We start from the raw sequence: 57,671 nt of genomic DNA, 5'->3' as shown, positions 1-57,671 counted from the left end.
GCTGCCATTGTGAATCGCATTATACAGCTTCGGCAAAGCTACTCTTCTTTGGGGTTATTAAGACGAGATTCATTGGTGTGGTTGAAGCTCGTTAAAGATGTCGCTCGCACTGTAAAAGACATGCCAGTCCGCTACTTGCAAAACATCAACGGTCAAAATTTTGAGTTTTTATATCAGCTTGATCGGTGTGGGAAGCAGCTCATCCTTTTGCCTCAAGTCATGTTTTGCTTACGACAATTCAGTGAAATCATCGAAGAGCTTTGCCAGAAACGTTGGATTGACTATATCCGTAAGAACAGCAGCAATGCACCTATTTTGAATCAGTTGCCGAATCTTGAACAATTCATGTTTGAGCCAAGTCGGAACCAATTAAATGCTGTGGCTAATGTGTTGGTCGAGCTACAGAACTGTAAATGCTTCTACTGCAATAAACCGATGCGCAATGGCAATTACGCCGTTGATCATTTCATTCCATGGTCTATGTATCCATCAGATACAGGTCATAACTTCGTGTTGGCAGATTCAAGCTGTAATTCTAAGAAAAGTAATCTACTCGCATCTGATGAGTTTTTGCATAAGTGGAAAGAAAGAAATGAAGAACAGGATTTGATCATTGTAGATCGAGTTTCTGTTCTTGGTTTTTTAACGGATAAAGAGCGGTCGCATAAGGTGGCGGAGTGGGCGTACGTTCAAGCAAAAAATAATGGATATATTTACTTCAGCTCATAATTGAAGTTGTTAAGTTAGGGTTACTGCTTACTCGACATTTCAATATTTAAGCTATCGATTAAGAAGTTTTCTTGCTTTAATAAAAAAAGTTTTAATAAAACTATTTACAAAGTGGTTTGCGAGAGCTACTATTTGCTTCAGGAAATTTAAAAATAGTTTTTTTAAAACTATATTTGGAGTAATTATGAAACTAAATGAAATATGTTCAAGTATTACAGTTGGAATCAATAAATTCAATGATACTCATGAAGAGAATTTAATCCAAGTCAGTTTATTGACAGGTCAAAGCCTAAACGATAAAGGTTTTCTGGATGTAAATACTCGTACAACGAAAACAGTATTTGTCGATGAGGAGCTTATTGAAAAAAAGAAATTAAAAGAAGGTGACATTGTTTTTTTATCAAAGGGCACAAATCTACGAGCTTCAATTGTGACTGCGGAACAGGAAAAATTAAATTTATTTGCTCCTGCAACATGTCTAGTCATCAAGGTAGATTCGGAAGTTGCTTTACCAGAATTTTTAACTGTTTTCTTAAACAGTAAATATGGTCAAGCAGTGCTCACCAGTCTGAATAAGGGTACTACGATTATGAATATCCCTGTGAGCAGTCTAAAGGATATTGAAATTTCAGTACCAGACTTAGGCATACAGCATAAATTGGCAGAAGTATTTCACAAAAATAATCAAGTCTTGCATGCAATAGAGCAACTGAAAGTTCAACAAATTAAAGCAACCAATGCCGCTTTTCAAAAGTTGATGGCCTAAATAGGAAATTAAAAATGAAAAATACAATCGAATATTTAGATGCCTTATCGACTATGACAGGCATGATGACACGTAGTGCTGCATTAGAACTATTTACTTTGATTGCTTATCTTGTAAAAGAGAATGGAGAAGAAAGTAAAAATATCCTTTTATCAACACACGATAACATCTCAACTTTTATTTCTGATTTTGTAGCGGAAAAAGAATTTCACTGGTTTTCAAAGGATGTAATTCGTTGGAACGCCAATCAGCTTGTGAATATTGTTCAGGTGTTTTTAAGCCTGCGGGAAGAGTGTTCGAATAATCAAAATTATGGTGAAAAAGCTTTTGACGTATTAAAAGCTTTTGCACTTAATTCAAATAAAAATGGGGACATGTTTAATATTGATTCACAAAATATTCTAAATATATTCACATCTATTATAGGGTCTGTCGAAGACAAAACACTTTACGATGGGGCATGTGGTCTAGGATTATTAGCACACGAGCTTAATACTCAAAAGCCTATATTACGTGATATCAATGAAGCAACAGTAGGGGTGACAAAACTGCTTTTTGCCTTAAGTGAAAAAGAGGCAGATATTCAGCGGGCAGATTCATTAAGTGAAGGCTCTTCAAGCTATGGTGTTGATCTTGTAGTGAGTACGCCACCAGTCAATATGAGGGTCTTAGAATCCTTGGTAGCAGGACAAAATTATTTAAAAGAATTATTTATTACTGCTCGTATTCCTACCAGTGCATCTGAGAGTCTGTGGATTCAACAAGCACTATATAACTTAAATGCGCATGGTAAAGCATACCTTCAGATTATCCCTGGCTGGCTATTCAGAGGTGGGTATGATGCAGAGTTGCGTGAAAAAATAGTGCAATTAAATTGGGTCGAAGCTGTTGTTTTACTTCCTGCTGGTATTTTGACTGATTCAAATATTGAAATGAGTTTACTTATTTTAAATAAAGCCAAAGCTAAAGATACCATTCGCATGGTGGATGCACGAGGTTTAGGCGAGCGTCAGCGTAGAAAGCTTCATTTAAGCCTGAATGATGCACAGAAAATTAAGGAACTGCTCACTGTTGATCAGGAGAATGAGTGGTCAAAAGATGTCACTATCCAACAGGTCAAAGCCAATAAATATAGCTTACACTGTAAGGAATATTTTGATGTGCATATTGAAGTTGAGCAGTTAGATCTTGAGCATGAGCTCGCAGTACTGCAAGAAAAGCAACGTCAGTATTTGAGTGTGAAGGATGAATTTAATCAGCTCTTAAACAACATTTGAATGAGTAATCTTACTTAAATAAATGTTACTCATATCACTGAATTTAGATTTAAACATTTGAAACAGATTTCAGGTGTCAGAGCGGAGTCATGATGAATCAGCTCTCACCCAAACGTATGTTCACTAAAAAATTAACCGCATTTCATCAAACAGTACCGATTACTACACAGCAGGCAAATAGCCTATTAGAAAAAGCGGATAGAGCCCTACAGCCTTTAATGGCAGAAAAATCTAATTCATATTTAATGCCAAATGATTTGTATTGTTCATCTATGGTACTAAATTTATCCACTAAATAAGCTATAGGCAGAGCATGGTTAACGTGCTCTGTTTTTTCATGAAAAACGATAAAGTGGTTTATTTATTTCACATTTGTTTTGGTAGAAGTGGCTAAAAACATGCATTAATAAATGTTTAAATGTCAGTTAAAAGAGAGATGTTATACTTAGTTCAATTGTCACCACCTTTAAATGAAATTAGCGCGTTAACTGTTTATTTTATGGCTAGGATCAATCCATAAGCCTTGAAGTTAAAGAATTATTGGGCTTTGTTGCAAAATACTTAACTATATGATTATATTTATTTTTGTTAAAATTTTCGAAAACCCATAGGAAATCAGTATTTTGCAAAATATTTTTGCAACAGCCATTCTGAATTAGACTTATGTACAAAATATTTTTCTTAATAAAAATAACGTGAACTGATATGCTTATTTTAAGGGGAGCTTTGTATAAAAGCATAATAAAGTACAGATAGTTGTAAATAATATGATGAATTTAACTGAGTCTCAGTTTGATTTTTTAAAGGACGTAGATCCTTTGATGCATGCTTTATTAGTCAGTGCGGAAGCAGCATACTACACAGCACCAGCGCATACACTTGTACAAACCCGAAAATTTGCTGAGATTCTGGTTAATAAAGTAGCCCAAGCCAATCAAATTGGAATCTCTGAACAGGCAGATTTTCTCTCCCGTATTCGTTTACTTGAGAATAGACTCAAGCTGAAAGCTGACTTTATCTCTGTTTTGCATACCTTGCGTGTTAATGGTAATAAAGGTGCGCATGATGCCGAAACCGATCATAGTGATGCTTTGACTTCACTAAGGTTGTCGTATCGAATGGCACAGTGGTTATATATTCTGACCACTCAAAAAACCAAATTGTTCCCTGAGTTTGAAGCACCTGTCGACCCAACGCTTGAAGCACGGCGCATGCGTTTTGAATTGATGGAGCTACAGCAGCAGTTGCGTACGGCACAGGACAAGCAAACTGTTCACTCAGATATTCAACATAAATTGGCAGAACTAGAAGCAGAGAATCTACAGCTTAAGCACCAGCAGCAAGTAGAAGCACAAACCCTACAGGCTCAACTCGCTGCCTATGAAGCAAAAGTAAAAGAGCTGGAACAGCAGGCAACCATGCCTACTTTAGAGACACCTATTGAAGATGAGCAATTGGATATAGCCAATGCTTCATTTGAATTGTCCGAGGCTGAAACACGAGGGCTCATTGACCGTCAGCTTCAGCTCGCAGGTTGGCAGGCAGATACACAGCTTTTAAGGTATAGCAACGGCGTTCGCCCGCAAAAGGGTTTAAACCTTGCAATAGCAGAATATCCGACGTTACTGGATGGTGAAGAGGGTTTTGCGGATTATGTACTTTTTGAAGGCTTAATGCCTGTTGCAGTGGTTGAAGCGAAGAAGCAGAACAAAACCGTCAGTCAGTATATTCGTCAGGCGGAGCGTTACTCACAAGGCTTTCTATTTGCGTCTGATTTAGACAAGCCCTATAAGAATACGCCGTGGACATCTGAGGAGAAGGTCTACCACATTCCTTTTGTGTATGCATGTAATGGTCAAAAGCAGTCTAAGCGTTTAGCTGATGAGGGCGGAATCTGGTTCCGTGATGTACGACATCCATCCAATATTTCTAAGGTATTACAAGGTTTCCATTCCCCAGAAGGGTTGAAGTGGAAACTTGAGCAGGATATTGAACGTGCAGATGAATATTTAGAACAGACCGAGATCCTGCCATTCAATGATCGTTCCTATCAGCGTGAAGGAATTAAAGCGGTTGAGCAAGCAATTGCCAAAGACAAGCAACGTATTTTACTGGCTATGGCAACAGGCACAGGTAAAACGCGTTTAGCGACTGGCCTAATGTATCGATTAATCAAAAGCCAGCGTTTTAAGCATATATTGTTTCTGGTTGATCGTTCTACTTTGGGCACACAGGCATTTGATGCATTTGGTGCTGAAGTGATTGAGCAAGGCCAAACCCTGACACAAATCTATACGGTTGCCGATTTAGGTGTAGATATTACTGAACGTCCTGAAGTTCAAGTTGCTACAGTGCAAAGCTTGGTACATCGTCTGTTTAACAGTGATGCACCACTGCCAATCGATTTTTATGACTGTATCATCATTGATGAAGCACACCGTGGTTATACCCTGGATAAGGAAATGACCGAAGGTGAGGAAACGATTCGTGATGAAGCACAGTATCTATCTACCTATAAGCGTGTTATCGACTATTTTGATGCCACCCTGATTGGTTTGACTGCAACACCTGCACTACATACAACGGAGATTTTTGATAAACCTGTATTCACCTACAGTTTTACTCGTGCTGTAGAAGAAGGCTATTTAGTCAACTATGACAAACCGATTCGCTACATCACCAAACTTAGTCAGGCAGGTATTGAAATACCTAAAGGAACAAGCGTTCAGGTGATGACTAATGCCACTGGGCAAAAGACCACGGCGCTGATACCCGATGACATGGATTTTGATGTCGCAGACTTTAACCGACGCGTGATAAATGAAAGCTTCAATAAAGTCATATGTCAGGCATTGGTAAAGGATCTGAACCCGTTAGGTGATGAGAAGACCATGATTTTCTGTGTGACGGATCGTCATGCGGATCAGGTAGTAGCATTGTTAAATGAGCTTTTCAAAGAGAAATATGGGAAAGACTGGAATAATGATGCTGTGGTGAAAATCACAGGCAATGCAGATCAGCCGAGCAAACTGGTAGAGAGTTATAAAAAGAATAAGTTCCCGAATATTGCTGTCACTGTAGATCTGCTGACCACAGGTATTGATGTACCAAAAATCTGCAATCTGGTGTTTATGCGTAAAGTCCGCTCACGTGTACTGTTTGAACAGATGCTCGGTCGTGCAACCCGGTTATGTCCTGATATTGGTAAAACAGAATTCCGTATATACGACGCCGTAGATATTTTTGCGACCTTGCAAGCGGTGAATACCATGCAACCGATTGTCGTGCGTCCAAATATCAGCATTGATCAGTTGATTCGTGAGTTAAGTGATCCTGAATTGATGCAGAAAGCTAAAGCAATCAATGTTCCTTGTATTGATGAAGTCAAGCGTACGCAAGCGGATATCGTTCTCGATGAATTTATTCAGAAAGTGACCCGTATTTTAGGTAAGGCTGAGAAGTTTAAGCATCATCCTGATCAAGGCAAATTGCGTGAAGCACTTGGAAAAATCAAAGAAAACTTCGGGGTTGAGTCCTTTAAGCTACCTCAGATGCTGCGTGCTAAAGGTATTGATGATCTTGGTACTTGGCTACAGCAAAACAGTGCGATTTTAGAAGCACGTTTGGCTGAGGTTCGTAGTGCTCTCGGCACCTTGGATTTACCGATTATCTCGGATGAGAAAGATGAACTGATTGAACGTATCGTAGATACGGCACATCAACAGCCTGAAGATTATCTGGAATATTTCGATAGCTTCGTTAAAACAGCCGTGAATGACAATGCAGCTATCAAAGCGGTTGTTACACGACCATCAGATCTGACTCGTGAGCAGTTGCGAGAACTGGAAAACTTGTTGACTAGCAAGGGCTTTACCCAAAGCAAGCTAACCCAGGCACTAGGTGGTAATGAGTCAAATCAAACATATGCTTCACAGATCATCTCTATGATTCGCCGTTCAACATTGGGTGAGGAAATCTCATCGGTGGAAGAACGTTATCAGCGTGGCCTAAACAAGATTCTGCAGCAGCGTGCATGGACGGAAGATCAAAAGCAATGGTTGGCACGTTTAACCCTGTTTATTGCCAAAGAGGTGGTGGTCGACAAGAATATGATTCACCATCAATTTGCCAAAGACGGCGGAGTGAAACGGCTGAGCAAGTTGCTTGATAGTGACGTTGAAAAACTGGTCGATGATATTCATGACGGATTGTGGCAGGCCTCTTAACTGCTACAATCCACCCGTAATAAAATTTCTATATTTTTCACATTTTCTGATGAAGTGCAGCACATGACACAAAATGATATTGTCCAAAAACTCTGGAATCTTTGCGACGTATTAAAAGATGATGGGATTAACTATAGCGACTATGTGTCTGAACTGGTGATGCTACTCTTCGTCAAAATGGTCGATGAGCTGGATGACGAGTTTTCTACACTTGCCAAGATTTATCCTGAACAATATAAATGGTCGCATTTTAAAGATCATAACGGCATTGAGCTATTAAACTTCTATAAGCAAATGCTCTTGGACTTGTCTCAAAATCAGAATGAACTGATTGCATCGATCTATGCCAATGCTCAAACCCGCTTACGTGAACCACGCCATTTACAGCAGTTGATTAATGAATTTGACAAGCTGGACTGGTTTAGCATTAAAGCGGATGGACTAGGTGATTTGTATGAGGGCTTGCTTGAGAAGAATGCGACCGAAACCAAATCAGGGGCAGGGCAGTACTTTACACCACGTCCATTGATTAACTCTATAGTACATTGTATGCAACCAAAGCCAAGTGAAGTGATTCAAGATCCTGCATGCGGTACGGCGGGTTTCTTAATTGCTGCGGATGCGTATATACGACAGCACCATGATTTGTATGCATTGACTGAACAAGAAACTCAGTTCTATACTTTAGATGCTTTTGTTGGTGTTGAGCTTGTTCCGAATACGCGCCGTTTAGCACAAATGAACTGTTTACTGCATGATATTGGTGGTGAGCAAGGTGCAATAAAGCTGGGTAACTCGCTTGGTCCTGTAGGGCAGGCGTTGCCAAAAGCGGATGTGATTTTAGCCAATCCGCCATTTGGTACGTCTAAAGGTGGTGAGGCAAGTATTACGCGTGATGATTTACCATTTAATACCTCAAACAAGCAGTTGGCATTCTTGCAGCACATTTATAAGAACTTAAAACCAGGTGGTCGTGCTGCCGTGGTTTTACCAGATAACGTGCTGTTTGAAGCTGGACAGGGTACAGCAATTCGTCAGGACCTGATGAACAAATGTAATGTGCATACGATTTTGCGTTTGCCGACAGGGATTTTCTACGCGCAAGGCGTAAAAACCAATGTGTTGTTCTTTACCAAAGGAACAGAAGTCAATCCGCTACAAGATGAAAACTGTACGACTGAGACATGGGTATATGACCTACGTACTAATATGCCAAGTTTTGGTAAGCGTACACCATTTACTGAAGCGCATTTAAAAGGCTTTGAAACGGTCTACGGCGCTGACCCTAAAGGTTTGTCACCACGTACTGAGGGTGAATGGTCTTTAACTGAAGAAAGTCAGGAGCAAACCCTTGAGAACAGCCGTTGGCGTAAGTTTAGCCGTGAATGGATTAAGGAACAGAAAGGTGATTCTTTAGATATATCATGGTTAAAAGACAATGACGCCGTGGATGCTGCAAACTTACCTGAACCGCATGTATTGGCAAGTGAGGCAATGTCTGAATTAACTCAAGCTTTGGTTGAATTAGATGCATTAATGAAAGCTTTAGGTCAAACCGATGAAGCCAATACGCAAAAGCAATTGCTTGCAGATGCACTAGGTTTAAACGCTGAGGAACAGGCATGAGTTTAGATAATTTGCCTGTTGAATGGTTGAAATCTTCATTTGCTAATTTAAATGATTATCGAGCAAATAATTTTAATCCTTTGAAAAATGATGAAACGTATTATGAGCTTTATAGTGTTCCAATTTTTCCACAAGGTTACCCTGAAATACTACAAGCAAATGAAATTGGTTCTTCAAAGCAAATCGTAGAAAAAAACGATGTTTTACTATGTAAGATTAACCCAAGGATTAATCGTGTTTGGCAAGTTAGTAAATATACAGATTATTTAAACATAGCCTCATCTGAATGGATCGTTTTCAGACAATGTAATGTAGTACCGAATTTTTATCGATATTATTTTCAAAGTTTAGAATTCAGAAATCTACTATGTGCAAATGTTTCAGGGGTTGGTGGGTCATTGACTAGAGCACAGCCTAAACATGTTGCAACTTATGATCTACCAGTACCACCATTAGCAGAACAACAAGAAATCGTTCGTCAGCTTGATGTCATGCTTGCTCAAGTGGAGCAAATTAAAGCCCGTTTAGATGCTATTCCTGCCATTCTTAAGAAATTCCGTCAGTCGGTTTTGGCGGATGCGGTGAGTGGTAAATTGACGGAAGAGTGGCGAGAGCAAGAGAAGATAAAACCACAAATAAAAGAATTGCAAGATTTGAAAGATAGTCTGATTAAGAGCAAAGAAATCAAAAAAGACTTAGAAGTCATAGGAGCTGAAACTCTATTTGAAATACCTGAAAACTGGGGAAATCTAGCTTTACAATCTTTCGCTTCAAAGATTACTGATGGTGAACATAGCACACCTAAGAGAGAATCTGCAGGTCATTATTTACTATCGGCAAGAAATGTTCGTGATGGTTATATTGATGTGTCGAATGTAGATTATGTTGGTATAGAAGAATTCTCAAAGTTAAGAAAACGTTGTGATCCAAATAAAGGTGATGTACTTATTTCCTGTTCAGGTTCAGTCGGTCGTATAGCATTAGTTGATAAAGATGATGAATATGTCATGGTTAGAAGTGCTGCATTAGTAAAGACGTTAGACTCATTCATAGATAATAAATTCTTAATGTATGTCTTGCAGTCACCATATTTGCAAAAGCAAATTGATGAAAAATCTAAATCTACGGCACAATCAAATCTGTTCTTAGGTCAAATTAAGGAATTATCAATTCCTTACCCTAGTTTAAAAGAGCAGAAAGAGATTGTTCAGCAAGTCGAAAGTTTATTTAAAAATGCTAGTCTAATTGAAACGGCAGTCCAATCAGCTCAAAAACGAGTGAATTTGCTGACTCAATCTATTTTAGCTAAAGCCTTTAGTGGTGAACTGACTGCCGAATGGCGTGAACAGCATCAAGAACTTATTACAGGCATAAACAGTGCTGAAAGTTTGCTTGCTAAAATTCAGGCGGAAAGGGAAGTTAGTAAGCCAGTGAAAAAGGTAAAGAAAGTTAAATAAACTTTTCAACATTTATTATTTTAAGACAGATTTTAAAGGTACTCGAAAGAGTACCTGAGCTATATTAAATTTATATGAGGGGTGTAATGGAAATTCTTTTTTTTATAGGAGGGTTCTTCTTACTATTTATTTTAATAGCGCCTCTAATTAATGCATTTGGTTCAAATAGTCCTCATAAAGACAAATCTCAAGCTGAAAAAAAAGAGCAAGCTTTAAAAGATATCAAAAAAAACTATAATACGAGTAAAGACTTACTGTTTAAAGGACTACAGGCAATACATGAGGGTGCAGCTCAGTTAGAAAAACTTACAGCAGAGTGGGATGATAAAGCTGATAAATATCAAAAAGAAGAATATGAAAAAGATTATCATCGCATGAAAGCGGTGTGTAAAGAGCAAAATAATAAAAGAAAAGAAGTGGGTTTAGAAGAAGTTTCTCTGGTAGAATTTTTTGAATATAATAAAGATTATCAGGAGCGAGCGCGTAAAGAACTTGAAGCTTTAGAGGCAAAAAAGCGTGGAGAACGTCTAGCTTTACTTATAGAAAAGCATAATAAACTTGAAATTGAATCTAAAAATAAAGAATTAAAAGCAAAAGTTGTTTCCGAAGAAAGTTTAAAGAAAAGCCACTCTACAAGAGTTGATAATGAGAGTAAAACTCCTCAATTAGCACCCCAAAATTGTCCACCTATACCGGCTACATCTAGCCAAATACTAGACATTAAGCTAGATGCCCTGCCGAAAGGATTGGTTGAGTTTATCTATATTCGTTATTATTTGACAGGTGAAAAATCGCTACCAAAACTGAAATGTATATACGACAGTTGGGAAAAAAGTATCTATGCAAATTCAGAGCTGAATGAAGCGCAATGGAATAAGATTATTGAGCAAATGTCATTTAACCCCTCTAAATTGAAAAAGATAGATGCCATTTATCACTTTACACATAAGGATAATTTATTGTCGATTTTGACAAGGGGGTTATTAACAAAGAAAACATTAGATGAGCAGCATTTAGAATATAAATATAATGATGAAAATCGTTGGGATGGTGTAACAGATTCTGTTTCACTTTCTTTTAGTCATCCAAATTTTAAAATGTTTGCCAAATATTCTAGAGTAACGGGTAAAGCTGATTGGATTGTATTAAAAATATCTCCTGAGCTTTTAACGGGCAATAAAAATTTAAATTTAGTTAATCTGACTAATTATGATTACTTGGATAAAGCGATATTTAATAAATTTAATGCTGCATCTTTTAAAGTTAAAAACTTAAGTATTCCTGAACGAAAGACACATCATGCTTTTTTAGATATGTTTGAGTCGAATATAGGAATGACATTGGAAACCTATACCTTTGATAATCAGGCTGAAATTCTTTATCAAGGAAATATCCCCAAAGAATTTATTCAAGAGATTCATGTGATTGAAGAAGATCCTAATTTATCATGGGTAGATGGTTTAGGCTTTAAGGTCAGTATTAACAAAACAGTATTTGAGAAAAGATAAGGAAGTCATCATGGCAAAAAGACCAGTATTTGTACCTAAACTGGACGGCGCTACGCTTGTAGATATTGTCGATGTTGAATTTGAATGGTTTGCTGGAATGCACTTCACACAAAAACAAAAGTCGATCCGATCCTTGCATGAAGCGTATCGTACGCAGAATCCAGAAGCCAAGATTCTAGAGATTTCGAGCAAGTCTGAAATTGAATTAGGAACGCAACTCAGCGCTTTCAATTTGATGTTTAAAACCAAGAGCGGTAAAAACATCAGTGTTGAGAGCATCTTTCAATCATCCAAAGTATTTTCAGAAGGTGGTCCGTTTAAGGACATTATGGATATGAGTTCACGAGATGCGAAAAAGGATGAGCGCCTTAAAAATTCAGGCAACTTGATTGCTTTTGAATATCGAGACACACGTTGGCAACTTGAACCTAAAACAGCCTTTTACGATTGGATTTATTTGAATGCACTCAATCTGAATGATGACCTAAAGCAACAAGCACTTGCATATGATGCATTTACTGATATTGAGTTTAACCCGCAAAAGTCGATTAACTGCCAAGCATATTCAATTGCTTTGTTTGTCGCTTTGACGAAACGTAATCTTTTGGTGGGTGACACAATTCCACCTAAAGATGAATTTATTAAACTTGTTGAAAAGTTTACGATTAAAAATACAAGTGATGGTGTATTACTTTAGATTGGCTATTCAAATTGAATAGCATTTCCATAGATGTGAAATAAATAATTTCAATTAACTGTGTCGTATATACAGAAAATGAGAGGGAAAATGAGACCGATTGGCTTAGACCGTAAATCTAAAGATTACTTAGATACTTTAAACATCGACCCTCATTATTTTGAAGAGAGATTCATACCTATCGAAACATTAATAAAAGCGAATCTTGCATTTAAGACGAAACTTGAAAACTTTAAGCAATTTATTGACTGTTTAAGTGCAGATCGTTGTTTTTCTCTATGGATATGGGAAACGGAAGAACTCCTTGCTCAGTCTGAAGAAACGCTTCGCCACTTTTCACAAGACTATATTTCTGAAGATTCTCTAATTGAAACACATTATAAACTCGCAGAAAAAATGTGTGAGTTAACAGAGCGTGTTTACGAAGGACATTGGGAATATGGCGTTGCAAGTGAAGTAGACCAACAATTTAATGATTTGACTGAATTATGCCGTCGTATTTGGTCCAAAGAAAGTAAGGCTTGGCTAACATTGGCTAAAGCTTGGAAAAAAATTGATATTCATCTAATAGTCCATAATGATGAATATGTTTGAAAAGGAAAATATGGATGAACCAAAGTATTGAAAATAATTTATCCCAAAAAGAATATCCATTTACCTTATACACAGGTCAATCACAAGTTATAGGTGCTTTATTGACCTTGAGTCAAAGTACAGTAATTAGTACCACATCAAGTGACGAAGTGCCCAATCTTCAAACTGATCTGATCGCAGCGTTATACGGATTACATTTTAAGGTTAAGCCTTTAATTTTGAATACGGCGCTGCAAAGCTCAAGTACATCAAAGCAGCTCATTTGGGTTGAACAATCTCAGAACATGAAGGCAGATGAATTTGATGCAGCCTTGAATAAGATCATCCAATATTTTGAGATTGATCCATTCTGTACAATTCGTATAGACAATGAGAAAGCTGAAGTTTGTATAAGCCAGCAACAACAGCAATCTCATTGCCATATACCGACCGATCAGATTGAGCAGTATCTACAAGAGAATTTTTACAATTTATGTTTACCGTCTGCTGGTCAGGCCTATCTGGTTGAACTCGATGCTGGATATATGGGGACTCTCGAACCGCAAACAAACTTAGGGAAAGTAGCAAGAGATCTTCGAATTAAAAGTGTCCTTGAAAAAATGAAATAATAAAGAGCATAGATTTATTTTTTGTGCGACATATAATGTCGCTAATGTGCTTATGATTGTAGATAAATATTAGGTAATTGATTAATATTTAAAAGAAAAGAGAGTAAATATAATAAGAGGGTAAACGTATTTCAAATCTAGATCAGGCATTAAAATTGGCATGTGAACGCCATGCAGGGCAAGTAGATAAGGCAGGACAGGATTATATTCAACATCCATTGCGCGTTATGGAAAATGTTCAACAGCCACATGCCAAGATCTGCGCTGTTCTCCACGATATTTTAGAAGATACACCAACGACAATAGATGAGCTCAAAGTCTTGGGGTTTGAGCAAAAGATAATAGATGCGATTATCGCCGTGACTAAAGTAAATGGTGAAAATCGCTTCCAAGCGGTACAGCGTACTGTTAAAAATCCGATTGCTTGTGAAGTTAAGCTCGCTGATTTGAGCGACAATATGGATTTATCTCGACTCCCAAAAATATCTGCCAAAGATTTGATACGCTATAAACAATATCAAAAGGTCCAAGAAATACTAAAAGAGGCTTATGTAATTCATCAGCATGTAAAAGCTTTAGATCTGGATACTGAATATCCAGAGTTTGAATATGGAAGTATGCGATTTAATTTTCAATATTTACTTAATGCACTATTTGATCAATTGCATCCGCTAGGAGGGAACCAAATTGATAGTCCCCAAGAATGGTGGATTTTATTTGAAGATGCTAGTGAATATTTTGCTTACTGTAAGCGTAAAAAATTAATACCTTCTCCAAAACACTTTATTCAATTATTTAATACGACTGATCGTGATTTTTTCGACAGCTCATTTCAAACATTGGAAGATCAAGATCTCTTGATGGAGATCTACAATAATATTCTTGGTTATCATTTTACGAAGGACCTCGCATGATTTTGAAAGAAGACTTAATGATCGATGGATTACACTACATACTCAAATTTGATCATTACAGTTTTTCCTTCTCTTTAAATAGACTACCTCGTGCCCGAGTGCAGATTAATTACCGTAAACATCCAGAATTAGCTCTATTTAGAGATGACCCCATATATGAAGATCTCAATTTGAAGTTACCCGCCATGAAAGTTTTTAATGCGATTAGTCAGAAAGTTGAAGAACTTATTTATAAGCATGGCATTCATTATTGGTCTTTTAGTGCGACCTCTACGAAAAAAGCCAATGTCTACGAAAAACTTTTAAAGCGATGGATGAGTCGTAACACCATGGTCTTTAAATATGATCGAGTGGAAAATGATTTTTATGTATATGTAGAGAACAATTTTAATGATTTATACCGCTAATATAGCGGATAATTTAATGTAAATTTCATTTTCCGTTTTTGAATCGTACCGGGTTTGTTGGAGGAGTTTATTAAGATAGGCTGCCTGACCTAACACAGCGATTAAATTGAGACTGTAAATTAAATTCTACTTTCTCGCATTTTTTGAGCAGTCAATGTCAACAAGTTCTAATGTAATAGATATACTACATGAAGTAAAAATTATATAATGAAGGGGTAAATAAGATGCCAATGATAATCCAACATATAGACGCAATTGCGAGAAAAAAAGGAAGTGATGTACTTTTTGTTAGTTTTAGTGAAATGACAATAGAAAATCACAATTATAAAGAGTTAACTGAGCGAAATGAATTAATACAATGGCTAAATTATAATAATATTTCATTTGAGTTTTGTTACGGTATGGCTAGTGATAATGTTATACAGCAACCATATCTAGGTAATTTATTCTTAGATGTCAGTTTTGATAAAAATGATCCTTTATATATTAAACTAGAAAAACATTTGGAAAATCGAGATGGAAGTCCAAAAATTCCAGGGGTGCAATTTTTTTATTGTCCATTAGATGTAGCTATGCAAAATTCACATTATGATTCCCCAGATTTTTTTCATGAATAGAATTTTTAACAATAGACCTTGCGGAGTATGCTTTTACCTAATTTTGAATTGGTTAAAACCTTATAAAATATAGTTTGTGACTGTTTAAATTTTGACTAATGCAAGGTCTAATATATTTTTTAAGGCGACTGATGCAAAAATCTATTTTTTGTTAAAGGATGGCTAATCATTGTATTTCAACCGCAGATTATGCACGAATGCTAAAAAATCTGGGATGCAAATATTAACCAAGAAGAAGATCATTTTTTGATTTATGAAAGAAGTCTATAGTAGTATTTGTTTTTTTAGTACTTTATAAAAATATTTGGGGTTAATATGAAACTACATAATGATAATTTAATTTTTTCACCCTCTGATTTAATTTTGTTTTTAGAAAGTCCTTTTGCTTCTTGGATGGAACATTTCAGTCTTATTTCTCCTGAAGCTTTAGATTTAAAAGATCAGGATGATGCAATGATGCTCATGCTTCAGGATAAAGGTGCAGAGCATGAATCATCTGTATTGGAAGGATTGAAGCAACAAGGCTTAACGATTGCGAATATAGGATTAAGTTCAGATAAGAAAGCTGCAACGATACAGGCCATGAAAGAAGGTGCAGATGTTGTTTTTCAGGCTTGTTTGAGTAAAGGTAAGTTTACTGGTTTTGCTGATTTTTTAGTTAAGGTTGCAGGTTCTAGTCAACTTGGGGACTATCATTATGAAATTTGGGACACCAAACTCTCTAAATCACTACAACCTTATTACACCATTCAATTGTGTTGTTATCAGGAAATGATTGCAGCTATTCAAGGCCGTTATTCGAATGATTTTGTCATTATTTTAGGCGATCAAACTCAACAGCGATTGAGAACACAAGAATTTTACTATTACTACCAATCAGTAAAAAATGCCTTTTTGCAATTGCACGAAGAATTCGATTTAGAAAAGTACCCTAATCCTTCTGACTCCAAGTCATGGGGTTGTTGGAGTAATTATGCGAAGCAATTACTTAAAGAGGTAGATCATCTTTCTCAAGTCGCCACAATAACACGCTCGCAAATCAAGAAGCTGAATGCTGATGGTATTCAAACGATGCAAGACTTGATTGATAGTGATAAGCCAAGCATTAAGAGCTTGAATACTGATGTATATAAAAGATTAAAAGCACAGGCCCAAATTCAGCGAAAAAGTGAAGGGCTTACAACGCCTTTATTTGAAATCATTAACACTCATGAAAAACTAGGATTGGCACTATTACCTCAGCACTCTGAAAATGATGTGTACTTCGATATCGAGGGGTTTCCTTTAATTGAAGGGGGGCTTGAGTACCTGTGGGGATGTACATATTTCGATGAAAAAGGTGATCGTAAATTTATAGATTTTTGGGCTCACAATGAAATTGAAGAAAAAATAGCATTTAAATCATTTATCGAATGGGTTTATGCACGTTGGCAGCAAGATCCTACAATGCATATTTACCATTATGCAAACTATGAAATTGCTGCATGTAAGAAGCTCATGTGTCGCTATGGTGTTTGCGAATTTGAAGTAGATCAATTGTTAAGAAATGAAGTTTTTGTTGATTTATACAAGATCGTTAAAAATGGATTGCTGATTGGTGAACCCAAATATTCTATTAAAAATGTAGAACACTTATACCGTGGTAAACGTGAGACAGAAGTGGGTTCGGGGGGTGATTCTGTTGTCGTGTATGAAAATTGGCGACAAAACCCAGATGGTTTGACGTGGCAAGATTCAAAAATTTTAAAAGATATTCGTGACTACAATATTGATGATTGTAACAGTACACAAGAGTTGGTGGATTGGTTAAGAGCCCAACAACAAGATCATCATATTCAGTATCAACCTAAGCAGATTTCATCAGAACCAGAAAAACCTGAAAAAATTGAGAAAGCCCAGCAAATTGTACAATTACGTGATGAACTTTTAGCACAAGCTGAAAAGGCAGATGCCACAGAAGCCAATGTGCTTGAAATGTTGGCATGGTCATTAGAATTTCATCAACGTGAACATAAACCCATGTGGTGGAAGCTATTTGAGCAATTGAGTTCAAACCCTGAAGATTTATATGAAGATTTAGATTGCTTAGTCAATTGTGTTCGCACAGAAAAAGAAGCATTTAAACCACAAGGTGCAAGAAATCTAGTATATGAATATCAATTTGATGTAAATCAGGATTTTAAGTTGGCGAAAGATGGAGGTAATTTTTATCTATTGGGTGAAGTTGATGAAAATGATAAAGCATGTAAAGCAAAGTTTTTATTAGCGCATAGTAATCTTGAAAAAGGTTTAATTTGCTTACAGTCCAAAAATAAATTACCAGATATTGTTCATTTAATACCGGATAGTTATGTGAATGCTGATCCGATTCCAACAGCGATCCAAACTCTTGCACAGAATTATCAAAATAATCAGCTCGAGAACGATGTAATTTTAGAGGTATTAAGACGTAATCTACCTAAAATAAAAGGTTTAAATTCAGGGGAAGCGATTGTAACCAGTCAAGATTCGGGTGAGCGTCTTAATCAAATCATTCGTGCAATTTCAAATTTACAAAATTCTTATTTAATCATTCAAGGTCCACCAGGGGCAGGTAAAACCTACACTGCCAAGCATGTGATTGCTGAATTATTAAAACAAGGGAAACGAGTTGGGATAAGTTCTAATTCACACAAAGCGATTAATAATTTACTAATTGGCACAGCTGAGTACTGCCATAAACAAAATATTGATGCTGATTTTTATTGTACAAAAAATACAGATGATGCGATTGAAGAATTATCGATCCATGAAATCAAGAATAATGAAATCATTAATTATCTAGGCACAACCTGCGTGATAGGGACAACAGCATGGGGCTTTGCGCGAGCAGATTTAAATAAACAATTTGATTACTTGTTTGTAGATGAGGCAGGACAGGTTTCTATGGCAAATCTCATCGCCATGAGTCAATCCACCCATAATATTGTATTAATGGGTGATCAGATGCAATTGGGGCAACCAACACAAGGTACACATCCTGCACAAAGTGGCTTATCAACCTTAGATTATCTGTTGGGTGATCGTGCCACGATTGAAGAAAATAAAGGGATTTTCCTAGCAACAACCTATCGTATGCATTCGAAAGTGAATCAGTTTATTAGTGATGCAATTTATGAAGGCAAATTAAAATCTGATGCGAATACTGATCGACAATGTGTAACAGTTTCTGAAAACTACAATGGATTATTGAATAAAGAGGCAGGTTTAGTCTTTATTCCTGTAGAACATGAGGGAAATGCCCAAGGTAGTGATGAAGAAGTGATTGCTATTCAGAAAGCAGTCAATGAATTATTAGGTCGTACATATACAGATCAAACAGGGCAATCAAGACATATCACTTTAGATGATATGTTGTTTGTAGCCCCGTATAACTTGCAAGTGACTAAGCTAAAAGCCGTATTGGGTGAGCAGGCAAAAGTTGGTAGTGTAGATAAGTTTCAGGGGCAAGAAGCACCGATTGTGTTTTTTAGTATGTGTGCAAGTGATGCCAGTGAGTCACCTCGTGGTATGGATTTTTTATTTGATAAAAACCGTTTAAATGTGGCAATTTCTCGGGCGCAAGCATTGGCGATTGTGGTGGCGAATCCAAAGTTGGCAAATAGTCCTGCAAATCAGGTTAAACAGCAAAGATTGGTAAATGTGTTTTGTCAGTTTTTGGAATATGTAAATTAATATGAATATTGGTAGATAGTTTATGAATAACTTTCAATGGATAAAAGTGTATCAGGAAATCTGTAAGGCATTATTGCACTATAAAGAAGATCAGAAAAAATTATTAGAAATACTGTGGTCATGTGGTGTAGATAAGCAATTTGATAAAAAAGTCGAAAATGGTAAGGAAATAAAAGTAGATTTTGAAGAAGTTGATCCTTTTACAGTATTGTCTTTGATTAGTTATAAAAAGAATAAACAAAGTAATAAATCAAGAGGAATGGTTCAAAAAGCATTAATTGAATTCTTAGGGAAAAATAACAATTTAGATATAGGTGAAGATTTAGATAGTTTATTTTTTGATTGGGATAATCAAGCAATAACTTCAGCTAATCCGAATAATAAATGGTATTTCCCTTATAAAGGAAGATTAGACAATGTGCAGGTCGTTGAAAGAAAAGAAAATCATATTCAAACCATTTGGAATTTTTTTGAAAGATTAGTTAATAATAATGAAGTTAAAGAGGAGGAATTTAAAGAAATTTTGAATCTTGACCTACTTGGTATTACGAATTTGTCGATCGCATTATCATGGATTAAGCCACATGAATATATACACTTGAGTGATAGTGTTAAAAAAAAATATGATTTAGAGAAAATTAAGTCTAAAGATTGGCAGGCTTATAAAGAACTATTAGAAAAACTAAAGGAAGATTTTGGGGATAAACCGATGTATGAAATTCAAGAATTAATCAAAAATAATGGCCAATCTAACAATACTGATTCAAATAACTCTAACTCCATAAAAGTACCTCATCCACTAAACCAAATTCTTTATGGTCCAGCAGGGACAGGTAAGACTTACCACACGATTAATCATGCCTTAGCTATTTTAGATGGTCGTTCTATTGAAGAAGAACAATCAGAAGAAGATAGAAGGACGTTTAAAGAGTATTTAGATGAAGGACGCATAAAATTTGTAACTTTCCATCAAAGCTATGGTTATGAAGAATTTGTCGAAGGTATTCGAGTTGAAACAATCAAAGAAAACCCAGAGGATAAAAATTCAAAAAACATTTTAAATTACGATGTGAAACCAGGAATATTTAAACAAATTTGTGAATCTGCACGAAAAAATCCGAAAGAAAATTATGTTTTGATTATAGACGAAATTAACCGAGGCAATATTTCTAAAATTTTTGGTGAGTTAATTACTTTAATTGAAGAGTCGAAACGAGCAGGTAAGACAGAGGCTTTACCTGTAACTTTACCTTACTCTCCTGAAAAACCTTTTAGCGTACCAAGCAACCTTTATATTATTGGGACGATGAACAGTTCAGACCGTTCATTAACGTCATTAGATTTAGCTTTACGTCGTCGTTTTGAATTTATTGAAATGTTGCCTGATCCAACGGTTTTGGAAGATATAATCATCGGTAGTATCTCAGTAAAGGAATTGCTTGAAATCATCAATAAACGTATAAAAGCCTTGCTAGATCAAGATCACTGTATTGGTCATGCTAATTTTACACATCTGACATCAAACTCTACAGTTCAAGATTTAATGGCTGTTTTTGAAAAGAAAATTATTCCTTTACTACAAGAATATTTCTTCGATGATTGGGAAAAAATAAATTTAGTCTTGGGTGGTAATAGAATGATTATTAAGGATGAAATTAAGAAAGAATTATTCCTTGGAATGATGGATGAAAATCAAATAGAACGATTAAATAGCCGTAGTTGGATAGTCAACAAAGAACTCTTTAAAGGAAAAGAAGACGTTCAAATTAAAGCACTTCAAGCAATTGTATCACCTCAAAGTAAAACGAATGGTGATAGTGCATGACAAAGATTTGGTCATTGCGTGAATACGGTATAGTTGTCGAAGGCAATTGCTTTGATCAAAAGGGACTTGATGAAATTCATGTTCCTACATCGGTCTTTCAAGAACTTGTTGATTTATCGCTACAATTTAAAAAAAACGGCTTGAGTATTCTGCATTTAGAAACACAGCGACGGTTAAAAGTAGATAACTATGTCGGTATCATTCAAACCAAATGTGGCAATGTCATCGAGATTTTACCTAAGCATGTCGAAGATAATCTCGATCAAGAAGCTAACTTAGAGAGCGAGCGTGCGTTACTAAAGAAAATGCTGTTGGCATTGTGGGATTTACCAAAACCACGAGAAGCAGGTCAAGCTAGCCTACAAACTTTTCCCATGCCATTGAATGAATGGTTAATGCAGTACTTTTTAGAGCATTGTGAACAATTGATTCAACGTGGATTGCGCTCCGAATATTCTACGATTGAGGAACAGAGTTCATTTCTTAAAGGGAAGCTAGATGTCACTAAAATGATGCGCCAACCTGTGACTAAACAACATCTATTACCCATTCATTATGATGAGTTCTTACCTAATACTGCACCCAATCGCTTATTAAAATCTGCACTGGAAAAAATCTGTAAACTCACCCAAAACAATGACAATTGGCGTTTAGCGGTTGAGTTAAAAGAACGGATGTCAGGCATTCCACAAAGTGCTATCTATCGGTTGGACTTTCAACAATGGCATACAGGACGTTTATTGGCACATTACGATGCCATTAAACCGTGGTGTCAGATTATCTTAGGAGATGAAATTCCATTTGCACTTTCAGGTGATACGGATGGACTGAGCTTTTTATTTCCTATGGAAAAGTTGTTTGAAGCTTATGTACTGAGTAAGCTAGAAGAACAATACTCAGAGCATTACCAAATCCAAAGGCAGAAGAGTAATAAATATTTGTGCTATCATAATGGAAAAGATAGATTTAATCTTCGGCCAGATATTTACTTTGAAGCGAAAAATAAAAATATTCATAGCAATATGATTTTAGATACAAAATGGAAATTATTGGATCAGAATAGTGAAGACCAACGTTATGGAATCAGCGATGGTGATATGCAGCAAATGTTTGCTTATAGTTATATGTACCTTGAACACGATAGTCCAATAGTTTTGATTTATCCAAAAAGTTCAAAATTTAATGAAGCTTTACCAGAGTTTCAATTAAATAAGCATGAAAGAGATCAAGGAAAAAATCCAGAGATATGGGTTCTACCTTTTGATCTAGATAATGATGAATTAATTGATTTTGATAAGATAGAAAAATTAAGACATTGGAGACTTTTGACTTAAATGTAAGATAGCTAACTTATTATCTGATAGGGGGTGCTTTGAAAGCACAATACTAAAAAATACATCCCTATCTTTTGAATAGTTCAACTGGTCAACAGTATTTTCTAGCAGCGGTAAATAGCCAAATTCTGAAGAAAAATCATAGCTTATTGAAAAATTGAAGGATACTGTTTCAGTATTTGATATCGTATTAAGGTAGGTATTGAGTTGCTGTTCATAACTAATATTGTATTGCAATACCTCATGGATGTTAATGTATCGATATCCATCTTTATATGAGTCAGAATTAAAAAAATCCTGAGAATCAAGATAAGATTCAGTTGAGCAATAAAATTTAATAAAACCACGATAAAGTTTTTCTAAAGCTTGTTGGGATGACATAGATTGGTCATGCTCAAATATTAGAGCATTTAGATCATTTTCTAATTTATTCTTTGAACATACAGGCATGATTAGATGAATTTTATTGCAATTTATTTGTAGATTGTTAAGTTCATCACAGGACTCCAAGATGACAATATGGATTTTATTTTCAGTCTTTCTTGGGATTTGTTCTAAAGTTTTAACTGTAAATAATATAGGGTTTAGTCCATCTTCAAATGGCTTATAAAAATCAAGAGAAATTTTATTATTTGTATAAATAACAATATCTTGCAATGTATTAGAAGCTGTATGGGTCATGTTCTATAATGGTAATCAAAATTTTAAAAAGGTTTTATTCATAGCATGAATGATGTAATAAAGATACTTGTAAACCAAAATTATAATTCAGTTTATATCGTTGGAGATCTTCACGGGTCTTATAGTCTTCTAATGCATGAGCTTCATCTAAATAATTTTGATTTTGAAAATGATCTACTGATCTGCACAGGTGATCTCATCGATAGAGGTAATGAAAATTTAGAATGTATTTCATTACTCGATCAAACATGGTTTTTAACTGTGCGAGGTAATCATGAAGAAATGTGTATTCGAGGGCAACATGATCCTAAAATGAAAGACATGCATGCAAGAAATGGGGGAGCATGGTTTTATAGACAATTTCAAAAGACACGGCAGAGAATTATTGGTCGTTTAGCAAAGTTACCATTGGTGATTGAAGTTGAGCTGAAAGATAAAAAGATAGGTATTGTTCATGCCGACATTGATATTCACGATTGGAATGCCTTTAAGCACAATATTGCACAAGGTGACTACAAGATTTCAGGTGTCAGTTCTGCCTATGCGAACGCGCTGTGGGGGAGAGGACGAATTCGTCAGCATTCCGCTCACTATGATGTTGTCGAAAATATCGATGAAATCTATTTAGGTCATACGATTGTAAAAGAACATACTCAAATCGACAATTGTCACTATATTGATGTAGGCTCTTCTTTTACGAAGAAGCTATGTATCATTAAAGTCCAATAAAAGAAGGTGTAGTGGGGGGAGTAAAGGGGCGGCAGAAGTAGCACTGGATGAACTAGAAGCAAAATGGGGCGAAAATATGGTGTGTTCATTCAGTCATGGCGTACCAAATGGCATCTTCTTTCCCCCTATTTCAAATACCCTAAAGCGATTAGGAAGCCGATTTACACCACCAATGCCGTTGAAGCCGTACATCGTCAATTCCGCAAACTAACCAAAACCAAAGGAGCTTTCCCCAATGAGGATAGTCTGATGAAATTACTGTATATTGGTACTCAACAGGCATCAGAAAAATGGACAATGCCTATTCAGGAATGGTGAACCGTACCGGGTTTGTCGGAGAGTCAATATTCTGAGATGAGAAGCTTTGCTTCGCAAGACGTAGCGAAGCGTAGTGTCCCGATGACAAAATTAAAATATACCCCTGAAATCAGAGAAAGAGCGGTTCAATTATTGATTGAATCTGAAAAAGATTATCCTTCTACTTGGGCTGCAATCACAGCAATTGCGCCTAAGATTAGTTGTACTCCTGAAACACTTCGCGCCTGGCATCAGCGGATGTACAACTTGCGACACTAAACTGGGTAGATTGGTTCAATAAAAAGCGTGTACACAGTGCACTGGGTTATGTATCGCCTTTTGAGTTTGAAGCAAGGTACTATGATAAGATTAACCCGTTAGGTCAGGTGGCCTAACTTAAATAAAAAAGTCTCCGACAAACCCGGTACGGTTCACTTTCCCACTAATACGAATAATTATCTTTCAATCTTTGCGCTATTTCTTTATATTTATGAAGTTTTACCTAACTATATAAATATTGAGGGATTTTTGTGAAACATTTTTTTCTTATACTAACTTTTGGGTTGTTAATCACTACACTTTCAGGATGTGCAACATCTCGTGGACTTATCCAAGTTCCAACCTCTAATCAAGTTTCTACACAAGAGGCCAGTAATTCTAAAAAAGTGATTATTGCACTTGTTGAAGATGAAAGGTCTTTTCAAGATAAACCACCAACTGCTGATATCCCATCTTTAAAAGGTGGTTTAGCAAAGGCTACGGCTGAAGAAAAAGCAAAAGCTGTAGCTCGAAAGCGTAACGGTTATGGAAAAGCTTTAGGTGATATTCTTTTAGAGAAAGAAACGGTTTCTGAATTATTAAAGAAACGTACAACTCTAGCACTTAAGAAATCAGGCTATGAAGTTCTTGAAGATAATGCTGCCAATCGGGCGAATGCAGACCTAGTTTTGAATATTAAAATTAATAAATTCTGGTCTTGGTTCCAGCCAGGATTTGCATCTATTAAAATCCATTCTGAAATTGATACCGATATCTTCAATACGAAGAAATCGCCAGCTGAACCTATTCACGTTTACAGCAAAGTTGTTAGATCAGCACAGGTAGCCAATGGTACAAAATGGATTGAAAATATTGATAATGTTTTGAATGACTATGAAGCTAAATTAATTTTATCTTTGCCTAGAGTTACCCCCTAATAAATCATTTTAGATCCAAATTATAGACTCTTAGAATAAAGCTCTTTTAGAAGAGCTTTATCATTTTATCTATCTGTTAGATTTCCCAGTCTACATTCAACTTCACATAGGCTTTGTTGCACAAACCTATCTGTAAAGGCTTTTTCAGCAATATAATTTTCAAATGAAGAAGCTTACATACAAAATCTACCGCACAACCAATTGGTCAGCATATAACCAAGCACTCTTTAATCGTGGGAATATTGACATTTGGTTCGATCCAAAAACACAATGGCATGCAGAACCGCAAGGCAAATAAGGTCTAAGTAAAACTTACTCCGACATAGCGATTCAATGTATTTGATGATCAAATCTCTATTTAGACTCACTTTACACAGGGTTACTGGCTTTGTTCAAAACTTAATTAAACTTTGCGGATTGGACAGCACCAGATTACAGTATGCTTTGTAGAAGACAAAAGCATATTGATATTGCAATTAGTTATCAGAAAAACAGTGATGGGCTTCATCTACTCGTAGACTCTACAGGCATGAAGTTTGTGAATGTACAATGAGGTCCTTAGCTGGTTTTTGATTGTGAATAGCCATATTCGATGCATCACAAACAAGCTTGGCTGTCATACGCTCATTTAAGCTGTAGCCAACCACTTGTTTCGTGTAAACGTCTTTTACAACTATTAAGTACAACAAGCCTTCAGTCGTCCATATATACGTAATATCACTCAATCACGCTTGGTTTGGTTTAATCATTGAGAATTGTTGCTCAAGCAAATTTGGATAGATCGCTCAGTTATGGTCACTGTTCGTCGTTCTTTTGAAACGTTTGTGGTACTTACAATGCAGCTGATTTAACTTTTTTATCTGACATACTGCATATGTACTAATTTTTACGACCTGAGCCTGTAAATGCTTGGTTAAGCGAATATAGTCATAGCTCTGTTTCGTTTATTTGTGCGCTATTTTGACCAAATTTGTTTGTTGATTTCGCTGAACTAATCGTTTATTCACACCTCGTTTTAGCCAATTATAAAAGTGTGAAACTAATACATGAAGTAATCGTGCCATCAAAATAATCGGCAATCAGTGTTTTTGCGATTTCATATAGGCGTACCTTACTGACGTACTTTGGCAAAGTACGCTGCTGCCTTTTTTAGAAATTTACGTTCCATTTCAGCGGATTTAAGCTGTTTGTTTAAGTTGCTTATTTTCTTCGAGCAAAGCGTTTAGGTCAGGTGAATACTGTTTAGTACCAGCTAAAGTCCCTGCCTTTGCCTTATTGTTCCAATGCGAAAGGGTCTGCATGGAAATGCCGAGTTCTCTAACTGTTTCGGATACATTGCCTTGATTGGCTTCTAATGCTTTGATGGCTTCAGATTTAAGTTCTACCGTATACGTCTTGTGTTTCTAGCTCATGGTAAACTCCTGATGAGTATGTATAGTTTACCAAGTTAAAACCTCCTGTTTTTTCAGCATACAGCAATTGATAATTGAATGGATTTCACAGTTTTATTTTTGAAAACAACATGGTTTTGTTATTTTTTGTGAAAAATTTAACTCGGTGTTATAATTACACACCTGATAATTGTCAATTTTTTAATTACTGATCATGATGATGCAACTCCACGTGTCCCACTTAAATCTAAGTTCGATTGATCAAGTGTTATCAGCTATACAACACATTCCTGCGATGCAACGCCGGCGCTTATCGCGCCTAGCAAAGCTGGCTATGAATAGTGCAATACAGACTTTAAATACACACAAAGTCGATTATATTGTTTGGGTGTCGCAATATGGTGATGAAGCCAAAACGCTGAATATATTAGAAGATGTCTTGAGAGGGCAAACGCCTTCACCGACTCAATTTTCAACCTCGGTACATAATGCAATTTCAGGCTTATATTCTATTTTATGTCAGGATGCGACACCTGCGACCAGTTTGGCAGGTTCGTGGAATGATGGGTTGATTGAAGCTTATGCATGGTTAAAAACAAGGCCAGAAGCCTGTCAGGTTTTGCTGGTGTATTATGATGAAGCCTTGCCTGAAATGTATATCGAGCATCAGCCATTTTCTGCTTTTGCGATGGCAGCGATGATTTCATTAGCGCCTGCAAATTTGATATTGATGCCAAAGCATACGAATGCAACGCCAGCCTATCAGCAAGCTTTAGCATTTAACACGTTTTGGACTAATCCTGAGCAAACTGAATCTGAAGCGTGGACGAAATGCTGAAATTAAATCGAATCAAGCAAAAAGCCAACTATGCATGGCGGGTTGGGGCGACAGGATTTAGCTTTGCCAGCTTTGGCTTAGGCGGTGTGGCGATTGGCGGTTTGGTTGCCCCTCTGGTTAAGCTGAGTTCGTCTGATCTGGATGTCCGAAAACAGCGCACTCAAAAGGTGATTAAACACAGTTTTAAAGGTTTCACCGAAATGATGGTGAAACTGGGCATTATGACTTATACGGTTGAAGGTTTAGAGAAATTAAAAAACAGTCAACAGGAGTTGGTGATTGCCAATCATCCGACACTGATTGACGTGGTGGTTTTAATTGGTTTAATGGAGCAAGCAAACTGTGTCGTTAAGCAGGCACTGTGGTCAAATCCATTTACCAAAGGTCCTGTGCAAAGTGCGGGCTATATTTTAAATGCGGGTTCTGAACAATTTATTCAGGACTGTGTACACAAATTGCAGCAGGATCATGCCGCGTCCTTGTTGATCTTTCCTGAGGGAACAAGAACAGCAAAAGGTGAGCAGTTGAACGAGTTTCAGCGCGGCGCAGCCAATATTGCACTAAGGGCAGGGGTACCGATTCGGCCTGTGCTAATTAGCTGTACGCCCTCGACACTCACCAAAAACGAAAAATGGTATCACATTCCAGAACAGCCTTTTCATATCCATGTAAAAGTCTTGGATGCGATCCAAGTGGAAGACGTATTGGATGACGTAACGGTTAATCCAAAAAATGTACGTCAATTAAATCAACAATTACAATGGTTTTTTAACCAAGAGTTATCCCTAAATGACGAATCTTGCTGATGAATTAAAGCAAATGATTATTGATGTCCTTGCCCTTGAAGACATCAGTATTGAAGACATTGATACAGACGCGCCTTTGTTTGGCGATGGTCTAGGTTTGGACTCGATTGATGCCCTTGAATTAGGCTTGGCATTGAAAAAACGTTATGGCATTCATTTGAATGCAGAGTCTGCAGAAACCAAAGAACATTTTAAATCAATTCAAAGCTTAGTGGCTTTGGTTGAAGCACAGAAAACAGCATAAGAGGTTGCTATGCTTGCACAAGAAACCGTGTTAGAAAAATTACGTGAATGGATGGAAGAGTTGTTTGAAATTGCGCCTGAAGATGTGCAATTAGAGTCAAACCTAGCTTCAGACCTCGATGTTGACAGTATTGATGCCATTGATTTGGTGGTAAAAATTAAAGAGTTGACAGGCAAACAAGTCAACCCTGAAGATTTTAAAAATGTGCGCACCATTCAAGATGTGGTGGTCGTGATTCAGAATATGTCAGTTGCATGAACAACATCTTAAAAGGGGTAGCAGGGATCGGTTTGATCCTCTATCCTTTTTTTGTCGCTTATGCTTTGGCACATGGACAGTATGTCTGGGTCAGTGCGGTATTGATTGTACTGGGCATTTTACGTCTCTTGAGTAAGGGCAATGCCCTGCTGTGGCCATTGACAGGTTTTGCCATTTTATGTGGCGGGCTGAGTTTGATTTTAAAAGATCATGCGTGGCTTAAACTCTATCCTGTCTTTATGAGTCTTGGGGCGCTGTTTATTTTTGCCAGCACCTTGATTCGACCGCCTTCAATGATTGAGCGTTTTGCACGTTTGGCAGAGCCTAATCTGCCAGAAGAAGGAGTCGAATGGACCCGTCAAGTGACCAAAGTTTGGTGTGGTTTTTTTTGCATCAATGCGGTCATTGCCCTGATCACTGTTTTCTTTGCACCGATGAAAATTTGGGTGATGTATAACGGCTTGATCTCTTATGTCTTGATGGGTGGACTGTTACTGGGTGAGTTTGTGTTGCGTAAACGCCAGCAACGACTGCATCAGGCACAGAAATAACAGCATTTCCGTCAGGGCAACTGAAACAGTGGCCTCGAACTATAGCGATTAGAAATACGGTTTTTAAAAACAAATTTTATGTCTTGTCATTTTCAACACCATCTCCATTCATCGCGTCCCTTGTGTATTCAGGCGGACTCAAGTTTTGTGTCCTTTCACACTTTTTGGTTGGATGTAGCTGAGCAGGCTACGCAAATTCAGCAGTTGGAACAGCCAGTATGGGCGCTTTGGGAACAAGACAGTTATGAGTTTTTGGTATTGTTGTTTGCAGCCTTGCAAGCAGCTAAGCAAGTGCTGTTGCCGCCGCATCGGGTCAGCGACTTAGAAAAAGAATTGGCTGAACAGCAGATTTATTTTTTAAAACGTTTGCCGTCGACAGCCGCGTCAACCTTTGAGCTTCAATTTGATGCTGCCTTTCTCAATCAGGCACAGCTGTATTTCTATACTTCGGGTTCAACAGGGCAGCCGAAAAAGATTCCGCGCACCTTGCAACAATTGTTCAATGAAGTCTGTGGTTTGGAAGCCAGTTTTGATTTGCCTGAGCGGGCAGTTGCGATTGCCACGGTGAGTCATCAACATATTTATGGTTTGTTGTTTAAGTTGTTGTGGCCCTTAGCCAGTGGACGCAGTTTCTATCAAAAACAACAGGCTTTCCCTGAAGATGTGGTCGATCTTCAAAAGAAAATTGCCCATCTGCAACTGCCCAATTACCTGATTTCAAGTCCTGCATTGTTGAAGCGCTGGACCACAGATGTAGTGTTGCAAGACTGCCATCGGGTCTATTCCTCTGGTGGAAAGTTGGATGCAGGCGTGCGTCCTTTGCTGAACCGTCCGATTACTGAAGTGTTTGGTAGTTCTGAAACAGGCGGGATTGCTCACCGTCAGGCGGATGATGCACTATGGACACCCTTTGCCAATGTCGAAATTAACTGCGCCGAGCAGCAAGAGTTAGCCGTTAAAACCAACCATGCCTATAGCGAGGATTGGATTCTGACGGGAGATAAAGTGCAGGTTATGGATGCAGATAATCCCAAAAGTTCGTTTCAGTTGTTGGGGCGTTTGGACCGCATTGTCAAACTCGAAGAAAAGCGGTTAAGTCTCGATGCGATTGAAGCAAAAATCGCTGAGTTGGCAGAAATACAGCAGTGCCATGTTTTAATTCATGAAAAAGAACAGCGTCAGATGTTGGCGGTGGTGGCAGTGTTAACGGATGATGCAAGGGCGCTGCTCATTGAAAAGGGTAAAGCTGCCTTTACCGCACAGCTGAAAAAACACTTACAACTGAAATTGGAAAGTATCGCGATTCCGCGGCAGTGGCGGTTTTTAACGCAAATGCCACAAAATGCACAATCGAAGCTGAACAAACAGTATTTAAAATCACTCTTTCAGCCGATGACTCTGCCTGTGGTATTGACACAGCAGTCACAGGATATGCAGATCACTTATGCTTTGGAGTTTGTGCCTGAGCTGGAATGCTTTAAAGGGCATTTTCCGAACTTCCCGATTTATCCGGGCGTAGGGCAAATTGGATTTATTCAACATTTTGCCAAACAAAACTGGGCAGATTTACTGTGGTGCAATGGTTTTGAGCAGTTAAAATTTCAAGGACTGATCCAACCCTATCAAACGCTGGAACTGGTGCTCAGCCGTAAAGCACATAAGATCAGTTTTGAGCTGAAAAATCATGACAAAATATTGGCATCAGGACGTTTGCTGTTTGCTGTCCCTGTAGACGTTTAAGCCGAGAGACAAAAATGAAACACTGCTTTGTGATTCCTGTGTATAACCATCCGCATTATTTGGCTGCGTTACTGTCACATTTAAGCGCTTTTGAGTTACCCATTATTATGGTGAATGATGGCAGTGATGCTGATTGTACAACAGTGTTACATCAGCTTGAGCAGGACTACCCAAGGGTCGATTTGGTTGAACATACCCACAATCAAGGGAAGGGGCAGGCGGTGATCACGGGTCTCAAGCATGCCTTTCAATGTGGCTATAGCCATGCTTTGCAACTGGATGCGGATGGACAACATGATTGGCAGGATGTGCAACGCTTTTTAGACACCTCTATCCAGCATCCCGAAGCCATGATTATTGGTCAGCCGATCTTTGATGCGACTGTTCCAAAAAAACGTCTCTATGGACGTTATGCAACCCATATTTGGGTGTGGATTAACAGTCTGTCTTTTGACATTAAAGACAGCATGTGTGGCTTTCGTGTTTATCCTTTGGCGCAGACGGTGAACATTCTAAATACAGCCAAGTTTCAACCGCGGATGGGCTTTGACTCGGAAATTTTGGTGCGTTTGAAATGGGATAATGTGCCGTTTATCAATTTGCCCACGCATGTCGTTTACCCTGAAGGTGGCATTTCACATTTTGATGTTTGGCGTGACAATTTGGGCATGGCGCGCGCGCATAGTCGCTTGTTAGGTGGCATGCTGCTGCGGTTCCCCAAACTGATTTATCAGAAAGTTAAAGGCTAAGGCGGTCAGAGAAGCATATGCAGAAATGGAGCGCCGTGAAAGAGCGGGGCGGGATGTTGCCGCTGATGCTGATGCTGGGTTTCTACCGTTTGGGTGGGCGCTGGCTGTGTCGGGTCATCTTGTACTTTGTGATTTTATGGTACTGGCTCTTTTCCAATACCGCGCGTCAGGCTTCTCTGTTGTACTTAAAAAAACTGCATCATTTTGCAGGTGCACAGTCACCGTTTCAGGCTGAGCCGCAGCTTTGGCATAGCTATACGCATTTGATGCAATTTGGCGAATGTATTTTAGATAAAATTGAGGGCTGGCTCGGGCATATTCCTGAGCAGAACTTAAAGCTGCATGGTCATGCGCATTTTCGTTCGCACTATCAAAAAGGTGCGGTGATTGTGGTGTCACACTTTGGCAATATTGAATTGCTTCGTGCCGTCAAAGCAGAGCATCCGCAGAGAATTAATGTGTTGGTCTATCAAAAACATGCCACCAAATTCAATGAGTTTTTAAAAAAGCTGAATGAACATGCCGATGTCAATTTGGTTTCGGTGGATGAGTTGGGAATTGAAACAGCACTGATTTTACAGGATAGGTTGGATCAAGGTGAATGGGTGATTGTGGCTGCAGACCGCGTACCTGTGCAGTCAGATCGGGTACAATCGGTTGCGTTTTTAGGTGAGCAGGCGCTGTGGCCACAAGGTGCATGGATTTTGGCCAGTTTGTTGAAAGCTCCTGTGCTGGCAGTGTTTTGCTATCGAGTTGATACACATTTTGAAGTGCATATTCACCCAGTGGCGGAGCAGTTAAATTGGCCACGTAAAGAGCGTTTACAGGCCATGCAGCAGACCACACGACAGTATGTGGAACTTTTGGAACAGCATTGCATACGCGCGCCCTTTCAATGGTTTAATTTTTATAATTTTTGGAATAAAGGATAAGTCTTGTGTTAATTGTTGGGGAAACTCCGCTCAGTATTGAAGATGTTGTGGCTGTAGCGCGTAAAGAAAAACAGGTGGCATTGCCTGCCTCTGCTGAATGGACAGCATTGATTCAACGTGGCGCAGATTTCCTCGATCAGCTGTTGCAAGACGAAGGCGTCATTTATGGCGTGACCACGGGCTATGGAGACTCGTGCTTGGTTGAAATTCCGGCCCATCAAGTGCATGAGCTACCACTACATTTGTCGCGTTTTCATGGCTGTGGCATGGGACAAAACTTAGACTTAATTACCGCACGTGCTGTCGTGGTGGTGCGTTTATGTTCATTGGCGCGCGGCTATTCGGGTGTTTCGCATGCCTTGTTACAGCGTTTGGTCTGGATGCTGAATGAAGATGTCATTCCGGTGATTCCCTCAGAAGGTTCGGTGGGTGCCAGTGGTGACTTGACGCCTTTGTCTTATATTGCTGGGGCCTTGGTCGGTGAGCGCGATGTGTACTATCAAGACCAGATCGTACCGATTGCACAAGTGTATGCCGAAAAAGGTTTGGAGCCTTTGGTGATGCGTCCTAAAGAAGGTTTAGCCCTGATGAATGGTACAGCGGTTATGACCGCGATTGCCTGTTTGAATTATAAAAAAGCCGAACAGATTTCTTTTGCCAGTACTTTGATTACCGCCCTGAATGTTTTGGCTTTAGAAGGGAATCCAAGCCATTTTGATGAAGTCTTGTTTGCGCAGAAACCACATCCGGGACAACAACATATTGCAGCTCAGTTACGTGACTGGTTAAACAGTGACGTGCAGACCGAACACCAAAGTTCGCGCCTGCAAGACCGTTATTCACTGCGCTGTGCACCGCATGTGATTGGGGTGTTTGAAGATTCTAAAGTCTGGCTGCGTCAGTTTATTGAAAATGAGCTGAATTCAAGTAACGACAACCCATTGATTGACCCAGTGAACCTGCGGGTACTGCATGGTGGACATTTCTATGGCGGACATATTGCCCAAGCCATGGACAGCCTGAAAATTATGATCGCGAATATTGCTGACTTGATGGATCGTCAGTTTGCGCAGTTGGTCGACTATAAAATGAACAATGGTTTGCCGCGCAATTTAACCGGTTCAAGCCCTGAGCGTTTGCCGTTGAATCATGGCTTTAAAGCGGTGCAAATTGGGGTTTCGGCATGGACAGCAGAAGCCTTGAAACAAACCCTCGCTGCGTCGATTTTCTCACGCTCAACCGAATGTCATAATCAAGACAAAGTCAGTATGGGTACCATTGCTGCGCGTGATGCCAGTCGAGTGATTACCCTGACTGAACAAGTGATTGCGGCACTCAGCTGTGCAGCGGTTCAGGCGGTCAAACTCAAAGGGGTAGATACAGAACTCAGCCCTGTTTTAACAGCATTTCAACACTGGGTGCTTCAGAGCTTCACCTATGTAGTGGAAGATCGTCCTTTGCAACAAGAGCTTCAGGCATTGGTTCATCGCTTTGAGGATTTAGAACTGTTAGACAGCATTGCTGTTCAATATTCATAGGAAATGAGCATGCATGCTGATGTAATCATTGAAGTGCCTTTTCATGATGTCGACACCATGAATGTGGTGTGGCACGGGCATTATTTAAAATATTTTGAAATTGCACGCTGCAAATTGCTGGATCAATTTCACTATAACTATAACCAAATGCGTGACTCGGGCTATGCATGGCCAGTGATTGAAAGTCATGTGCGTTATGTACAAGGCATTGAGTTTGAGCAAAAAATTCGTGTGCGCGCCGTTTTGAAAGAATGGGAAAATCGCTTAAAAATCGAATATCTGATTTTCGATGCAGTTTCAGGCAGAAAGCTGACCAAGGGTTATACCTCGCAAGTGGCGGTACATATTGAAAAACGTGAAATGTGCTTCCAGTCACCACAGGTGTTGCTGGACTGTTTAAATGCATGGCCTGAATTTAAAGCGGAGTAATGCAAGCATGATTCGATACAAATTTTTTAAGCCGATTTTGGTTGCGTGTACAGCCAGTATGATGACTGTGCTTGCTCCCGCAGTGAATGCACAAAATACTGAATTGAAACAGGTGTTTGCTCAGCTCGGTGCAACGCCTGTGGTGCGTGCCCAATTTGAGCAGCAGAAAAAACTGGCCGCTCTGAATAAAACCTATGTGTCCAAAGGCACGGTGCTGTTCAGCAAAAACCAAGGGGTGCTGTGGCAGATTCAAAGTCCAGTCAAAGCCGATTTGGTGGTGACACCGCGTAAGCTGGTACAAAAGACGCAGCGCACGTCCAGTCAAATTGAAGTCGATAAGACTCCTTATGGCTCTGTAGCGACGATGTTTTTGCAGTTGATGTCGGGCAATGAAGCGGCACTCGCTAAAAACTTTAACGTGGTGTCTGCCAATTACAGTCCGACGCAGTGGAATGTCAGCTTAACGCCGAAAAGCAGTCTATTTAAAAAGCTTTTTGTCCAAGTCGATGCGCAAGGTCAGCGTTATGTGGACCGTATTACGATTTTGGAACAAGCCAATAATCGCACCATCATTCGTTTTAGCCAGCAAACGGCTCAACCTCAAACTTTAACGGCTGCGGAAAATGCGCTTTTCCAATTGGCAAAATAAATTTAGCGCCCTGTGGTTGTTGCTGTTGTGTGTCATTGCTTTGGCACTGGGCGTGGCTTGGCTGAATAAAGGCATTAAGATTGAGACCAATATTTTTGCTTTGTTGCCTGAGGCCCATCAAGATGCTCATCTGGAACAAGCACAGCAATATGTCAGTCGGCAGTTAAATGACAAAGTTTTTGTGGTGTTGGATGCCAAAACAGATCAGCAATTAGAACAGGCAACGCAAGTACTCAAAACCCAAGCCGACCAAAGTCAGCTGTTTTTACCCGTTCGTCCGCAGCTTGATCCTGATCAATTTGCCCAAGCGCTGTATCAACATAAGGCGGGGTTGTTATCCAAGACAGATCAACAGATTGTGCAGAAGCAGGATGATGTCGCACTGACAGAGCAAGGCTTATTACAACTGATGAGTCCGGGCATGCCAATCACGGCTGAAATTCTCAAGCAAGATCCCTTGCTGCTGTTTCCCCGTTATGCAGTGGGTTTAAGTGCCTTACAAAATAATGCCGATATCAATTTAGAGCAGGGCTTTGCGACCATTCGTGATGAGCAGGGCATCTCGCGCCTGATGGTGCTTCAGCTCAATAGCAGTCCCTATAACATTGCCTACCAAGAGCAGACTGCTGCATTTATTCAGAATATCAATCGGCAGCTCAACCAGTTGCAGGTTAAACCGCACTGGACAGGCACGTTATTGTTTGCACAGTTTGGCACCAATTCTGCCAAAGAGGAAATCTCGACTATTGGCGTGGGTTCGACCATCGGAATATTACTACTGGTCTGGTTTGGCTTCCGTTCGATACGCCCGATGCTGACGGAAATGGTTGCAGTAGGTACCGGCAGTCTGGTGGCCTTTGCGGTGACGTATTGGGTTTTCGGTGAAATTCACCTGATGACACTGGTCTTTGGCGCCAGTCTGATAGGGGTTTGTGTCGATTTTTCATTTTACTTTATGGCCATGCAGTCTCAGCACCGACAGGTGGATGGATTTGCAGTTTTAAAACCATTATTGCCAAGCCTATTTGTGGGTTTGATGACTACATTGTTGGCTTATGTAGTGCTGAGTTTTACCCCATTTCCGGGTTTTAAGCAGATTGCGGTCTTTTCCATGGTTGGACTGAGCGCCGCATGGGTGACCAGTATTTTATTGTTGCCACGTTTGCCTGCGCTGAATGCGGAACCTGCGATACGTGCTTTGGGCTTTATTGGCAAAGCACGCAGTTATGTGCAGAGTCGAAATACGCTGCGTTATGGCATGATTGCACTGATTCTACTGGTGATGGGTAGTAGTCTCGCCTTGCTGAAAAGCAATGATGACATCCGTAATTTACAAAGTATGGATGCCACCTTAAAGCAGGAAGATCAATATATTCGTTCGCGTTTTATGCAACAGCAAAGCAGTGAATACTTTGTGGTACAGGGCAGAACCCCAGCAGAGTTGGAGCAGCGCGAACAGCAACTACTGGCAGAGCTTGCGCCCTTACAACAGGCTGGCAAGTTGGATGCTGTACAAGCTTTAGGGCAGTGGATTCCCTCGCTTGAGCAGCAGAAGCACAATATCGCGATGTTGCAGGCGATTCCCAAGCCAGCTTTAGTGAAATATGCGCAAGCGCTACAGCTCAACGCAGCGGATGTTTTAAACTGGCAAGCCCATTTAAAAGACCAACCGTTGTTGACCGAAGCAGTCATTAAAGATCATCCTCTGCATTTTCTGCAGATGAGTCCGACACAACGTTTGGTGATGCTGCAAAATGTGCATGATGTCAAAGCCGTACAGCAGCTTGAGAATGCTGATGTACAACTGTTACGTCCCGTTCATCAACTGTCTGAATTGTTTAAACAGCACCGTGAGCAGGCACAGTGGCTATTACTCAGCGCTTTGGTGATTTTAGCCATTGGCTTAGGGACACTATATGGCAAAAAATCCATTCTGCCTTTGGTGTTGCCTGTCAGCATGGCCTTAATGACCACGTTTGCGATTCAAGCATGGCTGGGTGTCGAGATTAATTTATTCAGCATTATGGGTACCTTCCTAATCATTGGGATTGGGGTGGACTATGCGATTTTCTACCGCCACGGACATGATCATCCGCAGGTGGTGGGGATGGCTTTATTCCTGTGCATGATGTCGACGTTTTTTAGTTTTGGTTTGCTGTCCTTTAGTCATACCTATGCCATTCACAGTTTTGGCTTAACAGTGTTGCTGGGCGTTATTTTTTCATTTATTTATGCCACACTTTTTACATCCTCCGATGCAAAACATGTGGTGGTTCAACAATATCAGCCAAAGAGCTGAGTCAAAGGGTACAGTGCAATGAGCACCATGCAACAGACAGATGTTTTAATTATTGGGGCGGGACCATCAGGCAGCTCGGCTGCAGCTTTGTTGCGCCAAAAAGGTTACCAAGTCACGGTCATTGAAAAGCAATATTTTCCGCGTTTTTCCATCGGCGAGTCTTTATTGCCGCAGTGTATGGTGTTTTTAGAAGAAGCGGGTTTATTGGAAACGGTGCGTGCACATGCCGACGAATATGCCTTTCAGTTTAAAAATGGCGCGGCTTTTTTAAGAGGCAGACAGCGTAGTTTTTATGACTTTACCCAAAAATTTAGTGAAGGCCCAGGCACTACATGGCAGGTCCGACGTGCCAACTTTGACCAGCTTTTGGCACAGCAAGCCGAAAAAATGGGCGCGGACATCCGTTTTGGCCATGAAGTCTTGGCCGTCGATGTCACATCCACACAGCCGATTTTGACGGTCAAAGATGAGCAAGGCAACAGCTACCAAATTCAAGGCAAGTTCCTGTTAGATGCCAGTGGTTTTGGCCGTATTTTGCCGAAGTTTCTCGACTTAGAAAGCCCGTCGGACTTTCCTGTGCGCCGTGCAGTCTTTACCCATATTGAAGATGGTTTGTTGGATGACCCTGAGTTTGACCGTGAGAAAATTTTAATTACTGTGCATGAAAAAGATCATCGTGCGTGGTATTGGCTGATTCCCTTTGCTGATGGGCGCTCTTCATTTGGCATCGTGGCGGAGCAAGATTTCTTTGAAAAATATGGTTATGACGGCAGTGCAGATTATGACCTTGAGGCCTTGCAGAAACGTATTTTAGCCGATGATGCCAGTTTGTCACATGTACTGCGTCACGCCAAACATGATACTTCTGTCCGTACTTTGGTGGGCTACTCTGCCGATGTGAAACATTTGGCTTCCAACAACTATGCACTACTGGGCAATGCCGGTGAGTTCCTTGATCCTGTCTTTTCTTCGGGAGTGACTATTGCTTTGAAATCGTCCAGTCTAGCCGTACCATTGGTCGAGCAAGTGCTGCAAGGTCAGGCAGTAGACTGGATGGAGCAATATGAAAAGCCACTACGTAAAGGCATTCAAGTATTTCGTGCCTATGTCGAGTCATGGTATTCGGGGGAGTTTCAGGATGTGGTGTTCTCCACTCATCAGGATGAAAAAATCCGCCGTATGATTGCTTCCTTACTGGCAGGTTATGCGTGGGATGCAAGCAACCCGATTCATCGTAATGCCAAGCAACGCTTGAGCACTTTGGCCGAATATTGCCGAGAAGAACAACCGCAAAAAGAGTCGTTGACTGATGAAACTTAAGCTGCGTTTGAAAACCGTCAGTTGGGTTTTAGCCAGTGCTCTGCTCTGTAGTGCCTGCCAAAGCTGGATTCCCAAGGCGCAGGGACTCGCGACCCCGCAGTGGGCTGCGCAAAATTATCAACGTCAAGATCAAATCGAAGTGCAGTGGAAAACCCAGAGTTTCAGCTTTTTACTGTATCAGCAACAACGGGGGCAGTCGCTTGATATGTTAGCGCTCAGCCTCACAGGGCAACAGTTGTTTAAACTCAGTTTTGATGGTCAAAAGGTCGAAGTTGAACAGCGGATTGATCCAATGAAACGGTTGCCTTTTGATTATGTGGTGCGTGATATTCTGTATGCCACTTATCCAAATTTTGCTGCCTTACATACTGCTCAAAATGCTGTCGTGCAGAAAGACGATACCATTTATATACAGCAGCAACCCGTGTTGAAAATTCAGCAAAATGAAGGAGCAATTGAACTGGATAATCTGCAAGTGCCTTATCAAATGGTGATCAGCACGGTGAGCAATACTTTAGAAGATGATCAAGGTGACCATCATGACTAAAAATCTACAGCATGTTTCAGCCATGGGTATTCAGTTCAGTGTGGCGCTGTCGGCTTTGGGGCAAAATGCCACTGAGCTTCAGCATGCCTTAACAAGCACAGAAAATACTTTGTCACAACGAGAGGATTTGATCGCGGGGCGTTCGGTCTGGGTCGGTGCATCGGATCAAGCCTTGGTTCAAGCAGTGCCTGAAAGCTTGAGCAGTGCAGATTCACGGAATCTACGCTTTGCCCTGACGGCTTTGGCGCACATTGAAACTGAAATTCATGCTTATACAGCACAGTTTGCTAAACAACGTCTTGCTGTGATTATCGGCACGTCAACCTCAGGCATCGCAGATAATGAGCCTGTCTTAAAAGTCCAGTTTCAACAGTCTGTACCGCAGTCTGTACAGCACCAAAAGCAAGAAATGGGCAGTTTAGCGAAAGCCTTACAACAGTATTTGGGCTGGGAAGGGCCTGCCTATACCATTTCTACCGCTTGCTCCTCGGCAGCTAAAGCGCTGGCGGCGGGGCAACGTCTGCTGAATGCAGATCTGGCCGATGCTGTCTTAGTCGGTGGAGTCGATACCTTGTGCAAGCTGACTTTAAATGGTTTTGATAGTTTAGAAAGCTTATCGAGCGGAATTTGTCAGCCCTGTGGTGCCAACCGTGACGGCATCAATATTGGCGAAGCTGCAGGACTATTTTTACTGTCCAAAGCACCTGCAGCTGTGATGTTGCTGTCGAGTGGTGAGTCAATGGATGCATGGCATATTTCAGCACCGCATCCAGAAGGACGAGGGGCTGCGGAGGCGATGCAAAAAGCTTTAGATATGGCACAGCTTGAAGCAGGCGATATTGGGTATTTAAATTTGCATGGGACTTCTACACCGCAAAATGATGTGATGGAGATTAAGGCGGTGCAGACTGTTTTTGCAGATTATCCAGTTGCACTTAGTAGCACCAAACATAAAACGGGACATTGTCTGGGGGCGGCGGGTGCAATCGAAGCCTTTATTTGCCAGCAGGTTTTATTAGATCAATCTTGGTTGCCGCTGCATCATGCAGGTGAATTGGACGATGCTTTGGCTGGGCAAAATTATGTGTTTACACCGCATTTAGCTGCACCGATTCGCTATGCGATGAGTAATTCTTTTGCTTTTGGTGGGAGCAACATCAGTTTAATTTTCGGGACGGTTTTGTCATGATGGACGCAGTACAGTTTATTCCACATGCGAAACCGATGGTTTTCGTGAGTCATTTGATTGAAGCCAATGATACATTTGCGATTGCAGAACTTCATATCACAGCTGATTTGATGTTTTGTGAGCCAAATGGCTTGCCCACATGGAGCAGTATTGAGCTGATGGCGCAGACCATTAGTGCCTATGCAGGCTATAAAGGGCAAACCAAGGGTTGGCCACCGAAAATTGGCTTTTTATTGGGAACGCGTAAAATGCAGTTGCCTTGTGCCTATTTTAGTTTGGGCACAACCGTGCGGATTCGAGTAGAACAAAGTTATCTGCACGAGGGTTTGGGGCAGTTTCATTGTGAAATTGAATATCAAGAACATCGGTTCAGCGCCATGTTGAGCGTATTTGAGCCTGAAAATATGAATGAAATCATCGGAAAATTAGTGTGAACAGAAGAATTTTAGTCACGGGTTCGAGTCGTGGGATAGGTAAAGCGATTGCTTTGGAGTTGGCAAAGGCAGGCTTTGATGTCACGGTCCATGCCCGTTCAAGACAGTCTGAGGCCGAAGCGGTGGCTCAGGAAATTCAAGCGCTTGGACAGGCCAGTCATGTACTGATGTTCGATGTGAATGAGCGTGAAAAAATTGCCGCTATTTTAGAGCAAGATATAGCACAGCATGGTCCTTTTTACGGTGCAGTGCTGAATGCAGGATTAACCCGTGATGGTGCTTTCCCCGCACTGACTGATGAAGACTGGGATGACGTGGTCTCGACCTCTCTGAACGGTTTTTATAATGTGTTGAAACCATTGATGATGCCAATGATCCGCTTGAAAAAGGGTGGACGTATTGTGACATTATCTTCAGTGTCTGGAATTATGGGGAACCGTGGTCAGGTCAATTATAGTGCTGCCAAAGCAGGCTTAATTGGTGCGACCAAAGCATTGGCACTAGAGTTGGCAAAACGCAAAATTACGGTGAACTGTGTGGCTCCGGGCTTGATAGAAACCGAAATGGTCACAGAGGAAGTCAAAGAACATGCCTTGAAAATGATTCCGATGCAACGTATGGGGCAGGTGGAAGAAGTCGCTAAAGCGGTAAAGTTTTTATGTAGTGATGATGCCAGTTATATCACCCGCCAAGTGCTTTCAATTAATGGAGGCCTGATCTAATGAAACGTGTTGTTGTAACAGGCATGTCTGGGATTACTTCTTTGGGTGAAACCGCAGAGCAAATTTTTGAGCAGTTTACACTCGGTAAAAGTGGCATTCGCTATATGCCCGATTGGGAGATCTATCCTGATTTACGTAGTAAATTAGCTGGTCCAGTTGAGTCATTTACTGTACCGAAGCATTTTAACCGTAAAGTTACTCGTGGTATGGGGCGTGTTGCCTTAATGTCCACGGTATGTGCTGAAAAAGCATTGGAAGACGCAGGTTTACTCCATGCTGATATCTTAAGAAGTGGCGATGCAGGCGTGGCTTTTGGTTCTTCTGCGGGCAGTGTGGATGCTGTGCGTGAGTTTGGTACCATGTTGCTTGAGCATAATATGAGTCAACTCAATGCCACGACCTACATTCGTATGATGTCACATACCAGCGCGGTCAATATGACGGTGTATTTTGGGCTAAAAGGTTTAACGCTGCCGACCTCAAGTGCGTGTACTTCCGGTTCGATGGCCATTGGACAAGCTTATGAAGCGATTAAATACGGCAAGCAAACTGTGATGATTGCAGGTGGAGCAGAAGAGCTCAGCGCTGCGGGTTCAGCTGTGTTTGATGTACTGTTAGCGACCAGCGTTCAAAATGATCATCCAGAGAAAACTCCGCGTCCCTTTGATGCAAATCGGGATGGTTTGGTTGTTGGTGAAGGTGCAGGCTGTTTGATTTTAGAAGAATATGAACATGCTCAAGCACGTGGAGCGACTATTTATGCTGAGATCATCGGTTATGGTAGCAATACTGATGGTCAGCATGTGACGCGACCTGATTCTGAGATGATGGGACGCTGTATGCAATTGGCACTGAAAGATGCACAGCTTACTGCTGCGGATATTGATTATGTTAATGCACATGGCACTTCGACTGATCAGGGTGATATTGCTGAATCACAAGCAACTGTGCGTATATTGGGTCAAAAGCCAATCAGTTCATTAAAAAGCTATTTTGGTCATACTTTAGGTGCATGTGGTGCAATTGAAGCATGGCTCAGCATTGAAATGATGCAACGTAATCAATTCGTGCCAACTTTAAACTTAGATAACATTGACCCTGCGTGTGCGGAATTAGATTATATTTGTGGTGATATTCGCCCGATGTCAGCAAAAATTATTATGACGAATAATTTTGCCTTTGGTGGCATTAATACATCATTAATTTTCAAAAATAATATAGACCATAACTGAAACAGAGGGTAAAAAATGGGGTTTAAAAAAACACTATATATCTTATCAGCAGTGAGTATGCTGGGATTAACAGCTTGTAGTACTGTAAAAATTTCTGATTATCCGCAGCGGCAATTAATGACAGCAAAATATGCGACTGCGGCTGATATTGTGAACAATATTCGACTTGGTGTTGGGCAAAATGCGCGCACTGGTTGGGTAGTTGAACAGGCAGATCAGACAAAGGTAGTTGCGGGTTTAACCCGTCGTAGCCATTATTTACAAGTAACCTATCTCATCTCAGGTAATCAAGTCAGTTCACAAATTACAGGTAGCCGTAATCTCGATCAACGTGGTAATAAAATTCATAAAAATGCGATGGCATGGAAGGCACGTTTAGATAATTCGGTATTTACACAACTTTCAAAAACGTTAAATTAAATAAGAGAGCAATTACTATGAATATTAAGCAATTTAGCTTCACAGCTATTCTGGGGCTAGCTGCATTTACATCAGCACATGCAGCTGACCAAATGCATGATTTCAATTTCCAAGAAGCTGTAAGCCGTGCTGTTGCTGATGGGGTTTTGGATGGTTCAGTAAAATTTTATTTGGCGGGAACCAAGTCGGGCGGTAAGGTGATTGAAAAAGGCTTAGTGACCAATAAAAAGACCAATGGTTTTGCCAAATCTGCGGAAAGTTCATGTGATCATGTACTTCGTTCGGCATTGATTCAATTTCAAAATACAGCCAAAGCCAAAGGCGCCAATGCGGTGACCAATCTGGTGAGTTTCTATAAGTCCAATGAAACACGTAGCACCACGACTTACCAATGTGCGAAAGGTACGGCATTAGCAGGGGTGGCATTAAAAGGTGACTTAGTAAAGTTCTAATATGGTCTGATAGCATGGTCTTTCTAGAAACAAGAGAAAGACCTTATCTGACTGGATTGGTCGCTGCGGTGTGGAACTGGAACCTTTGGCCAATGCTTTAAAAGAGGTGGTGCTGCAACAGCAGGTGCTGCATGCCGATCAAGCGCCGGTCACCATTGTTAGCGGCAGTGTAAAAATGACCCCCTAATGGCATTTAAAAACTGCCCCCCTTGGTTAATATAGCGGTCATTTTGGACTGCTCAACATGTTAACTTTGGAGCAAGCAGTGACAATCCAAATACTTCATCAGCAAGGTAAATCTATTAAAGCCATTAGTCGTGAACTGGGGGTATCCAGAAATACCGTACGTAAATATTTACGGCAAAACACCACACCTCAGTATCAGCGTATACAGCCTAGAATAAGTATCCTTGACCCATATAAACCCTATTTACTCCAACGTGTAAACGCAGCTCATCCTGAATGGATTCCTGCTGTTGTGCTCTACCAGGAAATTTTAGGGTTGGGATATCCAGGAAAGATCAGGATCTTGAGGGAATATCTTGCAACATTAAAACCAGTTGCTCAACCGGAACCGATCATTCGTTTTGAAACCCAACCTGGCCAACAAATGCAAGTGGATTTCACCACGATTCGACGTAACAACACGACTTTAAAAGCCTTTGTCGCAACATTAGGGTATTCCAGAGCGACTTTCGTGAAATTTTATGATCATGAACGTACCGATGCATGGATCGATGGTCTAGAAAATGCATTTCAGTTCTTTGCAGGAGTACCTCAAGAAATCCTGTTTGATAACGCTAAAACGATCATGATTGAACGGGATGCCTATCAGGAGGGGCAGCATAAATGGAATCCCAAACTGCTCGACTGCGCCAAGAAATACAGCTTTCGTCCTCGCGTATGTAAGCCCTACCGTGCACTGAACCGTACTGGGTTTGTCGGAGACTTTTTTATTTAAGTTAGGCCACCTGACCTAACGTGTTAACCTTATCATAGTACATTGCTTCAAACTCAAAAGGCGATACATAACCTAGTGCACTATGTACACGCTCTTTATTGAACCAATCTACCCAATTTAGTGTCGCAAGTTGTACATCTGCTAAACCTTGCCAATCTGCTTTTAGATATTCAATCACCTCTGTTTTGTATAAGCCATTCATCGTTTCAGCCAAAGCATTATCGTATGAATCACCCGTTGTACCGACTGATGCTCGTAAATTTGCTGCTTCAAAACGATTGGTATAGCGAATAGAAAGATATTGAACACTTCTATCGGAATGATGAATCACATTCTTTGGCATGCCTCGATCGTGCAATGCTTCTCATCACAGAGATCTAGAGTCCGATAATAGGTCGAAGCTGAGATCGGTAAAATCCTACAAATCGCCTCAACACCATATAACGCCTTATTGTTATGGATGAAATCCACCATTATTTGTGTGGGCGGTCGAGCTCCGCCTGGGCGAAAAAAGCGGCTGCTTTACGCAGAATTTCATTGGCACGCTTTAATTCTTTGATTTCACGTTCCATTTGCTTCATTTTTTCTTGATCAGAGATCTGTTGTACTTTGATAGGATTTTGCTCATCTAAATGCTTTTGATGCCAAGCACGAAGTGTTTCAGGAGTACAACCAATCTTAGGCGCAATAGCTGTGATCGCAGCCCAATTAGATGGATAGTCTTTTTCAGATTCAATCAATAATTGAACCGCTCTTTCTCTGATTTCAGGGGTATATTTTAATTTGGTCATCGGAACATTCTCTCAGAATACTGAGTCTCCGACAAACCCGGTACGGTTCAGTATATGGTGTCAGTAAGAGAGGCAAAGGTCCAAGGGGGGGGCTTGGCCAGATGATTCCCCAGATAATTTAACTTGGCATCATCATGGAGATACAAAAACAATGGAGCTAGTAGATGAAAAGGTTCACAATGTTTTTACCCACACTGGTGGTGCTTCTGAAGCAAGAAAAAAATAGTATTAGAGGTTATTATGTTTGAAATGATAAAAGACGGTCCTTTATTGGACAAAAATGAAATTCATCATTTAGAAAAAAAATTGAATGTCGAACTTCCTATTCAATATAAATCTTTTTTAGAAAAATTTAATGGTGGGAAACCGTTACAATCTGAAATAGATTTCACATTACCAGATGGCACAGAAAGTGGTGATAAAATAAAAAGATTTTATGAGGCCTCGATAGACACTTCTTATGGGTTACGTTCAAATCATGAGGATTTAAGTTGGCAATTACCTTTAGGCTATTTAACAATAGCAATTACTCCTGCAGGTAATTATTTTTTGATTGGACTTAGCCAAAATAATTATGGTCAAATTTTTTACAAAGATCATGAATTGGAAGATGAACCTGAAAAAGACGATGGATTACCATACAACATGGTTAAAGTCGCTAATTCATTTAATGAATTTTTAGATAAACTTTATGATCCTGATGAATAACTTAAAATGAGCATGATAAAGGTTTACAACTTTTTGACCTAAAGTCATATGGTTATAAAGGGTATTTCATTGTAATTTAAAATATCTTAAAACAAAAAGTTGAATATTTCTATACTGAACTCACCACAGAAAAACGCGAGCCAATCATTAAAGGTTTACCACTGAATGCCTTTGGACAACTGGAAAAGATTAAACACGCAGATGGTGCAGTTGAACATTTTGTTCATGATGCTGAAGGACGTTTATTAGTCCATATCGATCCGAAACAACATCAGACACGCTATGAATACGATGAAGCAGGTTTAATCCTGTCACGTACCGATGCATTGAACCATAAATTGAAATACCAGTGGGATAAGCTCAATTGCTTAAAACGCTTGACCAATGAAAATGGTGCAAGTTACGAATTCTTCTATGATGTGGCGAGTCGCTTAATCAAAGAAATTGACTTCGATGGCAAAGAAACCATTTACAAATATGATGAAACTGATGGCAATCTCGCTAGCAGTATCGAAGTGGCTTCAGCACATGGACAAGAGCTTCGAGATCGTGCAGCACCGAAAGATCGCATACAAAATTTCTATTCGACAGTATGGGACGTTTGGAACAACGTACCGCAGGCTATGGCTATGTTGAACAAGACTTAGAACAAAAACTGGTTGAGGAATTTGCTTACGACAGCAATGGCAATATTATTCAAGCTAAAAACAGCGATAGCAATCTACAGTGGTATTACGATGCTGCGGGAAATGTGATTCGTGAACATCATCAAGATTATAAAACCAATAAAACAGCAGTGTGGAAACACAGCTACGATGAAATCAATGATCGAATCAAAACCATTCGACCTGATGGACAGAATATAGATTGCCTGACTTATGGTACGGGGCATGTACATAGTTTGATAGTCAATGGTCAAGACATTGTTAGCTTTGAGCGAGATGACCTACATCGTGAAAAAGTTCGCCACTATGCCAATGGCATCAGCCCAGAACAACAGTTTGACCTTGTAGGACGCTTACACAGCCAAATCATGCTCAATGAACATGACAATGGCTACCAAAGCCAGTACAAAGAAAAAAATAACCAACAGAACAATGCGCTGCAACAGACCAGTCAATTGATTCAACGACTGTATCAATACGATAAAACAGGTGAATTGACTGCGATCAAGGATACACGACGTGGTAACATTGCCTACAAATACGATCCTGTAGGACGTTTACTTGAAGCAAGCAGTAAACTCGGTAAAGAGACCTTTAACTTTGACCCTGCTAGTAACATCATAGATCGTTACAATGATGATAAAGCGCAAAATCATGACCAAAGCCACCAACAACAAGCAGAAGAAAAAGGCTTTGGCTACAACCGTCTAGTCAATAACGTGGTGAAAGAATATCTCGACCAACAATACCAATATGATGCATACGGGCAACTCATTCGACAAAAATCTACGCAAGGTGATTTAAACCTTGAGTGGGATGTGTATGGGCGAATGATCAAAAGCCGAAACAGCCAATATACTGCAGAGTATCGTTATGATGCATTAGGTCGCCGTATTCAAAAACGTAGTAAGCACCATCATACGGGGGATGAACATAACATCATCTACGGATGGGATGGTGACACACTGGCTTATGAGTCAACGGAACACGCCACCAAACATTACATTTACGAAAAAGACAGTTTTGTACCTATGCTACAAGCGGTCTATCAAAGCCCAATAGAGTTACACCAAACGCCTGATTGGTCAGACAAGCCGTATAACGTGCATCGTGATCCATTGTGGAGAACTACGAAGCAAAGTAAAGGCTTTGATGATGTATGGTTCTACCATTGTGACCATTTAGGTACACCACAAGAAATGACTGACCATACAGGTTCGATCATTTGGAAAGCTGAGTATAAGGCTTGGGGTGAATGTAAGGCTGAAAAGGCTAAATCGAATTTCTTTGAAAATTCAGAAATTATTTCAAACAACATTCGTTTTCAAGGTCAGTATTTCGACCAAGAAACAGGATTGCATTACAACCGTTATCGGTATTATTCGCCTTATGTGGGAAGGTTTGTAAGTAAAGATCCGATTGGATTGTCTGGTGGGATGAATATTTATGCATATTCAATAAATCCAATTACTTGGGTTGATGCACTTGGATTAGCACCTAAAAAGCCAAAACCACAGCAGAGTTCGGAACCTACTGGTGTTGTCTGCAGTTTGACGAATACTTTAAAATCTTCTGCACAAGGCTTAACTTTAATAAAGCCAGGTACAAAACAATGGATGCAAGCGGTTCAATCTATGAAAAATGGTGGTAATACAAATTTCTTAGTGAGTGATATTGATGATGCAAAAAAACTACTTTCTGATGCCCGTGGAAACATGAACAAGATGCCTAGATATACTGAAGTTGGATATACTAAAGGGTATGAAGTTCACCCTTCAGAAGCGACGACTAATAACGCACCGCATAACAATTTAGATCATTTAAAATGGAAAGATTTTAGTAAAAAAGCTAAGAGTGCAAACAATTGTGGAAAGGGGCATATTTTCTTTGATAGTAAAGGTGCAGTACCTCCATTAAGAAAAGGTGAATAAAATGAATAAAGAAGAATTATATAATCTATCTAAAGAGCGATTGTATATAATCTATCAAGATTTAAAATCATCTAATGTTGATAAAGATATTTTACATTCTATTCAATTTTTTGACGTTATACCTAGCGAATCAATTTGGGAGAATTATATTTCTAAAAATGAAAATAAAGTAATTCATTTTAATAATGACTTGAAAATAAGTGAAAAGTATAGAAACTATACTGATATTGAAAAAGCATTGGATGATTTAAAGTGGTTTACTGATAATAATAAACTGTTTTTTTTATTTTATAATAAGAAAAATACTATTTTATTTGATTTTAATTTTTTTGATTTAATTATTAAAAAATCAAATTTTTTAGATAATGAGGATTATTTATTATATTGTTTTGATACGAAAAAAATTATTACAGGAGGATGGCAAGGTTTTGCAATTTGGGAAAGACCCATTAATTAATTATAATACTTTTACTTCGGTTTACTGATTGGTCAGAAAACCATATAGCGTACATCGTGCCCCATTATGGAAAACTGCGAAACAAAGCAAAGGCTTCGATGATGTATGGTTCTATCATTGTGATCACTTAGGCACACCACAAGAAATGAGTGACCATACAGGTGCAATCATTTGGAAAGCTGAATATAAGGCGTGGGGGGAGTGTAAGACTGAGAAGGCTAAATCAAATTTCTTTGAAAATTCAGAAATCATTAGTAATAACATTCGTTTCCAAGGTCAGTATTTCGATTTAGAAACAGGACTTCACTACAACCGTTATCGCTATTACTCGCCTTATGTGGGGAGATATGTAAGTAAAGATCCGATTGGGTTGTTAGGTGGGTTTAATACTTTTGTTTATGTATCAGATCCTAATGGATGGGTTGATCCTTACGGTCTTTATGGTACGAGAGGAAAACAAAATCGCATGCCAGGCGATAAGCACATGCCAACAAAACAAGGATATCAGCGCCAACATATTATCCCTTATTCTTTGAAAGACCATGAAATTTTTGCTAAATCAGGAATGAATATTAATGGATCGTCTAACCTTATGTACATGCCTGTATGTGAAGGAATTGATAAAAATGAAAAGCTTGGTTTACATCGAGGTTGGACTTCAGAGCATGCAGAATATAATAGAAAAGTTGAAAGAAAACTGGATGCAATACAAGCAAGATCCCGTGGGCAAAATTGGGATTATAGAAAATATCAAAGTGAAGTGTTAAATTTACAAAGAGAATTGAGAGCAGGGACGAAAAATGGTATTTATACTTGCGCATTACCTTTGAAAAAGAAATAGGACTAAAATTATGAATTTTTACACAATTTATCCATCCGAACATGTAGATCGAGATTTTTCTTTTTACTTAAAAGGAAATCAAGACAAAGTTGTTGACTATTTTAAGTTTAATGATAGTAGCACAGGATTTCTAAAGAATCCTAGAATCAATATGACATATGATAATGACTTTGAAGGTAATTTAGATGAAATACTAAATACTGACTTTTATTATTCTGCTTCAGGTATTTTATTATTTTCGAAAAATTTTTATGAAAAGTTGAAAGATGAATTAGCTTCAGAATGTGATTTCTTTAGATGTTTAGTTAATAATACTGAGTCAGATATTTATGCGTTATATATCAAAAATACTGTGAATATATTAGATGATGATGAAAAAATAATAGAAACTAAGAACATAGATTCAACTTTTATCTTAAAAGATAAATCTAAACCATACATTTATATGGTTACTGAAAAATTTGTAAAATTAGTAGAAGAAAATAAGTTAGAAATGCAGTTTTTAGATTTTAAATGATAATTTCATTCAAGCCGCTGGTTGATCAGATAAACCCGATAGTGTACATCGTGATCCATTGTGGAAAACCACAAAACAAAGCAAAGGTTTTGATGATGTCTGGTTCTATCACTTTGACCACTTAGGTACACCGCAAGAAATGACTGACCATACAGGTTCGGTCATTTGGAAAGCTGAGTATAAAGCTTGGGGTGAATGTAAGGCTGAAAAGGCTAAATCGAATTTCTTTGAAAACTCTGAGATCATCAGCAATAACATTCGTTTCCAAGGTCAATATTTTGATCAAGAAACGGGTTTGCATTACAACCGTCATCGTTATTATTCGCCTTATGTTGGACGATTTATATCCAAAGACCCTATAAGTTTAGATGGAGGCTATAATTTATACGTATATGCACCTAATAGTGTAGAGTGGATAGATCCTTTAGGCTTAAGGAGTAGAACTAAAACCTTACCTGTTAATGCAAAAAATAAGAATTCAAAAAAATTAATAAATTGTATTGGAGCATCTGGGAAAAAGGTAAGTGCAGATGATGCTAGAAAAGATGACTATTTGTATAATAATAAAAATGATGCGATGAATGCTGGAGCCAAAATGTTAGGACCTGGTGCGGTTAGAACCTATAATGAAAAAGGTCAGTGGAATGGTTGGAAGAATTCCAAAGGTGAGTCGGTATATTGGAATCATGGTGATTGGGGTAAAGGTGTTGGTACTTCTACATTCCCGCATTTGAACTATGATGTCGGAGGGAAGAAGGGGCACTTATTTATGAAAGATAAAATTGAAAATGCAGGTATGGTAGATGATTTTCATGGTAAATATAAAAAGGCTCAAGGTTGCCCATGAATATATTTGAAATTATTGAAAATAGTGACGATTCAAAATTATTGAGTTTGAGTTGTGATGAAAATGAAGTAAGTTTAATCATTGCTCATGATTATCTTGGAAAGACTATTCGACTAACTTTTCCTTTTGAAAATTTTTTTAATAGCTTTTCAAGCAAAAGTGACGGTATATGCTTTTTATCAATTGAAGATATAGATAATCAATTAGACATAAAAAATGGAATCTATATTCCAGCCACGGATTTTGGTGATTTTATATATGAAATGAAAGAAGGAAATTGTTGTGCTTATGGTCTAAGAGTAAGCAAATTTAAAAAAATTTTCAAAGTCGTGGGCAGTTTTAGAGTGGTTATACCGTGTGAAAATTTAGATAAGATAAATATAGAGTTACTTCATAATTAATATTCTTTGTCTGAATGGTTTTAACTATTATCTATTACAAAGTGATAATGAATAAAAATCAATGATGAAATGGTGCTGGATTAGGTGAAATTGTAAATATGGATGAGTTGTTTATGGATGAAACAACGATTATTACTTCAATTTTACTTAACCATTACAACATCAGGATAGAATAAATATGAATTATTTCGTTTTAAGTGCAACACAAAGTGAAGTTTGTCCAATTTCACTTATTGAAGATTCAATTTTATATATGAATAAAGAACAGGTTAGCTCAGATTTTGAGCATGGGTCTTTACCTTGGTATAACTATAAGACTAGTAACAATTGTGAGTTGCCTAAAGAAGGAGTTTTTGTTTTAAAAAATAAGAACACGAAAATATCTTTTCGAAATATTAATAAAAATATTTATATTGTTAGTGAATGTTTTAAACGGATATTACAAAATTATATAAGTACAGATTTTTTAAAAGTAGAAGTAGTGGATGAAAAATTAGAAATAATTGATGAAAATGAATACTTTATTTTTAGATTTAATAATCTGTTAAATTATATTGATGTAATTGATACAAATAAGTCTAATTATCAACTTAATGAAGATTACTTGATTTTAGAAAAAGCTTATTTATTAGATAGTTTGAAAGAAAATATTTTTAAAATTTATGATATGGATTCAGCACAAGATACTTTTTTTATAAGTGAAACTGTTAAAAATGAAATTGAAAAAGTTGAGTGTAATGGTATAAGAATAGACGATGTTTCAACAGCAAAGTGGCGAAATTCAGATGATTTTACTGTCATGTTTTTAGAAGAAAATGAAGTGAATGAATATGTGTGGCCGATCTAATGATATTGTAAACTGTAATTTTAGAAACAGATATGAATATTATTAACTTCCTTTAAAAATAATAGTACCATTGGAGGTTGTAAAAGGCTTTGTTGCATAAAGATTAGGAAGATAAAACTATCCCAAGTATTCCAAATTTAAGAGACAACTTGGGTATGAGGGCGACCTAATTTGTACTAGCTCAAACCCGATCTGACAGTTACCCATTTTTTAGTGTGCCTGTCAGGTTAAATCTGGGCTAAATTTTTCTCAGCCCAAATTCGTTTTCCATCAAGTAATGTTTCTAGCGGTGTGCGACCGCAGCACATTTTTCCCTGATGAGTTCGTTCAGTATTATAGAATTTCAGCCAAACGTCTAGATCAGCTTGTAATTCCTCTAATGTGCTATACAGCTTCTTCCTAAAGGTAATTTGATAAAATTCCTGCAAGATCGTCTTATGGAAACGCTCGCAGATCCCATTAGTTTGCGGGGAAGCAGTTTTTGTTTTGGTGTGGTCAATATCATTGATGGCTAAATACAGCTCATAATCATGTTGTTCCACTTTGCCACAATATTCAGTGCCTCTGTCTGTCAGAATACGCAGCATAGGTAGATCCTGTGATTGATAAAACGGGAGTACGCGATCATTTAATAAATCTGCTGCTGTAATCGGTGTTTTCGTTGTATAAAGCTTGCAATGCACAACTTTGCTGTAGGTATCGATGAACGTTTGTTGATAAATTCGACCAACACCTTTGAGATTGCCAACGTAAAATGTATCTTGCGCTCCAAGATACCCTGGATGGTGTGTTTCTATTTCACCACAAGCAACATCATCTTCATGTTTACGCTCAAGCGCAGCAATCTGATGATCATTTAACTCAATTCCATCTTTAGCCACCTTGGCTTCTAAGGCTTTCAGTCGCTTTTTAAAGTTTTCTAAATCGTGGCGAAGCCAAATAGATCGAACTCCACTACCTGAAATGAATACACCATTTTTACGTAATTCATTACTGGTAAGGTGTTGACCATAAGCGGGGAATTGGATTGCGAAATCAATCACAGCTTGTTCTGTAGTATCATCCACGCGGTTTTTTAGATTCGGTACTCGTCGGGATTTATTGATGAGTGAATCGACATCACCTGACTGAACTAACTCTTGATAGCGATAGAAAGTATCTCGAGAAACACCCATCACCTTACAAGCTTTAGACACATTCTGAAGTGCTTCAGCCAAATTGAGTAAACCTACTTTGTGTTTGATGATTTGATTGTTAGTATGTAACATAAGAAAGTTACCTTTGTTTGATTAAGATTTCGACACCTTTAAAAAAACGGGTAACTTTCTCTTTTTCAAGATCAATGTCTGATCAGATCTGAACTAATACAGGTTAAAATCACCGAATATGAGTAATAGCCCTCCTGGGTTAACATGGCATCATAATGATCAAAGTGGTTTACTCAATTTGGTTGATAGAGGAGACCATGCTAATAATCATGGTATATATCATCCAGATGGCACTGGTGGTCGTGATAAATGGGGTGGGGGAAAACCAGGAAGACAAGGTAAATTAGATCAAGCAACAGGTTGTCCATTATGAGTATGTTTAAAAATAAAGTTTATAAAATCGAAGATTTTATAAACTTGGTAAAAGAGAAAAAAGAAAGATTGCCTAATTATGACTTTGAATATTGTTATGCAGTATATGCTAAAAACGATAATGTAGAGATTCATGATGAGGTATTCATTGGAAATAGTATTGATTTCGATGAAAATGATAACGAAGTTTACCCTGAATTTGTTATTACAAATGGTTTTCATTACTTTTGTTCAGATCAGAATATTCAAGATGTAGTTGACTTGGCCATTAGGCAAGATGCTGATGTATCGAATGAGAAATTAATTGATGCACTGAATTATTATATTGATAATGATGATTTTAAGGATCAATAAACTAAAGAATATTTAAGTTAAGGATTAACTTGTTTTTAGTTATAAATTGGCTCTGTTGCACAAGCAGCGCCAATAAATTATTTTGTGTTTTTTTATTATCTAATCAAATGAATATACTCATGCTTCAGCAATTTTAGGCAGAATTATTGATTTTATGTCATTTAAATCTTATTCATTACAAAATTCTGCCCAATCAGCCATTAAGCCTTTTCGTTTTTCAAAATATGCTCCACGTAAGTCAGCAGCTTCTACCTCATCTGGTAGTTTATGTACGAGTGCATTCTCATAGATTTTACGTGGGTAATCGGTTTTATCAGCAGCAAAATTACTTGGAATTGGTCCCTTTTCTGCACGGTTGCGTGTTAGTGCAGCCATTACAATTCGATTGTTAAGTTCAATATTGTCCCAATTGATAAGAACTAAAACACTAATACCTGAAGGGTATCAGGTGCACTACATAATTCCAAAAAGCACAGATTCATTACGAGATGTTAATAAATTGTGTAAAAATTTTGATGTGCATAATGTAAATAAATTAATTGCTTTACCTAAAGATGCAAATGTTCCACTTAAAACTGGGGGAGGTTTTGGAAAAACTACACACTTTGGATATCATTCTGGATATAACGAAGCTGCTATTGGCGCTATGAAAGTTGCAGCAAGATTTAAACCAAATGTCGGTAGGTGTAAGAAATTAGCTGTGGTTCAGGGGGCATTAAAAAAACAATTGCAAGCAGGAGGGCAAACAATGTATGGCAATGCATACCCTAATGGTACTGGTGGTGTTGAAAAAGATTGGATGAATACGGTTAGCAACCACGTGAGAGGAAAATAAATGAAGACTTGGGATCAAGTAGTAGAAAGTGCAGCTGAATTTATATCTTTTTTGGAAAAAGGTAATTTTTATAATACTAAGTTTAGTACTGAAAAAGATTACAAGATTATTTTTGATGCTAATTTAGGAATAGATTATGCGACTAATGACAGTTTTGATGATTTTGATGAATGGGAAACTGTGACTGATACCCCCGATATTTTTCCAGAAAGCTTTGAATGGAACGATCAGATTAAATATAAACTAAAACAAAAAAATTATTTTGGATTTGAAAATCAAGAATTTAACGGAGCTAAAGAAAAATGGATAATGGGTGAAGCTTGTCTGATAGTAGAGTTGATGTATAGAGATATAGGTATAATATTTCAATGTTATGCAAATGACTATTTTCCTACAATCTGGAAAGAAATTTTAGAAATATATTTAAATAGTGGTTTTCCGTGTGGATGGGATGGTCATCTACCTGAAGGGAAAATTGTAGTTTTTTCTAATCAATAAAATTTAAAATCAGTACGCTATTTCAAATTATACAAAGCTCAATGATAGCTTCATTGAGCTTATTTTTATTTTAATAATTCATATAACGTACGCCAAAATTTGCTATCGAAAACCACAAAACAGAGCAAAGGCTTTGATGATGTATGGTTCTATCATTGTGATCACTTAGGCACAGCACAAGAAATGAGTGACCATACAGGTGCAATCATTTGGAAAGCTGAATATAAGGCTTGGGGTGAATGTAAGGCTGAAAAGGCTAAATCGAGTTTCTTTGAAAATTCTGAAATTATTTCAAACAACATTCGTTTTCAAGGTCAGTATTTCGATCAGGAAACAGGATTACATTACAACCGTTATCGGTATTATTCGCCTTATGTGGGGCGATTTGTAAGTCGTGATCCTATCAAATTGTTAGGTGGTTATAATATTTATCAATATGCCCATAATTCAATTAGATGGGTAGATCCATTAGGTTTAGCTCCTAAAAAGGAGTGTAGTACACCTAAAAGAGAACCAGAAATTATTAAACAAGCGGGTTCATTTGAAGCTGCTCGAAAAGAAGCTTTACAATTAATAGGACCCTTAGTTCCCGGTACAAGACAAGACCAAATTGGAAACTTAGGCGAAGGCAAAGGGAAGAAGGTAGGCTTTTTTGGTATAAGTGCTACAAAAAAAGAATATGTTCGATATAGATTGGATTATGATCCTATTAAAGGTCCTCATATCAATGTAGACGTAGGCAAAGGTGTCTGTGGAAAACGCTATGCTATAAAATTCCCAGGAAACGAAAAAACATTCATAACTCTTTTAAAAAGGAATACCTAATGTTGACACCATCATTTATTTCAAAAGAACTATTAGGCTCGGTTGAGCTAACAACCACAGATTTAGAAAAGGAAATTCTTAATTTAGGATTAAATATAAAAAGTCATGGGGTGATTGATAAAGAAACTTATAAGCTTAATCTTCTTGTTCAGAATGAAAGAGATTTCTTACTTAATAAAATACGTGAATTTCTTATTGATAAACCACTTTATGAAAAAGTGGAAATATTCTGGTCTAACTTAAATAAATATTCAATTATTTGCGAAATTGCATTTATTCTCGAAAATTTAGACAGTATTTTTGATGAGGATTGGGATTTTTGGATTGTGGATAAAAATAAAAAATGGATTATTGAAAGTTATCATGAAGAAGAATTGGCAATATTTCTTATAAATTAAAGTGTACTAGCTCAAATCTGAGATGCATTAGGTCGCCGTATTCAAAAACGTAGTAAGCACCATCATACAGGTGATGAACATAACATCATCTATGGATGGGATGGTGACACACTGGCTTATGAGTCAACGGAACAAGCCACTAAACACTATAGCTAAATACCAAATAAATCATTACAGTAATCTTTAAATAATTTATCAATATCTTTAACTCTAAACTTAGTTCGAATCGCCTTGACTCGTGACCACATATTTTCTATTGGATTTAAATCTGGA

50 protein-coding genes, 16 pseudogenes and 1 other annotated feature (1 of these 67 running past the window's edge) are annotated in these 57,671 nt (G+C 38.5%); of the genes and pseudogenes, 61 read left to right on the top strand and 5 right to left on the bottom strand.

The genetic code is table 11. The annotated features are described in order from the left end of the window. The 17 genes and pseudogenes from FTU06_RS08390 to FTU06_RS08310 all read left to right on the top strand — a co-directional run. On the top strand, window positions 1–729 hold the 3' portion of the coding sequence (locus tag FTU06_RS08390; protein ID WP_180146007.1) for an HNH endonuclease domain-containing protein. 279 nt of this gene lie to the left of the window's left edge; 729 of the gene's 1,008 nt are visible here — the last part of the coding sequence; its start codon lies off the left edge, out of view; it ends in the stop codon at window positions 727–729. 184 nt (window positions 730–913) lie between these two features. Beyond that, window positions 914–1,495: a restriction endonuclease subunit S gene (locus FTU06_RS08385; protein WP_127799124.1), complete on the top strand. Its 582-nt coding sequence runs from the start codon at window positions 914–916 to the stop codon at window positions 1,493–1,495. 14 nt (window positions 1,496–1,509) lie between these two features. After that, window positions 1,510–2,772 (top strand): class I SAM-dependent DNA methyltransferase, encoded by a 1,263-nt coding sequence (locus FTU06_RS08380; RefSeq protein ID WP_180146004.1) that lies wholly within the window; start codon window positions 1,510–1,512, stop codon window positions 2,770–2,772. 89 nt (window positions 2,773–2,861) lie between these two features. Next, on the top strand, window positions 2,862–3,071 hold the full coding sequence (locus FTU06_RS08375) for a hypothetical protein (RefSeq protein ID WP_180092344.1): 210 nt from the start codon (window positions 2,862–2,864) through the stop codon (window positions 3,069–3,071). Between the two features lie 468 nt (window positions 3,072–3,539). Beyond that, window positions 3,540–6,998: a type I restriction-modification system endonuclease gene (hsdR, locus tag FTU06_RS08370; protein ID WP_180146001.1), complete on the top strand. Its 3,459-nt coding sequence runs from the start codon at window positions 3,540–3,542 to the stop codon at window positions 6,996–6,998. Window positions 6,999–7,061: 63 nt separating this feature from the next. Further along, on the top strand, window positions 7,062–8,624 hold the full coding sequence (locus FTU06_RS08365; protein WP_180145997.1) for a type I restriction-modification system subunit M: 1,563 nt from the start codon (window positions 7,062–7,064) through the stop codon (window positions 8,622–8,624). Further along, window positions 8,621–10,081 (top strand): restriction endonuclease subunit S, encoded by a 1,461-nt coding sequence (locus FTU06_RS08360; RefSeq protein WP_180145994.1) that lies wholly within the window; start codon window positions 8,621–8,623, stop codon window positions 10,079–10,081. The genes FTU06_RS08365 and FTU06_RS08360 overlap by 4 nt, the downstream gene beginning before the upstream one ends. Before the next feature lie 86 nt (window positions 10,082–10,167). Next, window positions 10,168–11,589 (top strand): DarT ssDNA thymidine ADP-ribosyltransferase family protein, encoded by a 1,422-nt coding sequence (locus tag FTU06_RS08355; protein WP_180145991.1) that lies wholly within the window; start codon window positions 10,168–10,170, stop codon window positions 11,587–11,589. 10 nt (window positions 11,590–11,599) lie between these two features. Next, entirely contained in the window at window positions 11,600–12,286 is a 687-nt protein-coding gene (locus tag FTU06_RS08350; protein WP_179996625.1) for a hypothetical protein, read from the top strand. A gap of 90 nt (window positions 12,287–12,376) precedes the next feature. Further along, complete coding sequence (locus FTU06_RS08345; RefSeq protein ID WP_180145988.1) at window positions 12,377–12,880, top strand: hypothetical protein; 504 nt, start codon at window positions 12,377–12,379, stop codon at window positions 12,878–12,880. Window positions 12,881–12,894: 14 nt separating this feature from the next. Further along, window positions 12,895–13,488 carry a hypothetical protein gene (locus FTU06_RS08340; protein WP_257234346.1) on the top strand — a complete coding sequence of 198 codons (594 nt, stop codon included), beginning with the start codon at window positions 12,895–12,897 and terminating at the stop codon, window positions 13,486–13,488. 128 nt (window positions 13,489–13,616) lie between these two features. Beyond that, window positions 13,617–14,027 (top strand): annotated as a pseudogene (locus tag FTU06_RS16860) (guanosine-3',5'-bis(diphosphate) 3'-pyrophosphohydrolase); the annotation flags it as partial. A gap of 560 nt (window positions 14,028–14,587) precedes the next feature. Next, entirely contained in the window at window positions 14,588–14,809 is a 222-nt protein-coding gene (locus tag FTU06_RS16855) for a hypothetical protein (RefSeq protein ID WP_257234345.1), read from the top strand. Between the two features lie 224 nt (window positions 14,810–15,033). Then, on the top strand, window positions 15,034–15,426 hold the full coding sequence (locus FTU06_RS08325; RefSeq protein WP_241345464.1) for a hypothetical protein: 393 nt from the start codon (window positions 15,034–15,036) through the stop codon (window positions 15,424–15,426). 315 nt (window positions 15,427–15,741) lie between these two features. Then, window positions 15,742–19,140, top strand: coding sequence for a TM0106 family RecB-like putative nuclease (locus tag FTU06_RS08320; RefSeq protein WP_180145983.1), 3,399 nt, complete (start codon window positions 15,742–15,744; stop codon window positions 19,138–19,140). A gap of 22 nt (window positions 19,141–19,162) precedes the next feature. After that, a complete protein-coding gene (locus FTU06_RS08315) occupies window positions 19,163–20,965 on the top strand; it encodes an McrB family protein (RefSeq protein ID WP_180145980.1) in 1,803 nt (600 codons plus the stop codon). Next, complete coding sequence (locus FTU06_RS08310) at window positions 20,962–22,299, top strand: McrC family protein (RefSeq protein WP_180145977.1); 1,338 nt, start codon at window positions 20,962–20,964, stop codon at window positions 22,297–22,299. Before FTU06_RS08315 ends, FTU06_RS08310 begins: the two co-directional genes overlap by 4 nt. Here the strand turns inward: FTU06_RS08310 and FTU06_RS08305 are convergent. Beyond that, on the bottom strand, window positions 22,273–22,980 hold the full coding sequence (locus tag FTU06_RS08305) for a hypothetical protein (protein WP_180145974.1): 708 nt from the start codon (window positions 22,978–22,980) through the stop codon (window positions 22,273–22,275). The two genes, FTU06_RS08310 and FTU06_RS08305, sit on opposite strands and share 27 nt — an antisense overlap. Before the next feature lie 45 nt (window positions 22,981–23,025). Between FTU06_RS08305 and FTU06_RS08300 the strand changes: the two genes are divergently transcribed. From FTU06_RS08300 to FTU06_RS08275, 6 genes and pseudogenes are all read left to right on the top strand, one after another. Continuing rightward, on the top strand, window positions 23,026–23,709 hold the full coding sequence (locus FTU06_RS08300) for a metallophosphoesterase (RefSeq protein ID WP_180145971.1): 684 nt from the start codon (window positions 23,026–23,028) through the stop codon (window positions 23,707–23,709). Window positions 23,710–23,737: 28 nt separating this feature from the next. Beyond that, window positions 23,738–24,027, top strand: a pseudogene (locus FTU06_RS08295) (transposase); the annotation flags it as partial. Between the two features lie 81 nt (window positions 24,028–24,108). After that, window positions 24,109–24,258, top strand: a pseudogene (locus FTU06_RS08290) (IS3 family transposase); the annotation flags it as partial. 2 nt (window positions 24,259–24,260) lie between these two features. Next, a pseudogene (locus FTU06_RS08285) lies at window positions 24,261–24,401 on the top strand (integrase core domain-containing protein); the annotation flags it as partial. A gap of 135 nt (window positions 24,402–24,536) precedes the next feature. Next, the gene (locus FTU06_RS08280; RefSeq protein ID WP_180003145.1) at window positions 24,537–25,202 is read left to right on the top strand and encodes a flagellar biosynthesis protein; all 666 of its coding nucleotides are present in this window, start codon (window positions 24,537–24,539) and stop codon (window positions 25,200–25,202) included. A 163-nt stretch (window positions 25,203–25,365) separates the two neighbouring features. After that, window positions 25,366–25,743: pseudogene (locus FTU06_RS08275) on the top strand (transposase); the annotation flags it as partial. Here FTU06_RS08275 and FTU06_RS08270 read toward each other — a convergent pair. Further along, window positions 25,742–26,605: pseudogene (locus tag FTU06_RS08270) on the bottom strand (IS3 family transposase); the annotation flags it as partial. The pseudogenes FTU06_RS08275 and FTU06_RS08270 overlap by 2 nt on opposite strands. A gap of 205 nt (window positions 26,606–26,810) precedes the next feature. On the opposite strand from FTU06_RS08270, the gene FTU06_RS08265 reads away from it, so the two are divergent. The 22 genes and pseudogenes from FTU06_RS08265 to istA all read left to right on the top strand — a co-directional run. Then, complete coding sequence (locus FTU06_RS08265) at window positions 26,811–27,431, top strand: beta-ketoacyl synthase chain length factor (protein ID WP_180007391.1); 621 nt, start codon at window positions 26,811–26,813, stop codon at window positions 27,429–27,431. After that, on the top strand, window positions 27,425–28,237 hold the full coding sequence (locus tag FTU06_RS08260; RefSeq protein WP_005090856.1) for a 1-acyl-sn-glycerol-3-phosphate acyltransferase: 813 nt from the start codon (window positions 27,425–27,427) through the stop codon (window positions 28,235–28,237). Before FTU06_RS08265 ends, FTU06_RS08260 begins: the two co-directional genes overlap by 7 nt. Next, window positions 28,221–28,481: a phosphopantetheine-binding protein gene (locus FTU06_RS08255; protein WP_005090854.1), complete on the top strand. Its 261-nt coding sequence runs from the start codon at window positions 28,221–28,223 to the stop codon at window positions 28,479–28,481. The genes FTU06_RS08260 and FTU06_RS08255 overlap by 17 nt, the downstream gene beginning before the upstream one ends. 9 nt (window positions 28,482–28,490) lie before the next feature. Then, window positions 28,491–28,739 carry an acyl carrier protein gene (locus FTU06_RS08250; RefSeq protein WP_005090852.1) on the top strand — a complete coding sequence of 83 codons (249 nt, stop codon included), beginning with the start codon at window positions 28,491–28,493 and terminating at the stop codon, window positions 28,737–28,739. Continuing rightward, entirely contained in the window at window positions 28,736–29,290 is a 555-nt protein-coding gene (locus FTU06_RS08245) for a septation protein IspZ (protein ID WP_005090850.1), read from the top strand. The genes FTU06_RS08250 and FTU06_RS08245 overlap by 4 nt, the downstream gene beginning before the upstream one ends. A gap of 78 nt (window positions 29,291–29,368) precedes the next feature. Next, on the top strand, window positions 29,369–31,030 hold the full coding sequence (locus tag FTU06_RS08240; protein ID WP_180007370.1) for an AMP-binding protein: 1,662 nt from the start codon (window positions 29,369–29,371) through the stop codon (window positions 31,028–31,030). Between the two features lie 14 nt (window positions 31,031–31,044). Continuing rightward, a complete protein-coding gene (locus FTU06_RS08235; protein ID WP_168369547.1) occupies window positions 31,045–31,779 on the top strand; it encodes a glycosyltransferase family 2 protein in 735 nt (244 codons plus the stop codon). 17 nt (window positions 31,780–31,796) lie between these two features. Further along, window positions 31,797–32,711, top strand: a complete 915-nt coding sequence (locus FTU06_RS08230; protein ID WP_168369546.1) for an acyltransferase — start codon at window positions 31,797–31,799, stop codon at window positions 32,709–32,711. A gap of 5 nt (window positions 32,712–32,716) precedes the next feature. Beyond that, entirely contained in the window at window positions 32,717–34,249 is a 1,533-nt protein-coding gene (gene hutH, locus FTU06_RS08225; protein ID WP_168369545.1) for a histidine ammonia-lyase, read from the top strand. A 9-nt stretch (window positions 34,250–34,258) separates the two neighbouring features. Beyond that, on the top strand, window positions 34,259–34,678 hold the full coding sequence (locus FTU06_RS08220; protein WP_005012597.1) for a thioesterase family protein: 420 nt from the start codon (window positions 34,259–34,261) through the stop codon (window positions 34,676–34,678). 7 nt (window positions 34,679–34,685) lie between these two features. Then, window positions 34,686–35,327, top strand: coding sequence for an outer membrane lipoprotein carrier protein LolA (locus tag FTU06_RS08215; RefSeq protein WP_168369544.1), 642 nt, complete (start codon window positions 34,686–34,688; stop codon window positions 35,325–35,327). Continuing rightward, on the top strand, window positions 35,302–37,626 hold the full coding sequence (locus FTU06_RS08210) for an MMPL family transporter (RefSeq protein WP_180003140.1): 2,325 nt from the start codon (window positions 35,302–35,304) through the stop codon (window positions 37,624–37,626). The genes FTU06_RS08215 and FTU06_RS08210 overlap by 26 nt, the downstream gene beginning before the upstream one ends. A gap of 18 nt (window positions 37,627–37,644) precedes the next feature. Next, window positions 37,645–38,946, top strand: a complete 1,302-nt coding sequence (locus FTU06_RS08205; RefSeq protein WP_168369542.1) for an NAD(P)/FAD-dependent oxidoreductase — start codon at window positions 37,645–37,647, stop codon at window positions 38,944–38,946. Next, window positions 38,936–39,493 (top strand): DUF3261 domain-containing protein, encoded by a 558-nt coding sequence (locus FTU06_RS08200; RefSeq protein WP_168369541.1) that lies wholly within the window; start codon window positions 38,936–38,938, stop codon window positions 39,491–39,493. The genes FTU06_RS08205 and FTU06_RS08200 overlap by 11 nt, the downstream gene beginning before the upstream one ends. Further along, complete coding sequence (locus tag FTU06_RS08195) at window positions 39,486–40,682, top strand: beta-ketoacyl-[acyl-carrier-protein] synthase family protein (RefSeq protein ID WP_168369540.1); 1,197 nt, start codon at window positions 39,486–39,488, stop codon at window positions 40,680–40,682. The genes FTU06_RS08200 and FTU06_RS08195 overlap by 8 nt, the downstream gene beginning before the upstream one ends. Next, entirely contained in the window at window positions 40,679–41,116 is a 438-nt protein-coding gene (locus FTU06_RS08190; RefSeq protein WP_180003139.1) for a 3-hydroxylacyl-ACP dehydratase, read from the top strand. The genes FTU06_RS08195 and FTU06_RS08190 overlap by 4 nt, the downstream gene beginning before the upstream one ends. Further along, the gene (locus FTU06_RS08185) at window positions 41,113–41,838 is read left to right on the top strand and encodes a 3-ketoacyl-ACP reductase FabG2 (RefSeq protein ID WP_005090831.1); all 726 of its coding nucleotides are present in this window, start codon (window positions 41,113–41,115) and stop codon (window positions 41,836–41,838) included. Before FTU06_RS08190 ends, FTU06_RS08185 begins: the two co-directional genes overlap by 4 nt. Continuing rightward, window positions 41,838–43,070 (top strand): beta-ketoacyl-ACP synthase, encoded by a 1,233-nt coding sequence (locus FTU06_RS08180; RefSeq protein WP_127799697.1) that lies wholly within the window; start codon window positions 41,838–41,840, stop codon window positions 43,068–43,070. The genes FTU06_RS08185 and FTU06_RS08180 overlap by 1 nt, the downstream gene beginning before the upstream one ends. A 57-nt stretch (window positions 43,071–43,127) precedes the next feature. Further along, window positions 43,128–43,490, top strand: a complete 363-nt coding sequence (locus FTU06_RS08175) for a hypothetical protein (protein ID WP_227515218.1) — start codon at window positions 43,128–43,130, stop codon at window positions 43,488–43,490. 17 nt (window positions 43,491–43,507) lie between these two features. Continuing rightward, complete coding sequence (locus tag FTU06_RS08170) at window positions 43,508–43,942, top strand: excinuclease (protein WP_180096412.1); 435 nt, start codon at window positions 43,508–43,510, stop codon at window positions 43,940–43,942. Between the two features lie 34 nt (window positions 43,943–43,976). Beyond that, window positions 43,977–44,102, top strand: a pseudogene (locus tag FTU06_RS08165) (transposase); the annotation flags it as partial. 84 nt (window positions 44,103–44,186) lie between these two features. Further along, window positions 44,187–44,864: pseudogene (gene istA, locus FTU06_RS08160) on the top strand (IS21-like element ISAba8 family transposase); the annotation flags it as partial. Window positions 44,865–44,904: 40 nt separating this feature from the next. On the opposite strand, the pseudogene FTU06_RS08155 reads toward istA, so the two are convergent. Then, window positions 44,905–45,694 (bottom strand): annotated as a pseudogene (locus FTU06_RS08155) (integrase core domain-containing protein). Further along, window positions 45,303–45,419: a sequence feature (AL1L pseudoknot), on the bottom strand. It overlaps the preceding pseudogene by 117 nt. Window positions 45,695–45,809: 115 nt before the next feature. On the opposite strand from FTU06_RS08155, the pseudogene FTU06_RS17110 reads away from it, so the two are divergent. The 9 genes and pseudogenes from FTU06_RS17110 to FTU06_RS08110 form a co-directional block, all read left to right on the top strand. Further along, window positions 45,810–45,920, top strand: a pseudogene (locus FTU06_RS17110) (HNH endonuclease); the annotation flags it as partial. A 14-nt stretch (window positions 45,921–45,934) separates the two neighbouring features. Further along, window positions 45,935–46,402: an SMI1/KNR4 family protein gene (locus FTU06_RS08145; RefSeq protein WP_180145968.1), complete on the top strand. Its 468-nt coding sequence runs from the start codon at window positions 45,935–45,937 to the stop codon at window positions 46,400–46,402. Between the two features lie 80 nt (window positions 46,403–46,482). After that, window positions 46,483–48,998: pseudogene (locus FTU06_RS08140) on the top strand (RHS repeat-associated core domain-containing protein); the annotation flags it as partial. 1 nt (window position 48,999) lies between these two features. Beyond that, window positions 49,000–49,455 (top strand): hypothetical protein, encoded by a 456-nt coding sequence (locus FTU06_RS08135; RefSeq protein WP_180092387.1) that lies wholly within the window; start codon window positions 49,000–49,002, stop codon window positions 49,453–49,455. Window positions 49,456–49,492: 37 nt separating this feature from the next. Then, window positions 49,493–50,296 (top strand): annotated as a pseudogene (locus tag FTU06_RS16850) (RHS repeat-associated core domain-containing protein); the annotation flags it as partial. Between the two features lie 10 nt (window positions 50,297–50,306). Further along, entirely contained in the window at window positions 50,307–50,813 is a 507-nt protein-coding gene (locus tag FTU06_RS08125) for a hypothetical protein (protein ID WP_180007377.1), read from the top strand. A 25-nt stretch (window positions 50,814–50,838) separates the two neighbouring features. After that, window positions 50,839–51,253 (top strand): annotated as a pseudogene (locus FTU06_RS17105) (RHS repeat domain-containing protein); the annotation flags it as partial. Between the two features lie 403 nt (window positions 51,254–51,656). After that, window positions 51,657–52,061 (top strand): hypothetical protein, encoded by a 405-nt coding sequence (locus tag FTU06_RS08115; protein ID WP_180007373.1) that lies wholly within the window; start codon window positions 51,657–51,659, stop codon window positions 52,059–52,061. A 178-nt stretch (window positions 52,062–52,239) separates the two neighbouring features. Beyond that, on the top strand, window positions 52,240–52,908 hold the full coding sequence (locus FTU06_RS08110; protein ID WP_180007372.1) for an Imm43 family immunity protein: 669 nt from the start codon (window positions 52,240–52,242) through the stop codon (window positions 52,906–52,908). Window positions 52,909–53,135: 227 nt separating this feature from the next. Here FTU06_RS08110 and FTU06_RS08105 read toward each other — a convergent pair whose 3' ends face one another. Beyond that, on the bottom strand, window positions 53,136–54,176 hold the full coding sequence (locus FTU06_RS08105; RefSeq protein ID WP_180007371.1) for an IS481 family transposase: 1,041 nt from the start codon (window positions 54,174–54,176) through the stop codon (window positions 53,136–53,138). Between the two features lie 118 nt (window positions 54,177–54,294). Between FTU06_RS08105 and FTU06_RS17100 the strand changes: the two genes are divergently transcribed. After that, entirely contained in the window at window positions 54,295–54,489 is a 195-nt protein-coding gene (locus tag FTU06_RS17100) for an HNH endonuclease (RefSeq protein ID WP_180145965.1), read from the top strand. After that, on the top strand, window positions 54,486–54,842 hold the full coding sequence (locus FTU06_RS08095) for a hypothetical protein (protein ID WP_180145962.1): 357 nt from the start codon (window positions 54,486–54,488) through the stop codon (window positions 54,840–54,842). The genes FTU06_RS17100 and FTU06_RS08095 overlap by 4 nt, the downstream gene beginning before the upstream one ends. A gap of 168 nt (window positions 54,843–55,010) precedes the next feature. On the opposite strand, the pseudogene FTU06_RS08090 reads toward FTU06_RS08095, so the two are convergent. Then, window positions 55,011–55,169 (bottom strand): annotated as a pseudogene (locus FTU06_RS08090) (integrase); the annotation flags it as partial. Window positions 55,170–55,290: 121 nt separating this feature from the next. On the opposite strand from FTU06_RS08090, the gene FTU06_RS08085 reads away from it, so the two are divergent. The 5 genes and pseudogenes from FTU06_RS08085 to FTU06_RS17095 form a co-directional block, all read left to right on the top strand. After that, window positions 55,291–55,677 (top strand): hypothetical protein, encoded by a 387-nt coding sequence (locus FTU06_RS08085; protein ID WP_180145959.1) that lies wholly within the window; start codon window positions 55,291–55,293, stop codon window positions 55,675–55,677. After that, a complete protein-coding gene (locus FTU06_RS08080) occupies window positions 55,678–56,175 on the top strand; it encodes a hypothetical protein (RefSeq protein WP_180064263.1) in 498 nt (165 codons plus the stop codon). A gap of 102 nt (window positions 56,176–56,277) precedes the next feature. After that, window positions 56,278–57,000: pseudogene (locus tag FTU06_RS08075) on the top strand (RHS repeat-associated core domain-containing protein); the annotation flags it as partial. Further along, window positions 57,000–57,398 (top strand): hypothetical protein, encoded by a 399-nt coding sequence (locus FTU06_RS08070; RefSeq protein ID WP_078193991.1) that lies wholly within the window; start codon window positions 57,000–57,002, stop codon window positions 57,396–57,398. The pseudogene FTU06_RS08075 and the gene FTU06_RS08070, both read left to right, overlap by 1 nt. A gap of 21 nt (window positions 57,399–57,419) precedes the next feature. Beyond that, window positions 57,420–57,548: pseudogene (locus tag FTU06_RS17095) on the top strand (RHS protein); the annotation flags it as partial. Window positions 57,549–57,671: the final 123 nt, after the last annotated feature.

The organism is Acinetobacter sp. YH12052, from assembly GCF_013419835.1.
GTDB lineage: Bacteria > Pseudomonadota > Gammaproteobacteria > Pseudomonadales > Moraxellaceae > Acinetobacter > Acinetobacter amyesii.
This window is presented reverse-complemented; position numbering and strand designations above follow the sequence as displayed.

What these genes read in the sequence shown, in the direction of transcription:
- FTU06_RS08385 (WP_127799124.1), top strand. Translation starts at nt 914, where the DNA reads ATGAAACTAAATGAAATATGTTCAAGTATTACAGTTGGAATCAATAAA.
- FTU06_RS08180 (WP_127799697.1), top strand. Translation starts at nt 41,838, where the DNA reads ATGAAACGTGTTGTTGTAACAGGCATGTCTGGGATTACTTCTTTGGGT.
- FTU06_RS08375 (WP_180092344.1), top strand. Translation starts at nt 2,862, where the DNA reads ATGATGAATCAGCTCTCACCCAAACGTATGTTCACTAAAAAATTAACC.
- FTU06_RS08340 (WP_257234346.1), top strand. Translation starts at nt 12,895, where the DNA reads ATGAACCAAAGTATTGAAAATAATTTATCCCAAAAAGAATATCCATTT.
- FTU06_RS08310 (WP_180145977.1), top strand. Translation starts at nt 20,962, where the DNA reads ATGACAAAGATTTGGTCATTGCGTGAATACGGTATAGTTGTCGAAGGC.
- FTU06_RS08245 (WP_005090850.1), top strand. Translation starts at nt 28,736, where the DNA reads ATGAACAACATCTTAAAAGGGGTAGCAGGGATCGGTTTGATCCTCTAT.
- FTU06_RS08350 (WP_179996625.1), top strand. Translation starts at nt 11,600, where the DNA reads ATGGCAAAAAGACCAGTATTTGTACCTAAACTGGACGGCGCTACGCTT.
- FTU06_RS08170 (WP_180096412.1), top strand. Translation starts at nt 43,508, where the DNA reads ATGAATATTAAGCAATTTAGCTTCACAGCTATTCTGGGGCTAGCTGCA.
- FTU06_RS08235 (WP_168369547.1), top strand. Translation starts at nt 31,045, where the DNA reads ATGAAACACTGCTTTGTGATTCCTGTGTATAACCATCCGCATTATTTG.
- FTU06_RS16855 (WP_257234345.1), top strand. Translation starts at nt 14,588, where the DNA reads ATGAAAGTTTTTAATGCGATTAGTCAGAAAGTTGAAGAACTTATTTAT.
- FTU06_RS08260 (WP_005090856.1), top strand. Translation starts at nt 27,425, where the DNA reads ATGCTGAAATTAAATCGAATCAAGCAAAAAGCCAACTATGCATGGCGG.
- FTU06_RS08265 (WP_180007391.1), top strand. Translation starts at nt 26,811, where the DNA reads ATGATGCAACTCCACGTGTCCCACTTAAATCTAAGTTCGATTGATCAA.
- FTU06_RS08115 (WP_180007373.1), top strand. Translation starts at nt 51,657, where the DNA reads ATGAATATATTTGAAATTATTGAAAATAGTGACGATTCAAAATTATTG.
- FTU06_RS08195 (WP_168369540.1), top strand. Translation starts at nt 39,486, where the DNA reads ATGACTAAAAATCTACAGCATGTTTCAGCCATGGGTATTCAGTTCAGT.
- FTU06_RS08105 (WP_180007371.1), bottom strand. Translation starts at nt 54,176, where the DNA reads ATGTTACATACTAACAATCAAATCATCAAACACAAAGTAGGTTTACTC.
- FTU06_RS08380 (WP_180146004.1), top strand. Translation starts at nt 1,510, where the DNA reads ATGAAAAATACAATCGAATATTTAGATGCCTTATCGACTATGACAGGC.
- FTU06_RS08325 (WP_241345464.1), top strand. Translation starts at nt 15,034, where the DNA reads ATGCCAATGATAATCCAACATATAGACGCAATTGCGAGAAAAAAAGGA.
- FTU06_RS08300 (WP_180145971.1), top strand. Translation starts at nt 23,026, where the DNA reads ATGAATGATGTAATAAAGATACTTGTAAACCAAAATTATAATTCAGTT.
- FTU06_RS08360 (WP_180145994.1), top strand. Translation starts at nt 8,621, where the DNA reads ATGAGTTTAGATAATTTGCCTGTTGAATGGTTGAAATCTTCATTTGCT.
- FTU06_RS08080 (WP_180064263.1), top strand. Translation starts at nt 55,678, where the DNA reads ATGAAGACTTGGGATCAAGTAGTAGAAAGTGCAGCTGAATTTATATCT.
- FTU06_RS08190 (WP_180003139.1), top strand. Translation starts at nt 40,679, where the DNA reads ATGATGGACGCAGTACAGTTTATTCCACATGCGAAACCGATGGTTTTC.
- FTU06_RS08305 (WP_180145974.1), bottom strand. Translation starts at nt 22,980, where the DNA reads ATGACCCATACAGCTTCTAATACATTGCAAGATATTGTTATTTATACA.
- FTU06_RS08125 (WP_180007377.1), top strand. Translation starts at nt 50,307, where the DNA reads ATGAATTTTTACACAATTTATCCATCCGAACATGTAGATCGAGATTTT.
- FTU06_RS08255 (WP_005090854.1), top strand. Translation starts at nt 28,221, where the DNA reads ATGACGAATCTTGCTGATGAATTAAAGCAAATGATTATTGATGTCCTT.
- FTU06_RS08250 (WP_005090852.1), top strand. Translation starts at nt 28,491, where the DNA reads ATGCTTGCACAAGAAACCGTGTTAGAAAAATTACGTGAATGGATGGAA.
- FTU06_RS08210 (WP_180003140.1), top strand. Translation starts at nt 35,302, where the DNA reads ATGCGCTTTTCCAATTGGCAAAATAAATTTAGCGCCCTGTGGTTGTTG.
- FTU06_RS08240 (WP_180007370.1), top strand. Translation starts at nt 29,369, where the DNA reads ATGTCTTGTCATTTTCAACACCATCTCCATTCATCGCGTCCCTTGTGT.
- FTU06_RS08230 (WP_168369546.1), top strand. Translation starts at nt 31,797, where the DNA reads ATGCAGAAATGGAGCGCCGTGAAAGAGCGGGGCGGGATGTTGCCGCTG.
- hsdR (WP_180146001.1), top strand. Translation starts at nt 3,540, where the DNA reads ATGATGAATTTAACTGAGTCTCAGTTTGATTTTTTAAAGGACGTAGAT.
- FTU06_RS08320 (WP_180145983.1), top strand. Translation starts at nt 15,742, where the DNA reads ATGAAACTACATAATGATAATTTAATTTTTTCACCCTCTGATTTAATT.
- FTU06_RS08365 (WP_180145997.1), top strand. Translation starts at nt 7,062, where the DNA reads ATGACACAAAATGATATTGTCCAAAAACTCTGGAATCTTTGCGACGTA.
- FTU06_RS08215 (WP_168369544.1), top strand. Translation starts at nt 34,686, where the DNA reads ATGATTCGATACAAATTTTTTAAGCCGATTTTGGTTGCGTGTACAGCC.
- FTU06_RS08200 (WP_168369541.1), top strand. Translation starts at nt 38,936, where the DNA reads ATGAAACTTAAGCTGCGTTTGAAAACCGTCAGTTGGGTTTTAGCCAGT.
- FTU06_RS08205 (WP_168369542.1), top strand. Translation starts at nt 37,645, where the DNA reads ATGAGCACCATGCAACAGACAGATGTTTTAATTATTGGGGCGGGACCA.
- FTU06_RS08110 (WP_180007372.1), top strand. Translation starts at nt 52,240, where the DNA reads ATGAATTATTTCGTTTTAAGTGCAACACAAAGTGAAGTTTGTCCAATT.
- FTU06_RS08145 (WP_180145968.1), top strand. Translation starts at nt 45,935, where the DNA reads ATGTTTGAAATGATAAAAGACGGTCCTTTATTGGACAAAAATGAAATT.
- FTU06_RS08175 (WP_227515218.1), top strand. Translation starts at nt 43,128, where the DNA reads ATGCTGGGATTAACAGCTTGTAGTACTGTAAAAATTTCTGATTATCCG.
- FTU06_RS08220 (WP_005012597.1), top strand. Translation starts at nt 34,259, where the DNA reads ATGCATGCTGATGTAATCATTGAAGTGCCTTTTCATGATGTCGACACC.
- FTU06_RS08315 (WP_180145980.1), top strand. Translation starts at nt 19,163, where the DNA reads ATGAATAACTTTCAATGGATAAAAGTGTATCAGGAAATCTGTAAGGCA.
- FTU06_RS08355 (WP_180145991.1), top strand. Translation starts at nt 10,168, where the DNA reads ATGGAAATTCTTTTTTTTATAGGAGGGTTCTTCTTACTATTTATTTTA.
- FTU06_RS08095 (WP_180145962.1), top strand. Translation starts at nt 54,486, where the DNA reads ATGAGTATGTTTAAAAATAAAGTTTATAAAATCGAAGATTTTATAAAC.
- FTU06_RS08135 (WP_180092387.1), top strand. Translation starts at nt 49,000, where the DNA reads ATGAATAAAGAAGAATTATATAATCTATCTAAAGAGCGATTGTATATA.
- FTU06_RS08345 (WP_180145988.1), top strand. Translation starts at nt 12,377, where the DNA reads ATGAGACCGATTGGCTTAGACCGTAAATCTAAAGATTACTTAGATACT.
- FTU06_RS08070 (WP_078193991.1), top strand. Translation starts at nt 57,000, where the DNA reads ATGTTGACACCATCATTTATTTCAAAAGAACTATTAGGCTCGGTTGAG.
- FTU06_RS17100 (WP_180145965.1), top strand. Translation starts at nt 54,295, where the DNA reads ATGAGTAATAGCCCTCCTGGGTTAACATGGCATCATAATGATCAAAGT.